This window comes from Paraburkholderia sediminicola (assembly GCF_046027825.1).
Taxonomy (GTDB): domain Bacteria; phylum Pseudomonadota; class Gammaproteobacteria; order Burkholderiales; family Burkholderiaceae; genus Paraburkholderia; species Paraburkholderia sediminicola_D.
The window spans coordinates 1-57,671 of the sequence record NZ_JAQQDU010000045.1; the positions used below are offsets into that span (position 1 = coordinate 1).

Sequence of the window (57,671 nt, forward strand, 5' to 3'; positions counted from 1 at the left end):
GGGCTTCAATTGGACGCACAGCAGAAAAGTTTTGCGACAGCCTCTTCAGGGCGGGGAGGATGTCAAAAGGACATTGCGCTTGCCGTACCACGTTCCCAATGTACTCGTTCGAAGACATCGAACCTGTTTTTTTGCCACCAAAATACAGATTTCGTTATGGGCGGGATAACGAATAATAATTTTTCCGCTGAAATTGACCTTCGAATATGACCCCCTATGCTGGAGCCTTGCCCGGGACAATCGCGGGCAGTGTGGCAGGCACCTGGAAACCATCTTCGGAGAATTCATGAAAGCAAAGCTGGCGCGAGTGCTGCATCACTCATTGCGCATCAAAACCGTCCGGACCGTTCGCACTGTTCTTGCAGCAGCGCTCGGCGCGTCCCTCGCGTTCAGCGCCGGGGCGGCGGCAGCCGCGACCGCGGAGCCGCTCGGCATCGCCTTTGTCTACCTCGGCAATCCGGGCGACGCGGGCTGGACCTATGCGCACGAGCAAGGCGTGAAGGAGGTCGAGGCGAAATTCGGCGACAAGATCAAAGTGACGCGCGTCGAGAACGTGCCGGAGTCGGCGGATTCGGAGCGCGTGTTTCGCGATCTGGCGTCCAAGGGCAACAAGATTGTGGTCGGCTCGAGCTTTGGCTTTCAGGACTTCGAGTTGAAGGTCGCCAAGGACTTCCCGGACGCCGTGTTCGAACATGCAACCGGCTACAAGAAGGCCGCCAACTTCGCCACCTATGATGTGCGGACCTACCAGAGCGCCTACCTGGCCGGGCTGGTCGCCGGTTATACGACGAAGTCCAACACGCTCGGCTTTGTCGGCTCCGTGCCGGTGCCGGAGGTGGTGCGCAACATCAACGCGTTCACCATGGGCGCACGCTCGGTCAACCCGAATGCACGCGTGAAGGTCGTGTGGATCAATAGCTGGTTCGACCCGGGCCGCGAAAAGCAGGCTGCCGAGACGCTGATCGGGCAGGGCGCCGACGTGCTGATCCAGAACACCGATTCGACGGCGACGATGCAGACGGCCGAGCAGAAGAAAGTGCATGCATTCGGCTGGGACTCCGACATGAAGAAGTTCGGGCCGAACGCGCAATTGGGCGCATGCGTGAGCAACTGGGGCGTGTACTACACGCATCTGGTGCAGCAGGTGATGTCAGGCACGTGGAACAACTCGCCGGTGTGGTGGGGGCTGAAAGAGAAGGCGATCGATCTGGCCAACATCAACACGGACGCGGTGTCACCGACGGCGCAAAAGGCGTTGAACCAGAAGCGTGACGACATCATCTCCGGCAAGTTCAATCCGTTTGCCGGTCCGATCGCGGATCAGTCCGGCGTGGTGAAGGTCGCTGCGGGCAAGTCATTGAGCGACGCGGAACTGCTGCGCTTGAACTGGTTCGTGCAGGGCGTGGACGGTTCGCTGCCGAAGTAATGAATTGCCTGGTTTGCCTAAATATTATTAAAGATTAAAGGAGATCGCCCGTGAGTCTTACTGTTCCGACCAATGCCGGTGCTGCTGGTGTGGCGGCGACGTATCCGCCGCAGGGTTTAACGCCGACTCACGAGCAGATCGTGCGGTATCTGCGGCATTCGAGCCGGGTGGCCGAGCGGGCGACGCTGCTCGGGCACCATCCGTTTGGCGCTGTGCTGGTCGGCCCGGATCAGGAGACCGTGTTGATGGAGCAGGGCAACGTCGACACGGTGAATCATGCCGAGTCGGTGCTGGCTCGCGTGGCGGCGTTGAATTTCACGCCGGAGTACTTATGGGGCTGCACGTTGTACACGTCGGTCGAGCCTTGCTGCATGTGCGCCGGCACGATGTATTGGGCCAATATCGGCCGCGTCGTGTTTGGGATGACCGAGAAGCGCTTGCTGGAGGCGACCGGCGATCATGCCGAGAATCCAACGATGAGTGTGGATTGCCGGTATGTGTTCGATCATTGCCAGAAGCCCGTCGAGGTGATTGGTCCGGTGGTCGAGGTGGAGAGCGAGGTGATGGAGGTTCAGCGGAAGTTCTGGAGCGGCAGGTAGCGCGCTTGCCCGTCCGCTGGCGAGAGCATTGCCAGCCCGCAGAACCAGTCGCCGCCGTGTGGCTGATATTTCCACCGACCGTTGTTCGCCTTGATCACAGTGGAACACTGGTCATTCGCGACGATGCCGGGATGCGCGGCGGTGCATTCAAGCATCGCGGTTTCGGTTTGTTGCAGTGCGGGCATCGTCGCCTTGCGCTGAGTGTCCGGTTCGGCCGGCTCGCCTGGTGCACCGGGCCCAGCCGGCGTTCCCGTTCGCATGCTTTCGATCAGCCGTTGCAGTTCCTCGATCCGCGTCGCATACCACGTCCCCAGACACGCCGCATCGCGGCAATTCGCTTCCCGCCACGCCCACTTGCTGTCACTGTCGATGAGGAAGGCGCGTCGATTGATGACTCGCCGTCGTGCTTTCCAGTAGAGTTGTCCCAGCGTGTCATCGAGTTTCGAGAGCGCAGGGTCGTTGCAGATCATTCGTTCGGTGAGGGAGCGTCCTCTGTGGCAGTCGAAGCTGGTCGTGTGAGCGGGCAGATGCGTGAGCATCAGTGCGGCGGCAAAGATGGAGCGGAAGATTCTCATTATGGTCCCGGCAGTGCATGGGTTTTTCATGCAAGGGATGATCGGCTGAGTTGCCGGAACACAGATGCCCGAGAACAGCGTGACTTCGGGTGGGTGATTACAAAATCTTGCCTCGCGCGAACCGCACACCGGCATGAAAGCAAAGTGGGACGTAAAAACGGGAGGAAAAATGAAACAACACCTCGTGCCATGGCTTTACGCGGCGGCCGGCTTGATGGCACTGCCCGGAGTGGCTTCTGCTCAGTCGCAGGCTTACACGAACAGCGGTGTCAACGTGCGCGCCGGGCCTGCTAAGGATTACCCGATCGTGACGCAGTTGCCGGGCGGCGTCCCGGTTACGGTGATGGGTTGCATCAGCAGTTACCAGTGGTGTGACGTTGCCGCGCCGAACCTGCGCGGTTGGGTCTATGCGGGGCGGCTCAGCTATCCGTATCAGGGCAGCAACGTGCCGGTGATGAACTACGGCGTGGTGATCGGGCTGCCGATCGTGACGTTCTCGATCGGCACTTACTGGGGCAATTATTATCGAGGCCGGCCGTGGTATGGCCAGCAATCCCGCTGGGCGCACCATCCGCCCCCGCCACCGCCGAGGCCTGGTGCCGGACGGCCACCGGGCGGCCGTCCACCAGGAGGTCCGCCACCGGGTAATGCGGGTGGGCGTCCTCCGGGTGGTAATGCAGGTGGCCGGCCACCTGGAGGTCCGCCGCCGGGTAATGCGGGTGGGCGTCCTCCGGGTGGTAATGCAGGTGGCCGGCCACTTGGAGGTCCGCCGCCGGGTAACGCGGGTGGGCGTCCTCCGGGTGGTAATGCAGGTGGCCGGCCACTAGGCGGCCAGCCACCAGGGAATGCTGGCGGGCGTCCACCGGGCGGCCAGCAGCCGGGTAATGCCGGTGGCCGTCCACCAGGAGGTCAGCAAGGCGGCGGGAACAATCGCCCTCAGGGCGGTGGGGGAGGCAGACCGCCGGGAGGCGGAAACGGCGGAAATGGCGGGAACGGCTAAGGCATGGCGGGCCGGTCCGTCCGGCCCACCCAGTCTCTTCCGTACGCCGCGTTCAGCAACGCCGAGCTGACCGCCCGCAAGGTTTCCTGCGAGCGCGGCCATTTCGAATCTTCATCATAGATATAAAACACCATATCTTGTGAAAATGATGGCGCCGGCGCAAGCTCATCCTCAGTCGAAACCATGAGGAGTTCGCCGTGCTTGCCAAACAGTATTCGCACCGTTTGCCTTCCACCTATGACATGGGAATCATCCGCGAGCGTGCGACGCGGCGCGGCCCGCTGTGGGACGCGACCGAGGGGCTGGGATTCAAGGCGTTCGTCGTTCGTGAGCGCGGCCGCTATGGCGCCACGGCGAACGACTACTCCGCGGTCTATCTGTGGCTCGACGCCGAGCAGACCGCCGACTTCTTCATGGGCTCGCGCTTTCAGAACGTGATCGACGACTTCGGCCGTCCCGAGGTCGAAACCTGGCTCCCGCTCGATGCTCGCAAGGGGCCGGCGCAACGGGCGCTCGCGTTGTATCGCGACGAGCAGCCGATCGGCGAGCAGGACAACCGCGCCGAGTTGCGCGCGGCGCATACGGCGCAGAACCGTCGCATAGCGGAGCAGGACGATACGGTGGCTGTCGTCTCCGCGCTCGATGTCGCCAACTGGAAACTCATTCGTCTCACGCTCTCGGCAGCTGAGCCGGTCGCCACGCCGGGCCGCACGGTCTACGAGGTGCTGCATCTCGCGCGGCCAGGCATCGCGAGCCTGAAGTGAACGCCTGCGGTATAGGCAACTGTAGGGCGGGCGAAACCGCTTCGACAGCCACATCGGCGATCCCGTCGCCACCCATGCCGCCCCGCGCCGCTCGATGCCCGCGTCGCGCTGGCTGCGCACCTGGCCGGACTGGCGCTGACGGCGGGTGCGATCGTTGGATTTGCCGAATTGATGGTGCTTTCGCTTCACTGGCTGACCGGGTAGCCGGCCGGGCCGCGCACGTCGCTGCTATGCATAGCGATTAAAATGTGCCGGCCTCGCGTAAACCCCGGTGCGCCGCGTACACTAACTTGCCGATGTGGGGTTAGGGGGCGCACAAATGACTTGCGAAGCGACATCAGGTAACACGATGGGAGCAACGCCTGAGGGCACCCGCTACGGGCCGGATCGGGCCGAGGGGGTGCTGGCGTCGGAGCGTACGGTGTTGCGGTTAATTACCCGCAACACCCCGCTGCCGGAATTGCTCGATGAAGTATGCCGCCGCGCGGAAGCGCTGCTCGGCGAAGGCGCGACCTGTTCGATCCTGCTGCTGGACGCGGACGGCCTGCGCGCGCGCGTGGGCGGCGCGCCTTCGCTGCCGGCGCACTTCAGTGCCGCGATCGACGGCGTCGCGATCGGCCCAGGGGCCGGGTCCTGCGGCACGGCGATGTACGAGCGGCGCATGGTCGCCGTCGAAGATATCGAAACCGATCCGCTGTGGGCCGATTTCAAGCACCTCGCGTTGCCGCTCGGCTTGCGCGCGTGCTGGTCGGTGCCATTTGAAAACGATACCGGCAAAGTGCTGGGCGCGTTCGCCGTCTATCACCGCACGTCGCGCCGACCGACCGCCGAAGAAGAGGCGATGCTCCACGACATCAGCCACAGTGTCGGTCTCGCCGTTCATCAGGACGCTATGGCGCAACGCCTCGCGCACAGCGAGGAGCATCACCGGTTGGTGGTCGACCATCTCAACGAAGGCATTGTCGTGCAGTCGCGCGACGGCGTAGTGCTGGCCTGCAATCCGAGTGCGCAACGCATTCTGCGGGCGAGCGCGGACCTGATCGGCCACGACATTCTGACGGTAATGGTGCGTGCCTATCATGAGGACGGTTCCGTCGTCACTGATGCCGATCGCCCGACCAGTCAGGTGCTGGCGACCGGCAAACCCCTGCTCGGCGCCACGATCGGTCTGGAGTTGACCGACGGGGATGTCATCTGGATTACTGAAAATGTCGTGCCGATCATCAAGCCGGGCGACAGTGAACCCAGCTCGGTGCTGATCTCGTTCACCGACATCGGGCCGGTGCGCGAGGCGCAGCGGCAGCTCAAGTTTCTGGCCACCCGAGACCCGCTCACCGGCCTCTACAATCGCGCTTACCTGGCCGAGCGGATGCGCGAACTGATCGCGCCGTGTGGCGTGGCGGGGATGGGCGAACTGGCGCGGGTCGCCGTGCTGTTCGTCGATCTGGACGGTTTCAAGAAGGTCAACGACACCGCCGGTCATGAGGCCGGGGATGCACTTCTGTGCAGCGTGGCGGAGCGGCTGTCGGCGTGTGTCGAGCCGGACGATACGCTCGCGCGCGTGGGCGGCGACGAGTTCGTGATCGTGGTCAACGCATACGAAAACACGGGCCATCTGATCGCGCTCGCCCAGCGCATTCTCGACACGATCGCGGTGCCGTTCGCGGTGGCGGACAACGAGTACTACATGGGCGCATCGATTGGCCTCAGTCTGTTCCCCGAAGACGGTCACGACGTGGCCACGCTGATGCGCAACGCCGACTCGGCGATGTATCACGCGAAACAATGCGGCCGCAACAATTTTCAGTTCTTCACGGCCGAACTGAATCGGCATCTGCAGCGCCGCTTCATGATCGAGCAGGCATTGCGGCGCGCGCTCGCCACCAACGAACTGAGCCTCGTGTATCAGCCGATCGTCGACAGCCAGTGCGGCCGCACAATCGGCGCCGAAGCGTTGCTGCGCTGGTACAACGGCGAGCTGGGCAATGTCTCGCCGGTGGAGTTCATCCCCGTGGCCGAAGACGCCGGCCTGATCGTCGAGATCGGCGCCTGGGTGCTGGCACGGGCCTGCGAGCAGGCCGCGCAATGGCGCCGCACGCTGGCGCCGGATTTGATCGTCGCGGTGAATCTGTCGCCGCGCCAGTTCAAAAGCGGCCTGGTGGAGCGGATCGAGCGCTGTCTTGAACAGTCCGGGCTCGAGCCCGGGGCGCTGGAGCTGGAGATTACCGAGCGGCTCCTGATGAGCGACAGCGACGCAGTCCTGCCGATGCTAAGCGCATTGAGTGCGATGGGCGTGCGGATTTCCGTCGACGATTTCGGCACCGGCTATTCGTCGCTGTCGTATCTGAAACGGTTTCCGCTGCATAACCTGAAGATCGATCGATCCTTCGTCGCGGGCTTGCCGGACCATCGCGATTCGATCGCGATTACGCAGGCCGTGGTGGCGATGGCCCATTCGCTTGGCATGAATGTCACGGCTGAAGGCGTAGAGACTGCTGAGCAGGCGGCGTTTTTGCGGGCGATCGCTTGCGATAAGCAGCAGGGGTATTTTTATAGCCGGCCTGTCGGAGCGGGTGCTTATGCGCGTAGTTTGTCTGACGCGCAGGTGGGGTTGGCTGGCGTGGCACAACCGTCCTGACGCCTGCGGCCATGGAGATGGCCATGGCCATCTCCATGGCTGCAGGCGCAGCAAACCCACAACGCCTGTCGGGCTATTACGACAATCCGAGCCCACTGCCACGGGCATCCAGATTCGATTGTTCAGTTTCGCAAACAACTGCCTTCGCGTTCCTGGTATTTATCCGCGGTCCCGGTCTCCCTACAATCCTCTCATCGAATGTAAATTCCGCGCTGCGCCGTTGCGGCCTCGCGCGATGGGAGCCGTTATGCCAGCCTTGATTACAAACCAGCTTTATCGGCCATCGGTGGTCCTGCCGATGGTTGCCCTCATGCAAGTGATGGTGTCGCAGGATTTCAACCTCGGGCAGGTCGGCTGGGTTGTTGCGACGCGCGGTGCGCAGGCCGCACTGCAACGCTCGCGCGAATTGATCTGCGCCGCGCATTGCCACGCCTGAACACAATCGGGCGTAATCCACACCGATCGGCCGGCGTTGGCGCCTCGGCGGGGTGACGACAGATCGCAAGCCGGCGCGCGGACATTGCGGAGGGCACCAGGAACAACCGGAAGGGGCGATAAAGGCAACGCGAGGCGCTGGGGGTAAGATGCTACGACCTGCACCCCCAGCCTCGGGAGATTTGCCATGCCACAGCACTTCGACGCAGTCGTGATCGGCACGGGACAAGGGGGGCCGCCGCTCGCTGTCCGTCTCGGTCAAAGTGGCCGCAAAACCGCGGTCATCGAACGTGCGGCCTTTGGCGGGACTTGCGTGAATGTCGGCTGCACGCCGACCAAGTCGTATGTGGCCAGCGCCCGCGCGGCCCACGTGGCGCGCAACGCCGCGGATCTGGGCGTGCAGGTGGGCGGCGCCGTTAGCGTCGATATGGCAGCGGTCAAGGCGCGCAAGGACAGGATCATCGGTCAATCGCGCGACGGCGTCGAAAAATGGCTGCGCAGCGCGGATAACGTCACCGTCTTCAACGGCCACGCGCGCTTCACCGGTGCGCATACGCTTGCCATCCACCGCCCGGACGGCACGGTGACCGACGAACTCAGCGCCGACGAAATCTTCATCAATACCGGCACGCGCGCAGTCGTGCCGCCGCTCGAAGGGCTCGAGCGAATTCGCTACTGCACCAACTCCAATCTGCTCGAACTGACGGAATTGCCGGACCATCTGGTGATTGTCGGCGGCAGCTATATCGCGCTCGAGTTTGCACAGATTTTTCGCCGCTTCGGCAGCCGGGTGACGGTGCTGGTGCGCGGCGAGCGCGTGCTCACGCGCGAGGATGCTGACTTCGCCGACTCCGTGCAGAAGGTGCTGGCGCGCGAAGGGATCGAGTTTGTCTTCGGCGTGCAGCCCTCCCGGGTCGAACCGCATCCGCATCACGAGAACGACGTGTGCATTGGTTTTGAGCAGAATATTCCCGCGCTCGAAGCGTCGCATCTGCTTTTTGCCACCGGCCGTGAACCGAATACCGATGACCTCGGCCTCGACGCTGCCGGCATCGCGACGGACAAGCACGGCACGATTCCCGTTGACGGCCAGTTGCGCACCAATGTGCCGGGCGTATGGGCGATCGGCGACATCAACGGACGCGGCGCCTTCACTCACACGTCCTACGATGATTTCCAGATCGTCGCCGCCAATCTGCTCGACGGCGGTGCGCGCAGTGTCGACACGCGGATCATGACGTATGCGGTGTTCGTCGATCCGCCACTCGCGCGCGTCGGGCTCTCGGAGGCTGACGTGCGCAAGGCCGGCCGCGACGCGTTGATCGCCACCATGCCGATGACGCGGGTGGGCCGCGCCCGCGAACGCGGCGAAACCGATGGCTTCATGAAGGTGCTGGTCGACCCAGCGAGCAAGCAGATTCTTGGCGCGGCGATACATGGCATCGAGGGCGACGAAGCGTTGCACACGTTCGTCGACATCATGACGGCAGGCGCGTCGTATCCGACCTTGCAGTACGCAATGCACATTCATCCGACCATCAGCGAACTGGTGCCGACCTTGCTCGATGGACTCAAGCCGTTGAAGTGAGCGGGGCGTCCGGAAGCAAACGGGGTGACGAGCGCGATGGGAGAACAGGCGAAGCGAACGCAGGTGACGAGCATAGCCGGAGCACAAGCGATGAAGCGCATACTCAGCAGAGGCAATATCTTCGATCTCAGCGCGCCGTCGAGTCCTGATGAGCAAGTCGACGCGCTCGTGGATGAAGCCGGCGTGAGCATCGAGCGAATCGTTTCGAGAGGGCACGCAAGCCCGCCGCACTTCTGGTACGACAGTCCGCGTGCTGAGTGGGTTGTGCTGCTGAGCGGTGCGGCAACGCTCGAATTCGAAGGCGAGCGTGAGCTGCACCCAATGAAGCCGGGCGATCACGTGCTGATCGAAGCGCATTGCCGGCATCGGGTAGCATGGACGAGCGACGCGGAGCCGAGCGTGTGGCTCGCGGTTTACTACCCTGGCGTTCGCCGCTAACTGATCGCCAGGCGGCGCCAGAGGGCTTGATGGGCAATGACCGATAGCTGAGATCACGCCACCAGAACGGGATTACACTCAAACTGGCACGTATCCTGGAGCAAGATCATGACTGATGCCGACCCCAAAAGCACTTTTCGCGGTCTTCCGTTGACTCCGGAACAGGACGCGGAAGTCAGGCACTACATAAAAAAGCAGAAACAGCAGGGCGTGCCGTGGGATACGCCAGATCTGGCGGCCATGCTTCGAGACATGCTGGAACCCCCGGGCGATGACGACGCAGAATTCGATCCTGTTTTCGACGAAACGAAAGCGGCGGCTGAACGTGCAGCGTCTTCGATCGATGAGGCAATGGACCCGATTGAAGCCAGTGAAGAGCGGAATGCGGCCATGGAAATCGAGGCCATGAAGGGCATGAGGCGTTGAGTCTGCTGCATCACAAAACTATCGACGGGCGGCGCGGATCGACCCGGCGGGACAGTCGCGTGTCCACCACGAATCAGGGGAAAACATGAGCATTAGCATCGTCAGGCTTGGGTCTCCGAGGGCGGCCGACGAAGGGGTGCGTATCGGTACCGTTCGGCGGCCGCCACGCGGCGTACCCCGCGCAGAATTCGCCACCCGCGACTACTACGATGTGTGGCTGCCTAATCTGTCGCCGGATGCGGAGTTGGTCAAAGAAGCAAAGGCGATGACGAGCGACGCCGATTGGGCCGCGTTCGCGAAAAAATTCCGCACGGAGATGAATGGTGGCGATGCCAGCAAGGTGCTGGACCTGCTTGCCGCATTGTCAAAAACGACAAACTTTTCCGTCGGCTGCTACTGCGAGGATGAAAGCCGGTGCCATCGCAGCATTCTTCGCCAATTGTTAAGCGAGCGGGGTGCACTGATCAGGTAGTGCGGGCAAGCGCGGCCGGCATTCGACAAGTCCCGTTGTCATCGCCGATAATCGGCAGCGTGCGTGCGTGCGTGCGTGCGTGCGTGCCTGGCTGGGCGGCGCGCAGACTGCGGCGGGTCCGGCTGGCAATTGCGGTGCGCCATGCCCGCAAGCACATGCCTTCACAATCGCGACAACATAATCAGGAAACCGACCGATGGGCAAGGGACGCGTCGAAGCCTTCAGCGATGGCGTGATCGCCATCATCATCACGATCATGGTGCTCGAGTTGAAGGTGCCGGGAGGTTATGACCTTGCCGCGTTGCGCCCCGTGCTCCCCGTGTTCTGCGCCTACGTGCTGAGCTTCATCTACGTCGGCATCTACTGGAACAATCACCATCACATGTTCCATGCCGTGCAGAAGGTCAACGGCGCGGTGCTGTGGGCCAATCTGCATCTGCTGTTCTGGTTGTCGCTGCTGCCGGCCGTGACCCATTGGGTCGGCGAAAACCATCTCGCCGCCTGGCCGACCGCGATGTACGGCGTCGTGCTGTTCATGTCGGCGATTGCGTATTTCATTCTGACCCGCGTGCTGATCCGCGAGCACGGCACGCAGTCGACGATCGCGAAGGCGGTCGGCAACGACTTCAAGGGCAAGGTCTCGGTCATCATTTATCTGGCGGGCATTGCGCTGGCATTCGTTCATCCGTGGCTCTCGGCTGCGCTTTACACGCTGGCCGCGGCGTGGTGGCTGGTGCCCGACCGGCGCATCGAACACGTGCTGGAAGCGTAAGCATGCAGCAGGCAGACTAAGGCCGATTGGCCGATACTCGCATCATGACTTCGCGTACCCCAAGTTCCCCAGCCACCCGAATCGGCCTGATCTCCGACACGCACAACCTTGTGCGTCCTGAAGCCTTGCAGTACCTCGCAGGCTGCGATGCGATCATTCACGCGGGCGATATCTGCAATCAGGCGGTGCTCGATGCACTCGCGCAGATCGCGCCGGTTACCGCCGTGCGGGGCAATAACGATATCAGCGAGCCGGTTGCCTCGCTGCCGATGCGCGCAAAACTGACCATCCAACAGGTGACGATCCTCATCGTGCATGACATCGCCGACGTGGGCGACGATCCGTGTCGTGAAGGCATTGACGTGGTCGTGACGGGGCACTCGCATAAGCCCATGATCAGCGAGCGCGACGGGGTGCTGTTCGTCAATCCAGGCAGCGCCGGACCGAGGCGTTTCAAGTTGCCGATTTCCGCCGGCATGCTAATCGTTGAAGGCGCGCACGCAAGCGCGACGTTCGATTCTCTCGTGACATAAAAAAACGGGCCGGCAAAAATTTGCCGGCCCGTTTTGGGGCACACTGGTGCTAGTCGTTGCGGTTTACTGCCGCCGTATGCAACTGCGAGTGATACCCGCAGAGCTTCGGCGGCTAGGCGTCGCGCCAGTCAGAATCAGGCACGCGCCGTAGCCGCGGCAGCGTAACCTTCATCCATCTCCGCCGCTTCACGCTCGCCGCGCAGCACCGCATGCGCTTCCGCACGCGTTGCGACACACGGACCCGAGCCGAGCAGCGGCTTGCGGGCCGTTTCACGCAGTGCCAACACCGACACGATACCGATGAGCGACGCGCCCATCAGGTAGTACGCGGGCATCATCAGATTGCCGGTGCTCTCGACCAGCCACGCCGTGACGAGCGGCGTCGTCCCGCCGAACAGCGACACCGAAATGTTGAAGCCGATCGCGAGCGCACCGTAGCGGATCTTCGTCGGGAACAGCGCCGGCAGCGCCGACGGCATCACGCCGGTAAAGCACGACAGCAGCACACCAAGGATCATCAGTCCGCCGAACACGGGCAGCACTGCACCCATGCGTATCAGCAACAGGGCGGGAATCGACAGCACGAACAGACCCACGCAGCCGAACAGCATCACCGGCTTGCGGCCGATCGTGTCGGACAGGCGGCCGGCTGCCAGCGTCATTGGCATCATCAGCACCATTACGAGCAGCACGAGGAAGAGACCGTGCGTTTCATTGAAGTGCAGCGTGGCCGACAGATAGCTCGGCAGATACGAGAGCGCCATGTAATCGGTGACGTTGAAGATCAGCACGAGGCCGACGCACAGCAGAAGCGGCTTCCACTGCTGCATGAGCAACTCGCGGAAGGATTGCTTCGGGAGCGCTTTGTCTTCGGCTTCGCGTTGCTCGGCCTGCTTCTTGAACGCGGGGGTTTCTTCGAGCTTCATCCGGATGTAGAGGCCAATCAAGCCCAGCGGACCTGCGATCAGGAACGGCACACGCCAGCCCCACGAGAGCAGTGCCTCGCTCGACAGCGTGGCCGTCAGGAGCACGACCGTACCCGCGCCGAGCACGTAGCCGATCAGCGTGCCGAATTCGAGGAAGCTGCCCATGAAGCCGCGGCGCTTGTCCGTCGAGAATTCGGCGATGAAGGTCGCGGCACCGCCGTACTCACCCCCCGTCGAGAAGCCTTGCACCAGGCGTGCGACCAGCAGCAACACCGGCGCGAAAATGCCGATTGTCGCGTAGCTCGGAATCAGGCCGATCGCGAGCGTGCCGGCCGCCATCATGATCATCGTCATGGCCAGCACGCGCTGTCGGCCGATGCGGTCGCCCAGCGGCCCGAACACCATGCCGCCGATCGGCCGCACCAGGAACGCCGCGGCAAACGTGCCGAACGTGGCGAGCAACTGCGCGGCGGGACTGGCCGACGGGAAGAACACTTTGCCGAGCGTGACAGCAATGTAGCTGTACACGCCGAAATCGAACCATTCCATCGCGTTGCCGAGCGCCATGGCGCCGACGGCTCGCTTGAGGAGGGATTTGTCGACAACGGTGATGTCGTCGAGTGATAGGCGTTGTTCTTCTTTGTGGTGTCGCCAGAAGCCGTTGCTGGAAGCGGTCAAGGTGAAAACTCCAATGACTGCGACGAAACTCATGAAAACGTGCATGAACGTTCCGCCACGGGTGCTGGGGAAGTGTGGTTTCGCGAGCAGCGCGATGGCGTTTCTCTCGCCCGAAGGCGATCGAAATGGGCGTGAAAATGAAAACAGAACGCCCGTGCCTCGCGAACGATTCGCGAAAGAACACTCGTCTAGATTGTGCTGACTGTTGCATCTGCGTGGCCGTGGAAGGGGGGCAGATGCATGAGGACGCTGGGGTGGCTGAAAGCTGGCCCAGGCGCCGCTGGAAGGCTTGAAACGAAAAAGGCCGGCGCTGGATCGCCGCTCACGGTGTGAGTTGAAGCGGGGAAACGACCGACAAGCCTTCTTGTATAAAACTGTTCGATTCAGCGTGGCAGCGTGCAGGAAAAGGCACGGTGAGCCAGCTTGAAAAGAGCGCGAATGAGGGTGAAATGCAGTTGGAACGATGAACATGATAGCACGATGACAGAGGATCGTGCAAACGCCGGGTTCGGCGGGAGGGTCGGGTAAGGCCTTCAATCCCTTGTGGGGTGGGGGATTGAGCGGATTGCGGCGGTATGGAAAGAAGGCTTAAAACTGGCCGGAAATGGTCCAGTTAGGGAATTTTGCCGACGGGGAGAAAGCGGCGAAGAGTACAACCGGAAGCCGGCACATCGAATGGTGAGAGAAGCGAAGAAAAAGCCACGAATATTTCGCATATCGAGTGGGGAAAAGCGCGGCGAACGGGCGGCAATCAGGTGGCAATCAGGCGAAAAAAATCCGCGCTCGCGGCGCGGATTTTTCATTGGGCCGATCGCCAAGGCTGGCGTGCAGCCGAAAGCGCTTACTCGGCTGCCGGCGGCACGTAGCCCTGCGCCGTATCCGCGCCTTCGCCGAAGAAGAACTTTTCAGTCTGCTTCATCAGATATTGGCGTGCGCGCGGATCGGCCATGTTCAGGCGGTTTTCGTTGATCAGCATGGTTTGCTGCTTCAACCAGGCCTGCCAGGCTTCCTTCGAAATGCTTTCGTAGATCCGCTTGCCGAGTTCGCCCGGCAGCGGCGGGAAATCGAGACCTTCGGCTTCCTTGCCGAGCTTCGCGCATTGAACCATACGAGTCATGCTGTGCTTCTCCTTTAATCGATGTGGGGGCGGGCAGGCGCTCTTTATAGGGAGCGGCTCAGAGCTGTTTCATCAGCACGAGCGACTTGCGCTGCCAGTTATAGAGTCGGCGACGGTCTTCCGGCAGGTCGTCCACCGTGACCTTGACGAAGCCGCGCTTGAGAAACCAGTGTTCGGTGCGCGTAGTGAGCACGAAAATCCGCGTCAGGCCGCGTGCCCGGGCGCGTTGTTCGATGCGCTTGAGCAGGCGCTCGCCGTCGCCGGTGCCTTGCGCTTCAGGCGCGACCGTGAGGCACGCCATTTCGCCGATGCGCTCCTGCGGGTACGGGTAAAGCGCCGCGCAGCCGAACAGCACGCCATCGTGCTCGATCACCGAGAAATGGTCGATGTCGCGTTCGATCTGGTGGCGGCCTCGCCGTACCAGCGTGCCGTCGGATTCGAGCGGCTCGATCAGCGAGAGAATACCGCCGACGTCGTCCGGTGTGGCTTCGCGCAGACTTTCGAGGTTTTCGTACGAGATCATCGTGCCCACACCGTCGTGCAGGAACAGTTCGAGCAGCAGGCTGCCGTCGAGCGCGTAGGGGATGATGTGCGCCCGTGCCACGCCGCCGCGGCAGGCGCGGATCGAATGCTTCAGGTAGAACGCGGCGTCGCCGGTGACTTCGCCGCTTTCATGCAGCTTGTAGGCGTCATCGAGCGACAGTTCGCGGACCAGTTCAGGACCTTCTTCGCCGGTTTCCATCAGGCCAGGCGTTTCGGTCAGGAACACGATTTTGTCGGCGCGCAGCGCGATGGCCGCCGCCGAGGCGACGTCTTCCATCGACAGATTGAATGCCTCGCCAGTGGGCGAGAAGCCAAGCGGCGACAGCAGCACCAGCTTGCGGCTCGCGAGCGAATGACGGATCGAATCCGCGTCGATCTTGCGTACCACGCCGGTGTGGGCGAAATCGACGCCGTCCAGAATGCCGACCGGGCGCGCTGTCACGAAGTTGCCGGACACCACGCTGATGTGCGCGTGCGCCATCGGCGTGTTCGGCAAACCCTGGCTGATCGCGGCTTCGATATCCAGACGGACTTCGCCGGCTGCTTCTTTCGCGGACTCCAACGCGCGCGCGTCGGTAATGCGCATGCCGTGCGAAAACTCGGATTCGACGCCGTGCAGGCTCATCTGCTCTTCGACCTGCGGTCGCGAGCCGTGCACCAGAACGATCTGGATGCCCATGGCCTGCAGCAGCGCGATATCGGACACGAGCGCATTCAGGAGCCCCTGATGCACCACCTCGCCACCGAAACCGACGACGAACGTCTTGTTACGGAACGCATGGATATAGGGGGCGACTGAACGCATCCAGTCGACGAATTGCGCGTGCTGGGCGAGATCTTCCGGTGCTCCGGCGGGGGCCGGAACGCTCGCGGGCGCGGGGACGAGGTCGGTTTGGGAATTCATGCCGGGGATTATAATGCGCCCCCATGTCGAATGTACCCAAAAGTCCCGCTACGGCGAACGAGAATGTGGCGCCGGCCGCCGATCAGGTGAACGCCGGCGACGCTGCGCGCCGCAATGCACAGGACGCTACCCGCAACACGCCTTCCACCGCGCGCGAATCACGACGTGCCGTAGAAGGCGCGGATGTGTCCGCGCAGAAAAAAAACCAGCCGCAGGGCGCACGCCGTGAAGGGGGCGCGCAGGCGCCGAAAGCCGCCCATGAGGGGCAGAAGCATGCGCCACAGGGAGGCGCTGCGCGCAGCGAGCCGACTTCCGGCGGCGTGGAGAAGCCCGCGCGTCGCGAACCACGCCCGCCACGCCCACAACGCGTCGTCGAACCGAACCCGATTCCGCCGATTACTTTCCCCGAAGCGCTGCCGGTGTCCGGCCGCCGGGAAGAAATTGCGCGGGCCATCGCGCAGAATCAGGTCGTGATCGTGTGCGGCGAGACCGGTTCGGGTAAGACGACCCAGTTGCCGAAAATCTGCCTCGAACTCGGGCGCGGTCTTGGCGCGGGTGGCACCGGCCTGATCGGCCACACGCAACCGCGCCGGATCGCGGCATCGGCGACGGGCCGCCGCATCGCCGAAGAACTCGGCACGCCGTTTGGCGAAGTGGTCGGCTACAAGGTGCGTTTTACCGACAATCTGTCGCCGGGCGCGTCGGTCAAACTCATGACCGACGGTATTCTGCTCGCCGAAACGCAGACCGATCCGCTGCTTAAAGCCTACGACACGCTGATCATCGACGAAGCGCACGAGCGCAGCCTGAACATCGATTTTCTGCTGGGCTATCTGAAGGAAATCCTCGTCAAGCGGCCCGATCTGAAGCTGATCGTGACCTCGGCGACGATCGACGCGGACCGTTTCGCACGCCATTTCGGCCGCGACGACAAGCCCGCGCCGGTGATCGAAGTGAGCGGGCGCCTCTATCCGGTCGAGGTGCGCTATCGGCCGGTCGCGGAGGACAGTCCCGCGGTGAAGGCGGCGGAAGGGTCTTCCTCGTCGTCTTCGCGTGAACGGCTGAAGACGCAGCGCGAAACGGACCGCGATCTGATGGAAGCAATCGTCGATGCGGTCGACGAACTGTGCCGCGAAGGTCCCGGCGACGTGCTGGTGTTCCTGCCCGGCGAGCGCGAGATTCGCGATGCCGCCGAGGCGCTGCGCAAGCACCATCCGCCGCATACGGAAATTCTGCCGCTGTTCGCGCGGCTGTCCGCGGCTGAACAGGAACGCGTGTTCCGCACCTCGAACGCGCGCCGCATCGTGCTCGCGACCAACGTCGCCGAAACCTCGCTGACCGTGCCGGGGATTCGCTACGTGGTCGATACGGGCCTCGCGCGCGTGAAGCGCTACTCGTATCGCAACAAGGTCGAGCAACTGCAGGTCGAGTCGATTTCGCAGGCCGCCGCCAATCAGCGGGCAGGGCGTTGCGGCCGGGTTGCCGATGGCGTGTGTATCCGTCTGTATGAGGAAAGCGACTATCAGGGCCGCGTGCGCTTCACCGATCCGGAGATTTTGCGCTCGTCGCTGGCGTCGGTGATTCTGCGGATGAAATCGCTGCATCTGACGGCGATCGAAACCTTCCCGTTTATCGAGCCGCCGCCGGGCCGCGCCATCGCCGACGGTTATCAACTGTTGAACGAACTGGGCGCCGTCGATGACGACAACCAGCTCACGCCGCTCGGCCGCGAACTCGCGCGCTTGCCGCTGGATCCGCGCGTCGGCCGGATGATTCTCGCCGCGCGCGATCAGCAGGCGTTGAAGGAGGTGTTGATCATCGCGAGCGCTTTGTCGGTGCAAGATCCGCGTGACCGGCCGATTGAAGCGCAGGAGCAAGCCGACCAGGCACATCGCCGGTTCGCCGACGAGCGTTCGGAGTTCCTGCAATGGCTGAAGATCTGGAACTGGTTTGAAGAAGCGATCGCGCACAAGAAATCGAACCGGCAATTGCAGGACGAGTGCCGCAAGAACTTCCTGTCGCAACTGCGCCTGCGCGAATGGCGCGACGTGCATTCGCAACTGCTCACCGTGGTGCGCGAGCACGGCTGGCGTCTGAACGAGGCCGAAGCGACGTTCGAACAGATCCATCTGGCGTTGTTGACTGGCTTGCTCGGCAACATCGGCCTGAAAGCCGACGATGAACCGTATTTCCTCGGCGCGCGCAGCATCAAGTTCTACCTCTGGCCGGGTTCGGCGCTGGTGAAGAAGGCCGGGAAGTGGGTGATGGCCGCGGAACTGGTCGAGACGAGCCGTCTGTACGCACGCTGCATCGCGAAGATCGAGCCGGAATGGATCGAAAAGATCGGCGAGCATCTGCTGAAGAAGTCGTTGTCCGAGCCGCATTGGGAAAAGCGCGCGGCGCAGGTGTCCGCGTTCGAGCGCGCGATGCTTTACGGGCTGCCGATTTATCACCGACGGCGCGTGAGCTTCGGCAAACAGGACCCGGCGCGTGCGCGCGAGCTGTTCATTCGCGGCGCGTTGGTGGAAGGCGAGTTCGATACGAAGCTCGCGTTCTTCGCGCACAACCGCAAGCTGCTCGCCGACATCGAGCAACTCGAACACAAGTCGCGCCGGCAGGACGTGCTGGTCGATGACGAACTGATTTTCGGTTTCTACGATCAGGCCTTGCCGCAAGCTATTTACACCGGCGCGTCGTTCGAGCGCTGGTATCGCGACGAGGTGAAGAAGAGCGGCCAGCCGGAAGACAAGCTACGTCTGCTGTATCTGTCGCGCGATGATCTGATGCGGCACGAAGCCGCTGGTGTCACGACCGATCTGTTCCCGAAGCGGATGACGATGGCGGGCGTCGAGATGGTGCTCACCTATCACTTCGAGCCCGGTTCGCCGCGTGACGGCGTGACGCTCGCGGTGCCGCTCTATGCGCTGAATCAGGTCGACGCGCGACGCTGCGAATGGCTTGTGCCTGGCATGCTGAAGGAGAAGACGCAACTTCTGCTGAAATCGTTACCGCAGAAGCTGCGGCGGCATTGCGTGCCGCTGCCGGAGTTCGCGGCGGGTTTCGTCGAACGGCATAGCGGTCCGCGCTTCGGCGCTGGCGGTTTGCTCGAGTTACTGATCGCCGACGTTCGCGAGCAGACCCAGGTCGCGATGAAGCAATCGGACTTCAAGCTCGAGACGCTGACGCCGCACCTGTTCATGAATTTCAAGGTCGTCGACGAGCATGGCCGGCAGCTCGCGATGGGCCGCAACCTGTCACAACTGCGCGCTGAACTCGGCGGCCAGGCACAGCAGCATTTTCAGAAGATTGCGTCGGGTGCGGCTGGGGTGGCGTTGGCGGATGCGGGCGGCGGTGGGGGCGTGGCCGTTGGCGCGCAAGCGGGCGGAACAGCCGGCGCGGCAAGCGGTGCGGCGTCGCGCGGCAAGGGCTCCCTTGCGTCCGGTCCGCAAACCGCGTCGCAAGATGGCGTGCAAGGTACCGCGCTGTACGAAAAGCTGACGACGTGGAATTTCGGCAAGCTCCCCGAGTTGCTGGAAATTCGCCGTGGCGGCCAGACGTTGTTCGGCTATCCGGCGTTGGTGGATCGCGGCACGCATTGCGACGTCGAGGTATTCGATTCACCCGATGAAGCCGCGCGCATCCATCGCGCGGGGTTGCGGCGATTGTTCGCGTTGCAACTGAAAGAGCCGATCAAGTATCTGGAGAAGAACCTCCCGGGTTTGCGCGAAATGGCGATGCAGTTCATGCCACGCGGCACTCAGGAGGAGTTGCGCGATCAGCTGATCGATACCGCGCTCGACCGCGCCTGCCTGCAAGACCCGCTGCCGGCCGACGACGTCAGTTTCCACACGCGTCGCGACGAAGGCCGTAGCCGTCTGACTTTGTTGGCTCAGGAGATTTCGCGGCTGGTGGGACAGATTCTGGGCGAATATGCGACCGCGACCAAGAAGCTGGCGCAGGCCAAATCTTTCACGGCCGCACATGCGGACATGCAGAACCAGCTCGACGGGCTGATTGGCAAGCGTTTTGTGGTCGATACGCCGTATTCGCAGTTGTCGCACTTCCCACGCTACCTGAAGGGCATTGCGCTGCGTATTGACAAGCTGAAGGCGGACTCCGCGCGCGATGCGCGGCAGTTCGCCGAATTCCAGCCGCTGTTGCAGAACTACCAGCGCGCGCTGGCGCAGCGGGGTGGCGTGCTGGATACGCGGTTGTCGGAATTCCGCTGGCTGCTGGAGGAACTGCGGATTTCGCTGTTCGCGCAGGAATTGCGTACACCGATGCCTGTGTCGGTGAAGCGTCTATACAAGGTGTGGGAGTCGATGCAGCGCTGAGCGGCGCGTGGGGTGGGGCGGGGGCATCGCAGAGGTGCACGCTCCATCTGCGCGACTCGGACTGTGGGCTGCAACGCCTTTGCAGCGCGTATAAAAAAACGCGCGACACCGCTCCTTTTGAGAGTGATATCACGCGCAAAGGGCGCGAGCCCTTTCGGACCCGCACCTGCTCGCTGCCAGTACAGCAACGCTGTTGACTTCGGCGTGACGGGCCCAGATCGAGCCGGTCACGCTTCTTGCCTAAGTTTTACCAGTGCATGCCCGCGCCAACCGACGCGCCAAACTGGCCGCGCGAATCACTCGTGCCTTGCACCTTGTAGACCCACTTGCCGGTCTCCGACAACTGCGACACGCCGATGGCCATGGCCGACTGGCCGCCATACGTGCCACCCGCAATCGCCACCATGCCGTGACCCGGCAAGACCGCTTGCGGCAGGCCGGCAGCCGCCAGCGCTGACGCCGTGCCGCCATACGAATCGCGGCGCGCGGAGCGGATCTGGTCGTCCGTGTAGCTGTTTGCCTGACCAACCGCGCCGCTTACGCTCTGCTGCAACTGATTGACGTTGACCGCGTCCGTACCTTGCACGCCTGCTGCGACGTTGGTGATCTGACGCTCCTGACCTGCTGCGCCGACCGATACCGTATTCGCCCGATCGGCGACTGAACCCTGGCCCAGTGCGACCGAATTGTCGGCGCTAGCATTCGCCGAAGCGCCGAGCGCGGTGGCGTTGTTGCCGCCGGCGACCGAGTTCGCGCCCATGGCGATTGCGTTCGTGCCGGTGGCGTTGGCGTTGGCGCCCACGGCGACCGAATGCGTGCCCGAGGCCTGTGCACCTTCCGTGTCGGTGTTGCCGTCGGCGCTGAAGAACGGCACGTTCGGATTCACGGTGATGTTCTGGACCGCGTTGCCGATTGCCGCGTTCAACTGACCGAGGTTGACAGCGTCGCTGGCGTCCACGCCGTCGGCGACGTTGTGGATGACCGTGCCGCCGCTGGCTGCATCGCCAAGCGTGACGCTGTTCTTGTTGACGCTGCCGTCGGCGTTGGTGTCGTACATGACGGCGCCGTCGAGCTTGGCGGCGGTGGCTGCGCCCTGGCTGGCGACCGCGTTCAACTGGTCGACGTTGACGGCGTCGGTGCCTTGCACGCCAGCGGCGACGTTGGTGATCTGGCGTTCCGCTCCGGCTGAGCCGACCGATACGGTGTTTTCGCGATCGGCGATGGAGCCTTGGCCGAGTGCCACGGAACCGGAGGCGCTGGCGATGGCGAGGTTGCCGATCGCCGTGGCGCTTTGGGCGACGGCTTGTGCGCCTGCGCCGATGGCGGTAGCGCCGGTGTAACCCGGATCGGTCAAGGAGAGCGGATCGTAGCCGGCAACGGAATTGGCACCGATGGCGACTGAATCGTCGCCGTTTGCCGTCGCTTTGATACCGACTGCGACGCTATTCGCGCGGCTGGCCAATGACGACGTGCCAGCTGCGACAGCGCCTGACTGGGCCGCGTTTGCGTTGCGATCTGTACCCGGAGTGAGCGCTTTGGCGTCAAAATATTCATCAGCACCCGCCGCATAAGCCGCCGACGCCGTGCCCATCAGCGCTGCCCCTGCCAGCATCGCCTGCGCAATCACCAACTTCGTTGCCGAGCCCCGCTTCGTCTTCGCCCGAGCCGTTTCCGACGTAGCGACCCACGTGCCCGTCGCTTCACACCAAACCGATTTGTAAATCTTGTTCATTATTTCAGAAACTCCGCGGTATTACATGCGTGGCAAGCGCGCGAAAGCACGGTGATTCGGATAAGGCGTCATCGCCCTAATGTGTCGCGCACAAAATAATGACATATAGGCCGCGGTGTGTCCGTGTCGTCCGTTTTCTGTCCTGCTGATTTTTCGCGCGTCCGAATCGCCGGTGTCACGCGCTTAAATCCACAGGATTAAGTGCATGGGCGATGATCGGCGGGATTGTCAGTCCTGGTGGGGAGGAGGCGGAATAAGCAAATTCTTAATTCGTTGAAAATAAATATTTTACGTAATTAATTTTCAGTAAGTGTTTTTTAAGTGTATTTAAATAAAGAATGATCTTGTTTTGTCTTATGTTCCGGGTGACAATATAATGATGTAATAAATCGTGCTGTTGTGGGGAATAATGAACTGATTCAAGTTTTCCTACATGAAGCCGGCATTGCACCGTTAATAAGCTGGAACCTCCTGACAGAAGTCGCGCAGATCGCCGCCGCGCTTCCTCAGTTTCCTTTTGTCGCACCCGCATCCACGTCAACCGCGGGTCATAGCAAACGTTCTACAATGCCGGTTGTTCTCCGAAGTGAGTTTTCATGCGTAAATTTCTTCTTCCCGGCTGGACCGCCACGTTCGCCGCAAGTGCAGCGCTGGTCACCGCCGCAGGTTTTTTTTCTCCGGCGGCCCACGCCAATAATGTGATCGTGCTCAATTCCGGCGAAGCTACGCTTAGCCTGATTGACGAGACCACCCACCAGGTCGTCGGCACGGTGCCGACAGGTAAGGAACCGCACCACCTGATGGCCACGCCGGACAACTCGTCGCTGATCGTCGCCAACTCGGTGTCGAACAACCTGATGTTCGTCGATCCGAAGACGGGTCAGGTTCAGCGCTGGGTCGAGAACATCGAGGACCCGTACCAGATCGGTTTTTCGCCCGACCGCAAGTGGCTCGTCACCACCGGGCTTCGCCTGGACCGCCTCGACATCTATCATTACGACAGCCAGAAGAACCAGATGACGCTGGCCTCGCGACTGCCGCTCGCAGTGATGCCGAGCCACATGGCGTTCACCAATGACAGCAAGACAGTTTTCGTCACGCTGCAGGTTTCGGGCGAACTGGCCGCGATCGATCTGGCCACGCAAACCGTTAAGTGGAAGATGAAGGTCGGCAAGGTGCCGGCCGGCCTGTGGATGACGCCGGGCGAGAAGTACCTGCTGATCGGCATGACCGGGGCGGATTACGTCGCGGTGGTCGACTGGCGCAACCAGAAAATCGTCAAGACGATCCAGACAGGCAAGGGCGCGCACAACTTCCGCTCGCTGGCTGATGGCAAGCACGTGGCGGTATCGAACCGCGTCGCGAGCACAATCAGCATCATCGACGAAGACACGCTCACCAATGTCGGCGATATCACCGGTTTGATGCCGGGGCCGGACGACATGGAACTGTCCGCCGACAAGCGCTATCTGTGGGTGACTTTCCGCTTCGCGAAGCACGTCGGCATCATCGACCTGAACACGCGTAAGCTGATCCAGACGATTGCCGTCGGCCGTTCGCCGCACGGTATCTATTTCTTCAATCGCGCGCCGGTCACGGCGTCGAACGGCGCTTGAAGCTGTCATGAGCAAACCGTCAGGCATGAAGTAACCGGGCAGCACCATGTTCCATCTGATTTTTTCTTCCCTCGACAGCTTCGTCTCAGCCGTGCAGACGCTGCTGTACGTCGACGTGGTGCAGCCTTTGCTGTTCCGCTTCGATCTGATGGGCTACGACGAAGATACCTACGACGCGCTGTATTGGGTGATTGTGGGCGTCTTCGAGGTGCTGGCGATGTACGCGATCCTGCGCCCGCTCGAGGCGCTCCGTCCGGTGGAGCAGTGGGAAAACCGCAAGGCGGTTCGGGTCGACGTGATTTACACGTGGATCGCCAAGCTCGGCATCCTCAACCTGTTCTTCTTTTTCGCGCTCCAGCCGTTCTTCGACAACGTGCAGGCCTGGCTGCGGCTGCACAACATCTCGAATATCGATTTCGACAATCTGTGGCCGGGCGTCACCACGCAGCCGCTCGTCACGTTCGTGATGTATCTGCTGGTACTCGATTTTGCCGGGTACTGGTACCACCGCTGGGAACATCGGATTGGCGTGTGGTGGGAATTGCACGCCGTGCATCACAGCCAGCAACAGATGTCGCTGTGGTCCGACGATCGTAACCATCTGCTCGACGATTTGCTGCAAGCGTCGTTCTTCGCGGTGATCGCGCTGGTGATCGGCGTACCGCCGTCGCAATTCGTCGTGCTGGTGGCGATCACGAACCTGGCGCAGAGCGTGCAGCACGCGAACATCCGGCTGTACTTCGGCTGGCTCGGCGAGCGGCTGCTGGTCAGTCCGACTTTCCATCGCCGTCACCATGCGATCGGCTATGGCCACGAAGGCCTGAAGTACGGTTGCAATTTCGGCGTGCTGTTCCCGTGGTGGGACATGCTGTTCGGCAGCGTGTCGTGGAGCCGCGAAATGGAGCCGACCGGCATCCGCGACCAACTCGAAGGCCGGCGCTACGGTGACGGTTTCTGGGCGCAGCACTGGCTCGCCTTCGTGCGCATCGCCGGGCGGCTAACGCCTAAGCGTCGCACCGAAGGCAGCGACGCCGCCTCAGTTTGAGCATTCTTCTTCCCACGCCGTCGGTTTTCCCGGCGGCGCGTCACGTGGTTTATCCTGTTCACGTTTGCGTGTGCGACCCGGGCCTCGCGGCCTGGGTGTCGCGCTTTTCTCCTTTTTCCATCGTTTCGTTCACCGGCACTGGCTCGCATGAATGATCTGTTGCGCTCGTTTGGGCGCGCGCTCGCAAGCGCGCTCCACCCGCGCATGCTCTGGCTGACCTTCCTGCCGTTTCTGGCGGCAACGGTCGGGTGGGGCGTGATCCTGTGGTTTTCCTGGCAGACGCTGATTGGCACGACCCGCACGTGGCTCGAAAGCTGGTCGTTCACGGTCACGCTTTATCGTCTGTTCGACTGGCTCGGTTTTTCGGCGCTGCACGCGGCGATCGCGCCGTTCATTGTGATCGCGATGGCGATTCCGTTGATCGTCGTCACGGTGTTGCTGTTAATCGCCACCTTGTCGATGCCGGCAGTGATCCGCTTTCTCTCTGCACGGCAGTTTGCCAGCCTTGAAATGCGCCGGGGCGGAACGTGGTACGGTAGCCTCGGTCAGGCGTTGTGGACCACGCTGGTCTGTCTCGTGCTGCTGATCGTCACGTTGCCGCTCTGGCTGGTGCCGCCGTTTTTTGCGCTGATTCCGCCGCTCCTGTGGGGCTGGCTGACGTATCGCGTAATGAGTTACGACGCACTCGCGCTGCATGCCACGCGTGACGAGCGGCGCGCGCTGGTGAAGCGCTTCCGGTTGCCGCTGTTGTTGATCGGCATCGCCAGCGGACTGTTGGGGTCGCTGCCGACGCTGCTGTGGGCGTCGTCGGTGTGGCTGATCGTGCTGTTCCCGGTGATCACCGCGGTGACGATCTGGATCTACGCGTTCATCCTTGTGTTTTCGGCGCTGTGGTTCGGCTATTACTGTTTGCGCGCGCTGCAGCGCATGCGTGCGGAAGAGCACGGCCCGCGGAACGCGGCGCCGGTTCCCTACTGATATTACTGACTAGGCAAAAGAGGCGGCAATGGCATTTGGCGTCATCATCATCGGCGACGAAATCCTGTCGGGCAGGCGTATCGACAAACATCTGCCGAAGGTCATCGAGTTGCTGGGCGCGCGCGGGCTGTCGCTCGGCTGGGCGGAATACATCGGCGACGAGCCGGAGCGCATCACGGCAGCGCTGCGACGCACGTTCGCGTCGGGCGACATCGTGTTTTCCACGGGTGGCATTGGCGCCACGCCGGACGATCACACCCGCCAGTGCGCGGCAGCGGCGCTCGGCGTGCCGCTCGAGTTGCATCCGGAGGCTGCGAAGCTGATTCAGGAGCGCATTCGCGATATGTATCCGGCGAACGCGGCTACGCCGCTCGATCTGAATTCGCCTGAGAACCGGCATCGCCTGAATATGGGCACGTATCCGCAGGGTGCATCGATCATTCCAAACGGCTACAACAAGATCCCGGGCTTCTCGATCAGACATCACCACTTTGTGCCGGGCTTCCCGGTGATGGCGTGGCCGATGATCGAGTGGGTGCTTGATACCCAGTATGCACATCTGCATCATGCAACGCCGCACGCGGAGAAGTCATTGCTGGTCTTCGAGCTGCCGGAATCGCGCGTGACGCCATTGATGGAAAAGATCGAACACGATTTTCCGGGCGTACGGGTGTTCAGCCTGCCGAGCGTCGGCGATGCGGAGCGCGGCGGCGTGTATGCGCGGCATCACATCGATCTGGGTGTGAAGGGCGAACCGGAAGCGGTGGCGGCGGCCTTCGTGAAGCTGCGCGAAGGGGTGCACCTGCTGGGCGGCGATATCGTCGAGCCGGAGGCGGCTGCGGCTAAACCGCGCGCTTAAGCGATGATTGAGCCGTGATTGAGCGGCCATTGAGCTCTGGTCGAGCCGGGGTTTCGTCGCCGCATACGCCAGTCTTTGTTCGGGCGCGCTTGCGCCCGTGTCTGACCTAAAAGTTAAGAGTCAACGCATCATCGGCCTGTCACATGCAGCGCCGACGATGCATTTAATCGACCCGTCTAACCTGCGGAGGGACATCGCGTGTCCACTCGCGTCGGCTTGCACGCGCTGCTGGCGAACGCGATTCGTTGTACCGCGCCGCGGGCGTTACGCGCACGCAGGTGCCGCTGAAGCGGCCAGCAGCAACTGAGCAACTGAGCAACTGAGCAACTGAGCAACTGAGCAACTGAGCAACTGAGCGGGCAACCGCTCAGGCAGGTAAGCCGCCAGCAATCAGGCGCCGATCCAAGGCAACCCGCGAAAGCACCAGCCCGACACCGTCTTCCGATGCCCTTGGCCGTCCTTATCGCCTTCGAAGCCTTCCAGCAGGTCGTACGCCTTGGGGTAGCCCGCCTGGGTGGCGGCGATCGCGGCGAGTTTCGAGCGCGCGGCGCTGCGGCACAAAAACAGCACCGGCGTATCGGGCGAGGCAGCCTGGCTCAGTTGCTGAAGGAATTCCTGGTTCGGCACGGCGCCCGGATAGCGCGTCCATTCCACATGCACGTATTGCCCGTCGCCGATAACCGGGCGGCCGACCCAATCGAGTTCGGCGCGGGTGCGCACGTCGACGAGACGCGTGCGCGGATCGAGTTGCAGCAGTTCGAACGCCTCGGCGGGCGATATTGCGCCTGCATAGGGCAACTGGTTCTCGGTGCGGCGCTTGTCCGCCTGGGCGTACAACTGTTCGAGCGTGCTCATGAGCGCAAACCTCTTTCGGACCAAATGATCATTCTAGCGCGCTGCGTGCAGTGCGCATGCGGGTCAGAGGCGGTGCCCGGTCCACACGAAGTAAAGGGAGGGACGCTCAATAGTGGTGCATATTTCCATAAATGCACCAAAATAGAGATGTCTCCCGTTACCTATTTTGCGGATGCACTAACTCGGTGCGTTATGCGGCGCAAAGATTTCGGGGCTGCATGCTGTTCGGTGCGCTCATTCCCTGCAAACGCGCGCGCAGTGTGGTTTTGCGCCGGGTTGGCGCATACATGGCACAGAAGCTGCTTTATTGGTGCCGATCGATTTGTTCCAGCAGGTCTTTATGTTCACCCTCAACGATCCAGGGGTGGACGTGCCGGAGCGGGTCAGCTAGATTGGGCGGCGGCTGAATCCGCCGAATTCGTTAATCAGGAGATAGGTTATGAGTAAATCCGTGGCCGACGTCGTTCAACTCGTCAAAGACGAAGACGTCAAGTTTGTCGACTTCCGTTTCACCGACACGCGCGGCAAAGAGCAACACGTTTCGGTGCCGGTGTCGGCATTCGATGAAGACAAGTTCGAAAGCGGCCATGCGTTTGACGGTTCGTCGATTGCCGGCTGGAAGGGTATTGAAGCTTCGGACATGTTGCTGATTCCGGACGCGAACACCGCCTTCATCGACCCGTTCTACGAAGAGTCGACCCTCGTCTTGACTTGCGACGTCGTCGAACCGGCTGACGGCAAGGGCTACGAGCGCGACCCGCGTTCGCTCGCCAAGCGCGCTGAAGCGTACCTGAAGAGCACGGGCCTCGGCGACACGGCCTTCTTCGGTCCGGAACCGGAATTCTTCATTTTCGACTCGATCAAGTGGGGCACGGACCAGTCGGGTACGTTCGTCAAGATCGGTTCGGAAGAAGCACCGTGGTCGTCGTCGATGGACTTCGAAGGCGGCAACACCGGTCACCGTCCGGGCACGAAGGGCGGCTACTTCCCGGTCGCTCCGGTCGACACGTTCCAGGACATCCGTTCGGAAATGTGTCTGTTGCTCGAACAGATCGGCATCCCGGTCGAAGTGCATCACCACGAAGTCGCGGGCCAGGGCCAGAACGAAATCGGCACGAAGTTCTCGACGCTGGTGCAACGCGCCGACTGGCTGCAGCAGATGAAGTACATCATTCACAACGTCGCGCACACGTACGGCAAGACGGCAACGTTCATGCCGAAGCCGGTGGTTGGCGATAACGGTTCGGGCATGCACGTTCACCAGTCGATCTGGAAAGACGGCACGAACCTGTTCGCAGGCAACGGTTACGCAGGTCTGTCGGAATTCGCGCTGTTCTACATCGGCGGCATCATCAAGCATGCTCGCGCGCTGAACGCGATCACGAACCCGTCGACGAACTCGTACAAGCGCCTCGTGCCGCACTTCGAAGCACCGGTGAAGCTGGCTTACTCGGCTCGCAACCGTTCGGCGTCGATCCGCATTCCGCACGTGTCGAACCCGAAGGGCCGCCGTATCGAAACGCGTTTCCCGGATCCGATGGCGAATCCGTACCTGTGCTTCTCCGCGCTGATGATGGCGGGTCTGGACGGCGTGCAGAACAAGATTCACCCGGGCGAAGCTGCCGACAAGAACCTGTACGACCTGCCGCCGGAAGAGGATGCAAAGATCCCGACCGTGTGTGCCGGCCTCGACCAGGCGCTGGACGCACTCGATGCAGACCGCGAGTTCCTGACGCGCGGTGGCGTGTTCACGGATTCGATGCTCGACGCGTACATCGAACTGAAGACGGGCGAGCTGCAACGCTATCGTCAGTCGGTGCACCCGATCGAATTCGAAATGTACTACTCGCTGTAAGCGGCAATGGCGCTTCGCCCTTCAAACGGCGAAGCGCTTTGCCCGACGCTCGCGATCGGTCACGAAGGGACGGCGGCGCCGTCCCTTTTTTGTTAGACGCGAATGTGTCCACTCGCAACGTGTTGTGCGGTGTGGGGGGCAAAGAAGCAGGACAGTAAGTTGAGTAAGTTGGACCATAAGCGGTACACCTGATTTATCACCATCTCCTATCGGCCAGACTGCAAGATGGTTCTGAAGAATCTGATGAAGGCAAGGAAAGGGCACGAGCAGACGCTCTCGGACAACGCTCAGCTCGTGAGTTCCGGCTTGCTGCCGGGCTTCGAGGCATTGCCGACGGTCGTGCTGGTGCTCGACAAGCGCACGCTGCGTGTGGTGTTTGCGAACCCGTCGGCTGAATCGATGCTTGAGCTGTCGCGCAAGCAACTGACGCAGATGGCCTGGCAGGACATCTTCTCGAATGCCGATGAACTGGTTGCGACCATCTCCGCGATCGCTGCCCACCGTTTTCACGCGACACATCTGGACGCCGTACTCGAGCGACCGGGCCACGAGCCGCTGCATGTGCATGCGATCGTCGGTTTTCTGGAGAGCGTGCCGGACTATGTGCTGCTCGAACTGTTCGAGAACGAGCGGCATTTGCGCTCTGACCGTGAGGAGCGCATCAACGACCTCACGGCCGTCAACAAACAACTGATCCGTAATCTCGCGCACGAGATCAAGAACCCGCTCGGCGGGATTCGCGGCGCGGCGCAACTGCTCGAGTTCGAACTCGGCGAGCGTCAGCGTGACGAGTTGCGCGAGTACACGCAGGTCATCATCAAGGAATCGGACCGGCTGCAAACGCTGGTCGATCGCTTGCTGGAGCCGCACCGTCATCCGCATATCGTCGGCGACGTGAATATTCACGAGGTGTGCGAGCGCGTGCGTCAGGTGATTCTCGCGGAGTTTCCGCGCGGACTCACGATCGAGCGCGATTACGACGTGAGCGTGCCGGACCTCCGCGGCGACAAGGAGCAACTGATCCAGGCGCTGCTGAACATCGTGCGTAATGCTGCGGAAGCACTGCGTGAACGTATCTCGCAAGGCGACGCGCGCATCGAATTGCGTACTCGCATTGCGCGCAAGATCACTGTGTCGAAACGCTTATGTAAGCTGGCACTGGACTTGCATATCACTGACAACGGCCCAGGCATTCCCGAGGAAATCCGTGACCGCATTTTCTATCCGCTCGTGTCGGGGCGCGAGGACGGCAGCGGTCTCGGTTTGACGCTCGCGCAGACCTTCGTGCAACAACACGACGGACTGATCGAGGTGGACAGCCGGCCGGGCCACACCGAGTTTCAGATTCTGCTGCCGCTCGACTGCTAACACCACAAGCTTATCAAGACTTCTGACCGACCTATATGAAGCCGATCTGGATAGTAGACGACGATCAATCGATTCGCTGGGTGCTCGAAAAAGCGCTCGCTCGCGAAAACTTCGCGACACGCAGCTTCGCGAACGTGCGCGAGGCTTCCGCGGCGCTCGATCATGACAGCCCGCAGGTGCTGGTGTCCGACATCCGGATGCCTGGCGGCTCCGGCCTCGAATTGCTGCAAACCGTCCGTGACAAAGTGCCGGGCTTGCCCGTCATCATCATGACGGCGTTCTCGGACCTGGACAGCGCGGTCGCCGCATTCCAGGGCGGCGCGTTCGAATACCTCGCCAAACCGTTCGACGTCGACAAGGCGGTCGAGTTGATCCGCCGCGCGGTGGACGAGAGCATGCGCGGCGAACAGACGTGGGACGACCGCGTCGCCGAAGCGCCGGAAATGCTCGGTCAGGCGCCGGCGATGCAGGACATGTTTCGCGCGATCGGCAGGCTGTCGCATTCTTCGGCCACCGTGCTCATTACCGGCGAATCAGGCACCGGTAAGGAACTGGTTGCGCGCGCCTTGCACCGACATAGCCCACGCGCGAACGGTCCCTTCATCGCGCTGAACACGGCGGCGATTCCGAAGGATCTGCTGGAATCCGAACTGTTCGGTCACGAGCGCGGTGCGTTCACCGGCGCGCAGGCCATGCGTCAGGGGCGCTTCGAGCAGGCTGAGAACGGCACGCTGTTTCTCGATGAAATCGGCGACATGCCGTTCGATTTGCAGACACGTCTGTTGCGTGTGCTCTCAGACGGGCAGTTCTATCGCGTCGGCGGGCACAATCCGTTGCGCGCCAACGTGCGCGTGATCGCGGCGACGCACCAGAACCTCGAATCGCGCGTGCGTCAGGGCCTGTTCCGCGAGGACTTGTATCACCGGCTCAATGTGATCCGCTTGCGCCTGCCGGCCTTGCGCGAGCGCAGCGAAGACATTCCGCTGCTCACGCGCCACTTCCTGCAAAAGAGTGCGCGCGATCTGGGTGTGGAGTCGAAACGCGTGTCCGAAGATGCACTCGCGTATCTGGCCTCGCTGCCGTTTCCAGGCAATGTGCGCCAACTGGAGAATCTTGCCAACTGGCTGACGGTGATGGCGCCGGCGCAGACCATCGAGATCAAGGACTTGCCGCCCGATCTGGGTCCCGCGCAAGCCGGCGTGACTGATCTCGCGGGCGGTGGCAGTGGCGTGATCGGCACGGGTGACGGAGGCCTCGCCAGTGGTGCGCCGATCAACGGCGCTAGCGCGGCCCCGCATCCGGGTACCGTTGCCGGCCTGCCGGTCGCGTCGACCGTCAGCGCCTGGGAGGGTGGCTTGCGCACTGAAGTCGCGCGGATGCTGCGCGAGAATGCAGCCGACGTCATGGATGAACTCGCGCGCCGTTTCGAAGCGGCGGTGATTCGCGAGGCGCTGGATTTCACGCGAGGACGCAAGGTGGAGGCGGCGGAGCGCCTCGGCATTGGCCGCAATACGATTACGCGCAAGATTCAGGAACTCAACCTCGAGCCCTGAACGTTACAGGGTCTGCCGGGGCGGCTTGCCAGCCGCCCCGGCAGTTGTCGTTTGGGACACCCATCAGGCTGCCCCGCCAGAGTTGTCGCGTGGAGCACTTATTAGGCCGGTCGTCAGGCCGCGTCCTGGACAGCCCCATAAACCGCCCCGTCGGCTGCGCCTTCACCGGCACGTTCAGCCACTCCGGCACGGCGCATCAACGGCCCTCGGGCTCCCGCAAGGCATAATCAACGCTGTTTTCATTCGACAGCTGACGATGCCCGCTTCTCCCGCTCCTTTCTCCTGGCCGCTTTCCCCCGATCCCTTTCTGTCGCTCGAAGCGCTAGACGACCCTGACGCGCTTGCGTGGGTCGAAGGGCAGAACGCCCGCACGCGCGCCGCATGGTGCAGCAACGCGGCATTCGAGTCGCTCAAACAGCGGCTTGCCGACGCTTATCTGCCGCGCGAGCGTCCGGTCATCCCCGATCGCTGGAAGGACTGGGCCTACGATCTGTGGCAGGACGAACGCAATCCCAAAGGCATCTGGCGGCGTACGACGTGGGCGGCCTGGCGCAGTGGTGCGCCCGTCTGGCAAAACCTGCTCGATTTCGACGCGCTCGGTGCGGCCGAAGGCACGCCATGGGTCTGTGTCGAACTCGACATTCTTTATCCGGACGGCGACCGCGCGCTGATCACGCTGTCGCCGGGCGGCTCGGACGCGCTGGTGGTACGCGAGTTCGATATCGACGCGCAACGGTTCGTTGACGATGGTTTTGTGATCGCGAAGGCCGGCAAGCACACGGCTTCGTGGATCGACCGGGATACGCTCTATGTCGGCTGGGACAACGGCCGCAAGACGCTGACGCGCTCCGGCTATCCGCGCGAAGTGCGGCGCTGGACGCGGGGCAGTGCGCTGGCCGACGCGCCGGTGGTCTTCAAAGGCGCGTTCGGCGACATCGGCGTGGAGGCCCACTACGATCCGATCGAGCAGCGCCACACCGTGGTGAGCAGCGTCGATTTCTTCGATTCGCATACGTACTACCTCGATGGCGCCAAGGGCACTGCGGAAGGTGCGAATGCAGCCGAGGTGGCCAGTGCTGCTAATGGTGCCAACGGTGCCATTGGTGCCGCTGCCTGGCGGCAGTTCGACGTGCCGTCGCACGTCGCGGTCGGCGGCTGGCAGGGCTGGCTGCTGCTCGAGCCGCGCCTCGATTGGGACTGCAATGGTGTGCGCTATCCGGGCGGCGCGTTGCTGGCGGTTCGCGAAGACGCGTTCTTGCGTGGCGAGCGTGACGTGGTGCCGCTTTTCACGCCGACGTCGCAAACCTCCGCCTGCGAGTGGACACACACGCGCAATCATCTGATCGTGTCGTACCTGGACGATGTGCAGAGCAAGACCTCGCTGTGGATCCCGTCGCAAGCGGCCGATCAGACCTGGCATTGGCATCAACGCGTCTTTCCGTCGCGCGACGGTGTGCAGGCCGACGTCTCACCCGTCGAGCCGACGTTGAACGACGAAGTGTTTGTCGACACCGACGATTATTTGCAGCCGCCTGCATACTGGCTCACCGATCTTGCCCACGACGACCTGACCCATTGGGAGTTGCTCGATCGCTGGCCGACTCAGTTCGATGCGACGCCGTTCGCAGTGACGCATGGGCACGCGGTGTCCGCGGACGGCACGCGGGTACCATACGCGGTGATCGGACCTCGGGTGGCACAAAACGCTGTGCAAGGTCAGAAGGCGCAACCGACGCGAGAGCAAACCAATGAGCAAGCGCGCCCATGCCTGCTCAACGGTTATGGCGGCTTTGCAATTCCGTTGCTGCCGAGTTATCTCACCGGACAGGGCATCGGCTGGCTGGAGCGAGGTGGCGTGTACGTAGTCGCGCATATTCGCGGCGGCGGCGAGTTCGGCACGCAGTGGCATACGGCGGCGCAGGGCGAGCATCGGCAGCGCGCGTTCGACGATTTCATCGCGGTGGCGGAAGCACTCATCAGCACGGGCGTGACCAGCGCAGCGCAACTCGGCATTCAGGGCGGCAGTAATGGCGGCCTGCTGGTCGCGGCGTGCATGGTGCAGCGGCCCGAGCTGTTTGGCGCCGTGGTCTGCGAGGTGCCGCTGCTCGACATGAGCCGCTATCACCTGCTGCACGCGGGCGCGTCATGGATCGATGAATACGGCGATCCGGACGAACCCGACGAAGCACGCGTGCTGGCGGCTTACTCGCCGTATCACCGCGTCAGTGGAGACGTGGCCTATCCGCCCGTGCTGTTCACAACGTCGACAGCCGACGACCGTGTGCACCCCGGACACGCGCGCAAGATGGCCGCGCGGATGCAGGCGCTGGGTGCGGAAAGGGTCTGGTATCGGGAGAACACGGAAGGGGGCCACGGCGGCTCCGATGAGCTGGAGCAGGCCGGGCATGACGCGATGGTGTTCGAGTTCTTGTCGCGCTGCCTGAGTGGGCCGGCGTAGGCCTTTGAAACGAAGCTGACTGCCGTCCCGCTGAAAGACTCGTTTAGCGTATTCGCTTAAGCGCCCGGCGAAGCCCTGTTCGAGGCCTCGCTTGCGGCGCCGTTCAGCCGATCTGCGCGACGACCGGTGCGTGGTCCGACGGCTGCTCCCACTTGCGCGGCACCTTGTCGACATCGCAGGACGCGCACGCGTCGGCCAGCGCTTTCGACAGCAGAATGTGGTCGATACGCAGCCCCGCATTGCGGCGGAACGCCATCATCCGGTAGTCCCACCACGAGTAGATCTTTTCCGGCTGCTCGAACTGGCGGAACGCGTCGACGAGACCGAGTTCGATCAGCCGCACGAACTCGCCGCGCTCTTCGGGCGACACCAGATTCTGGCCTTCCCACGCTTTCGGATCGTGCACGTCGCGATCGTCCGGCGCGATGTTGTAGTCGCCGAGCAGCGCGAGCTTCGGATACAGCGCCATTTCGCTCGCGATCCAGTCGTGCAGCGCGGCGAGCCAGCGCAGCTTGTAGGCGAATTTGTCGGTGCCGGGCGCCTGACCGTTCGGGAAGTAAGCGGAGATGATGCGCACGCCCTCGACGGTCGCGGCGATCACGCGTTGCTGCGGGTCCTCAAAACCGGGGATATTGCGCACGATGCTGCTTTCGTCGACGTTCAGGCCGTCGCGCACCAGGATGCCGACGCCGTTATAGGTCTTCTGGCCCGCGAACCAGCTCCGGTAGCCTTTCTCTTCGAGTTCGGCGCGGGGGAATTTGTCGTCGGTCAGCTTCAGTTCCTGCAGGCACAGCACATCCGTTTGACTGGTTTCGAGCCAGTCGATGACGTGCTGCAGGCGGACTTTGAGGGAGTTGACGTTCCAGGTGGCGATTTTCATGAATTTCTCACATTCTTGCTGGGCAAGGCTTTGTGGGGCACTGGCCCCGCGTTCCTGCTTTATTTTGCGTTAGCTGCCCTTCTGGCGACCCGAATTCGGATTGGCAGGATCGGGTCAATTCCAATAGTCCCGCATCTTATCGCGCGAGACGCGCGACGGCGAAAAATGCCTCGACGGCCGGGAAAAATAAAAGCCCGATCCCGCCATGCCGCAGCGTATAGTGGGATCACATTGACGCGCATCGGGGATTCATCATGGCCCAACTTTATCCTGCCCTTTATAAGGACTTCGAAGTGCATCCGCTGGTGTTTTCGCGGCAGTTCGACAAGTTCGACGGTCACAAGCGTCATGCCGAAGGCTACGACGTTGCGGTACGCGTCTGCCGGCCGGGCGCGATCAGCGGCTCGAAGGCAAGCCGCGTATTTCGTCTCGTGCTGCCGTCCACGTTCTCCGATTTCGGCGTCGCGAAACGCAGCGCGAGTCAGTACGGCGCGGACATCATCGACGGCAAAGTCGAAGGCTCGACGGTCGAGGATCTCTGAGTCCCCTGGCTACTTGCTGAATGAGCAGCGGATACGCGCCGCACACCTCATTTGAAATTATTTCATCCGATTGTTTGACGTTTCGCGAACGGCCCGATATACTCTTTTTCTCTGACGCGGGGTGGAGCAGTCTGGCAGCTCGTCGGGCTCATAACCCGAAGGTCGTAGGTTCAAATCCTACCCCCGCAACCAAGTTTTGTTGAAAGCCCGCTAGCGCAAGCTAAGCGGGCTTTTTAACTTCTGGCGCGTCCTGTTTCATGCACGGGCCACACGCGAGCACGGACCACACGCGCTTGCCTTCAGTCCTGCATTCAGTCCAACCCGATCGCCCATTCCACTGCAGCTTGCGCATGCAACGCCGCCGTATCGAACACGCGTAACGCCGAATCTTCCGGTTTGATCAGCAAGGTGATTTCCGTGCAGCCGAGAATCACTGCCTGCGCACCACGCGCAGCCAGGTTTTCGATCACGCGTTGATACACCGCACGCGAGGCGTCATTGACTTTGCCGTGGCACAGCTCGTCGTAGATGATGCGGTGCACATTCGCGCGTTCGGCTTCATCAGGAACCAGCGTCTCGAGCTCGTAGCGCTCGCGTAAGCGCCCCGTGTAGAACGTCTGCTCCATCGTGTAGCGTGTACCCAGCAAACCCACCCGCGTGATGCCTGCGGCGCGCAGCGCGCTACCGGTCGGATCGGCGATGTGCAGGAAGGGCACGTCGATCGCCTGCTCGATCGATTCACACACGCGGTGCATCGTATTGGTCGCCAGTATCACCAGATCGGCGCCGCCGCGTTCGAGTTGACGTGCGGCGTCGGCCATCTGTTTGCCGAGCGCGGTCCAGTCGCCCGCGCGCTGGTTGGCCTCGATCGACGCGAAGTCGACCGTCACCATCAGGCTGCGGGCGTTGTGATGGCCGCCGAGGCGCGCCTTGGCGTGGCGGTTCATGAGCGTGTAGTACTCGGCGGACGATTCCCAACTCATGCCGCCGATCACGCCGATGGTTTTCATAATCTTGCTCCGTGGGTGGATGATGTGGGCCGTTGTGCGTCGACGGAGAAGGCCGAAGCCTAACGCCAGACGTCGAACGTGTGGAAAACCGAGTATAGGCGGGCGTCATTGCCCGTAGCCGGTACGGATTCCCCTCTGCCCACCGGTACGGCGTATTGTTAAAACGCAGCCACGCACTTTCTGACACCGATAGAATCGTAACCAGTCAAAGAGCGGTCAACAGGGAGCGAACCATGGATCTGATCATCCGCCGCGCGATGCTGCCGCCGAGCGCGACATCACAGCAGAAGCAACACAAGCAGCCGATCGACATCGGCATCGAAGCGGGCCGCATCGTCGCCGTCGAACCGAATCTGGCCGCGAGCGCGCGCGAAGAAATCGATGCTGCCGGTTCGCTCGTCACGCCGCCATTCGTCGATCCGCATTTCCACATGGACGCGACGCTGTCGTACGGTCTACCCCGCGTGAACGCGTCGGGCACTTTGCTGGAAGGCATCGCGCTGTGGGGCGAACTGAAGCCGCACCTCACCCAGGAGGCGCTGATCGAGCGCGCGCTGCAGTATTGCGACTGGGCCGTCGCGCGCGGTCTGCTGGCGATTCGCAGCCACGTGGATGTGTGCGATCCGCGCTTGCTCGCGGTCGAGGCGCTGGTTGAAGTGAAGCGCCGCGTCGCACCGTATCTCGATCTGCAACTGGTCGCGTTTCCCCAGGACGGCGTCTTGCGCAGCGCCGGCGCATTCGACAATCTCAAGCGTGCGATTGCGATGGGCGTCGACGTGGTCGGCGGGATTCCGCATTTCGAACGCACGATGGCCGACGGTGCGCAGTCCGTGCGCATGCTGTGCGAGTTCGCGGCGGAGCAGGGCTTGCGCGTCGACATGCATTGCGACGAATCGGACGATCCGATGTCGCGCCATATCGAAACGCTCGCGGCCGAAACGCACCGGCTTGGCTTGCATGGGCGCGTCACCGGTTCTCATCTGACCTCGATGCATTCGATGGACAACTACTACGTCAGCAAGCTCTTGCCGCTGATGCGCGAGTCGGGCGTCGCGGCAATCGCCAATCCGCTGATCAACATCACGCTGCAAGGCCGCAGCGACACCTATCCGAAACGGCGCGGCATGACACGCGTACCGGAGATGATGGCGGCGGGCATCAACGTCGCGTTCGGTCACGATTGCGTGATGGACCCGTGGTATAGCCTCGGCTCGGGCGACATGCTCGAAGTTGCGCACATGGGCTTGCATGTTGCGCAGATGACAGGCGTCGACGGCATGCATGCGTGCTTCGACGCGGTCACGGTGAATGCCGCGCGTATTCTCGGTCTGGAAGGCTACGGCATCGCGCCGGGAAGTGCCGCCAATCTCGTGCTGCTCGACGCACGCGATCCGGTCGAAGCGATCCGCTTGCGCGCCGCGCGGCTAGCGGTGGTGAGCCGCGGCAAGGTGGTGAGCCGTGCGCCTGCTGCGCGCGCTGCGTTGTCGCTGGAAGGGCGTCCCGTGCAGGTGGATTTCAAACTGCATCGCAGTTAGCCGCAGCGCACAGCAAACGTGCGCGCGAATGAAAAAAGCCGGTGCTTGCTCATGAGAAAACACCCCAAATCTCTGGACGGGCGTCCAACGATTTGGGGTGCAGTTCAGTCACCGGCTTTTTTGTCGGCGTCGGCGCCATCTACAACGCCGACTGATGCTTCAACGCACGATCAATGCGCCGTGGCAGGCGTCATGCCGTTGTGCCGCAACAAGGCATCGATATTCGGCTCGCGGCCGCGGAACGCCTTGAACGATTCCATCGCGGGACGGCTGCCGCCCACTTCCAGAATCTCCTTGCGATAACGCATGCCGGTCGCCTGATCGAGCACACTGCCACTCGCGGCCTTTGCCGCCTCTTCGAACGCGGCATACGCATCGGCGGAGAGCACTTCCGCCCACTTGTAGCTGTAGTAACCCGCGGCATAACCGCCCGCGAAAATATGGCTGAACGTATTCGGCCAACGCGAGAACGAAGCTTGCGGCACCACATGGAAACGCTCGTTGATCTCGCTCGCGAGTTCGGTCGCGTTCTTCGTGCCGGACGCATCAAAACCGGTATGCAGTTGCATGTCGAACATCGAGAAAACGATCTGGCGCAACGTGCCAAGACCGCTCTGGAAATTCTTCGCGGCGAGCATCTTGTCGAACAGATCGCGCGGCAACGGCTTCGCGGTTTCGACGTGCGAGGTCATGTCGCTCAACACGTCCCACTCCCAGCAGAAGTTCTCCATGAATTGCGACGGCAGTTCGACCGCATCCCACTCGACGCCGTTGATGCCTGACACGCCGAGTTCATCGACACGCGTGAGCATGTGATGCAGCCCGTGGCCGAACTCATGGAACAGAGTGATCACTTCATCATGCGTGAAGCAGGCGGGCTTGCCGCCGACCGGCGCCGAGAAGTTGCAGGTCAGATACGCCACCGGCGTTTGCACGCCGCCGTGCGTGTGCTTGTGACGGCCGCGCGCGTCGTCCATCCATGCGCCGCCGCGCTTGCCTTCGCGTGCATACAGGTCGAGATAGAACTGCGCGACGAGGCCGCCGTCCTGATTCTCGACACGGAAAAAGCGCACATCCGGATGCCATACCGCAGCTTCATCGCGGCGGATGCGCACGCTGAACAGCGTTTCGGTGACCTTGAAGAGACCCTTGAATACGGCGTCTTCCGGGAAATACTGTTTGACTTCGTTTTCGGAGAACGAATAGCGCTGCTGACGCAGACGCTCAGCGGCGAACGTCATGTCCCACGGCTGCAGGTCGGTCATGCCAAGTTCGTTCGCGGCAAACTCGCGCAGTTCCTTCCAGTCCTGTTCAGCGTGCGGACGCGCGCGCGTGGCGAGGTCTTCGAGGAAGGCCATCACTTGCGCCGGCGACTCAGCCATCTTGGGCGCGAGCGAGACTTCGGCGAAGTTGTTGTAACCCAGCATGTGCGCTTCTTCCGCGCGCAGCTTTAACTGATCGGCGAGCACCTGAGTGTTGTCCCACTCGGGCTTGCCGCCGCCGTATTGCGGGCCGAGCTCGGAGGCCCGGGTCACATACGCGCGGTATATCGTTTCGCGCATCGCGCGATTTTCCGAGTACTGCATCACCGGGAAATACGACGGGAAGTGCAGCGTGAATTTGTAGCCGGTCTTGCCTTCGCGCTCGGCCGCTTCCTTCGCGGCTTCGATCGCGTCTTCGGGCAGGCCGGCCACTTGTGCTTCATCGCCGGCTTCGACGACATACGCGTACGCGTTCGTTGCATCGAGGACGTGATCCGAAAACGCTTTCGACAACCCCGCCTGGCGTTCCTGCAATTCGGCGAAATGCGGTTTCTGGTCTTCCGGCAACTCCGCGCCCGACAGGCGGAAATCGCGCAGCGCATTGCTGAGAATTTTCTTGCGCTCGCTGGTCAGCGAAGCGAAATCGTCGCTGGCGTTCAGCGCCTTGTACTTCTCGTACAGCGCGAGATTCTGGCCGACGCTCGACCAGAATTCGGTGACGCGCGGCAGATTCTCGCCGTACACGGCGCGCAGCTCCGGCGTGTCCGCCACGGCGTTCAGATGGCCGACCACGCTCCAGGCGCGCGACAGCGGCTCGGTGGCGCGCTCGACCGGCTCGACCACGTCGGCCCACGAAGCGGGCGTAATCGGCTGGGCGGCGCGTTCGACGGCGGCAGCTGCATCGGCGAGCAGAACATCGAGGGCGGGCGTGACGTGTTCGGGGCGGATTTCGCCAAAGCGCGGCAGGTCGGAGAAATCGAGGAGCGGATTGTCGTGCTTCGAGGGGGTAGTGGACATAAGGCTTCCTGTCTGACGCGGGTGAACGGGTAATCGGAGCATCGACGGGCGCGCGCGATGACGCCCCCGATGACACTCCACATGGACATTATTGGGGCAGGGCGCGCTGATTCCAATCCGTCGGCAGACAAATTATCAGATGTGGCGTGACCGTGTGCGGGAGCAGCGAATGCTGCAGGCGGTTTGGGCGGAGAGAATGCGCCGCTGGGTTACGCCCGACTCGCCGCGCCCGCTATGGCGCGGCGCTCTGTGCGGCAGCGAACTGTGCAAATTGCTGCCATGCCGCATTCTGGCCTGTCACTACCCGTCCGCGACGTTTTCCGTAAGAGGTATCGATGAACCCGCTTTCGCACGCTCTATCGCGCAACGGCAACAATTTCGACCTCGTGCGGCTTCTTGCCGCCATTGCCGTCGTGTATGGCCACTCGTATCTGCTGCAGGCGCCCGACGGCGCGACGGACTGGGTCCAGAACGCGCTCGGCTTCGACGGCTTCGGCGCACTCGGCGTCTACGCATTTTTTCTGCTGAGCGGCATGCTGGTGACCGCCAGTTTCGACCGGCAGCGCTCGGTGCCCCGGTTCGCCGTGTTGCGCATCGCGCGCCTGTGGCCGGCGGTGGCGGGCGCTTCGCTGGTGACCGTGTTCATCCTCGGGCCGCTGTTGACGACACTGCCGCTGCGCGACTATTTCGCTTCCGGCATGACGTGGGCCAACCTCGACAACTTCTCCACCATCGTGCTGAAAACCGGTTGGGCGCTGCCCGGCGTATTCGAGCACAACCGTTTTCCTGTGGACGTCTGCGCGCCCCTGTGGACGCTGCCGCTCGAAGTGCGCTGCTATCTGATCGTGATGGTGACCGGCATGCTGGGGCTGCTGTCCAGCGCGCGCGGCGTGGCGCTGGCGGCGGCGCTCGGCTGCGCCGCGTTCGTTCTGCGCGTGCATCTGCCGCATCTGCAGGTCGGGTTGCGTGACTTCAGCGAAACGCCCGGCGGCTATTCGTTCTGGCCGGAGCCGTTTTTCATGCTGGGGATGCTGCTATACGGCTGGCGCGAACGGATCAGCATCAACGGCCTGACGGCGCTCGCATTGACGATGGTGTTTCTGGTGTTCCGCGACACGGCCGGCGCTCAACCGCTGTTCTATCTGGCGTTTGTCTACGGCGTGCTGTGGGTGGGCACGTCACCGCTCCTGCGGCGCTTCGTGCCGCGTCACGATTACTCGTATGGGATTTATCTGTACGGCTTCATGGTGCAGCAGTGCGTCGCGAATATCGCGCCGCAGTTGAGCCATGTGACGGCGGTGCTGATCGCCGCGCCGTTCATCCTGCTGTGCGCGGCGCTGTCTTGGCACTGCCTGGAGCAGCCGGTGCTGAAGTGGTGCCGCGGGCGCCTGGCGCGTCGGCAGACGTCGCTTGGCGCGGGTCTGGCGACAGGGGATCAGGCGGCGCGCTGAAGGCGGGGCTTGGCGTGGAAGGATGGCGACACGCATCCGGCGCCTTGCATGCCGGCGAATCCGCTTCGACGGCATGCGTTCGCAGCGTTAGTTCGATGCGTTACCCTTGCGCTGCCGCTTCGCGCTCAGCGGCTTCGATCGTGTTGACGAGCAGCATCGTGATGGTCATCGGGCCGACGCCGCCCGGCACCGGCGTGATGTAGCCGGCCACGTCCTTGACACCCGCAAAATCGACATCGCCGCACAGCTTGCCGGCTTCGTCGCGATTCATGCCGACGTCGATCACGGCTGCGCCCGGCTTCACCATGTCCGCCGTGAGAATGTTGCGCAGGCCGGTGGCGGCGACCACCACGTCGGCTTGACGTGTATGGGCGGCCAGATCGCGCGTTTTGCTATGGCAGATCGTGACGGTCGCGCCGGCTTCGAGCAGCAGCAGCGCCATCGGCTTGCCGACGATGTTCGAGCGGCCGATCACCACCGCGTTCGCGCCTTGCAGCGGAATCTCATAAGCGGCCAGCATCTTCATGACGCCGTACGGCGTGCACGGGCGGAACAGCGGTTGGCCGGTCATCAGCGCGCCGGCATTGGCCACGTGAAAACCGTCGACATCCTTTTCCGGGGCGATCGCCTCGATCACCTTGTGGCTATCGATATGCGGCGGCAGCGGCAGTTGCACCAGAATGCCGTGGATACGCGGATCGCGGTTCAGTTCGTCGATGCGCGCCAGCAGCTCGGCTTCCGGCAGATCGGCCGGGTAGCGGTCGAACGACGAGCCGAGGCCGTTGTCATTGCACGCCTTGACCTTGTTGCGCACATAGACTTCGCTGGCCGGATTGTCGCCGACCAGCACGACGGCGAGGCCCGGCTGATGCCCGCGGGCGGTGAGGGCGGCGGCGCGGGTAGCGACTTCGGCGCGCAGGGTCTTGGAAAGGGCTAGGCCGTCGATCAGTTTGGCTGTCATGGTCGGTCGAGATGGGCGGTTTGGAAAGCGGAGCAGGGCGCAGGCGCGTGCGCGGCACGTGCGATGGCGCTTTTCACCGGAAGCGGGTCGGCACATGAAAGGCGCGCGGCGCGAATCAGGGATAAGCAGCGCTGCAAAGTCCGACATTATACCGGCCTGGCACGGCGTGCCATGCACGGATTCCTGGTGTGCGGGAGCGTGGCGGAGTCGCGCTGCCTCCGGCCGTCCATGGCAGCGCGGGTGGCGAGTGCCTGGCCTGCTCGGCAGGCGTGGGCGTCAGCGCGGACGTCAACTTGGATACCCGCGCTGGACACCGACGTAGAACCGGAAGTAGATCGGCCGCGGACGGGCTTGCGCTCCGCCGCGGCCGTCGAGCGCTCTCTTCCTTTACTCCTGCACCGGCTGCCAGCCACCGTCCGGGTCGAACGATTTAATGGCGGCCGCGGCACGCGCGGTCTGTGGTCCCAGGTTCTTCTGATAGACCTGACCGTCCTGATTAACGATAAAGCTCATCACGCCGGTCTTGCCGTACTCGGCCGGCGAGGCGATCAGACCGAAGCCTTTGGTCAGCACGCCGTTCTCGACGTAGTTCTGCGCACCGCCCTTCGCGTGCGGACCTTGCGCCGTCAGGATCCGGTAGTGATAGCCGTGGTAGGCCTCTTTCGGCAGGGTGCCGTTAGGCATGGTGGCGGCGAGTGGTCCGAGCGGGCTTTCTGCTTCGCCAGGCGCCGTCACCCAATACAGACCGTCGTGCTGGCCCTCCGTACTGACGAAGCGCTGTGCGTAGTGCTGGGTCAGGTTGTGATAGTCGTTTTGAGCGTCGAGGTAGGCGAGCGAGGTCAGGATCGCCGCGCGTTCGTTGCGGCCGATGCGGCGCGTCAGCATCTCGTCCTGCGCGGCGGGCGGATCGAAACGCCAACCCTTGCCAGCCTGCACGAGCGGTATCGGCAAGGTCCAGCCACTGTCGCCGACTGCCAGATGCGCGGTTGCGCGACCCTTGGTCGTCACCGGGTCTTCGACGATCTGATGCCCTTTCGACCATGCGCCGAGGAACTGGTAGATGTCGTCCTCGCCGATTCCTTCGGCAGGAATGAAGCGACGAAAATCGTTGCCGAGCACGTGTTTGAGCGCACCTTCGTCGTTGCGGGCCAGGGCGTCGGCGAACGCATTGGCGGCTTCGTCGGCAGTGGGATAGACCGCTTGCGCGTGTGCGGCGGTTGTGCCGAGCAGCAATACCGGCGCCACCAGCAGGGTGCCGGTCGTGCCGAGGGCGACGGCCAGCGTTAGAACGCGGGCGCGCAAGGCGCCGTGTGGAAATAAGCGAATCATCAGAGACTCCTCCTGATCGTTCAACGGTTGCGGCCGAGGTGGCGCTCACCGCCGCCGCCACCGCCCAGTCTGCCGCCGCCACCGCCGCGCTGGACGCCGCCGCCGTTGGCACCGAGGCCACCGCCCGTGCGTTGCTGGCCACCACCGTTGGCGCCGAAACCGCCGTTGCCGGAACGATTCGCGGCCGCGTTACGGCTTGCCTCGCCGCGCTGCGTCTCCTGCCGCGCGGCGTTGCCGTCGCCGGCGCCACGTAACGCGTTATCGCGATTGGCGTTCTGCGCGCGGTTTTGCAGATCGGCGTTCTGCGTGCCGCCCTGGTGAATCCCCTGCACGCGCTGGCTCGCGCTGCCGCTCAGATTCTGGCCGGTGCGGTTCTGCAAGGTCTGCTGCGCCTGGGCACGGGCGGCGTCGTCACGGCCGCGATAGGCATCGCGCTGCGCACCGCCGAGATTGTTGTTGACGTTGCGGTTGAGATTCGCGTTGTTGACGTTGCGATTGACGTTGGTGTTGCGGTTCCAGTTCGTGGTGCTGCCATTCACATTGAGCCGGTTGTTGACATTGATGTTGTTGTACCGGTTCACGTTGATATTGACGTCATGCGTGTTCCAGTTGAAGCCGCCCCACAGCGAATTGGCCACGGCGACACCTGCGCCGAACGCAAGACCGGCAGCTAAACCGCTGGCGATTGCATAACCGGGCGGCGGCGGGACATACACGGGTGGGTAGGCGGGATAGGGCCACGTACCGTAGACGACAGTCGGGTTATACGTCGGCACGTACACCACTTGCGGATTGGCCGGCACGATCTGAATCGTGCTTTGCTCGACCACAACCTTCTGCTGCGAACTCGTCTTCAGATTGCCGGCGGCCTGGGCCTGTTTGCGCAAGCGTTGCACGGAATCCATCACGTCGTTTGGCTGGGCGAGAAAAGCGTTGCCGAGCTGCGCGACCCAGTCGGGTTTCGACGCCATTGTCGCGAGGACCTGCGGGAAGGCGACCAGCGATTGAACGCTCGGGTCCCATGGCTCGGACGCGACTGCTTTGACGGCGTCGTCGCCTTGCAGTTTCGAGTTCGCTTTCGACCATTCCGCCGCGGCCTGCACGTCTTGCGGGAAGGTGGCGGCCATCAGCACCTGCGCGAGCAGAGCGTCAGGATAGAGCGCGATGGGCGCGGTCAGCGAATCGAGTTGCTGGTTCGACACTTTCGTGGGGCTTTGCGCATAGACCGCGCTCGGCGTGACCAGACCGACGAAGAGTGGTGCGCCCGCAAGTGCGGCGCAAACAAGCAACACACGCGAACGGTGTGTTCCGGATCGTTTCACGATGAAATCCTCCCGGCTGCGTTAGACGCACGAAGTCAATACGCGGCGCATGCTGCGTTGCTTCGGCGCGATGGAATGGAGAAGGAAGCGAGTAAAAAGGCCGGCTCAGCTTCGCTTGAACCGTTCGATATGACAGGTACCTCAGCAACGCGGTCGAGCCACCTTAACTGTTTCGCACCGCTCGGCGACGCCCCATATGACAACGACAGCACACATGTCCTGCGTTTATCGGGCATCAAGGGTTCCTGCTGAGGAGTTCTGTGTAAATTAAGGGGCGCAGCGCAGCTTGTCAATCTTGCCGGAGGAAAGAAGTTATTGCCACGCGACGTAAGCACATGCTGACTAATGCGTATTGATTAACGGAAGACGGACGCAGGCGCAGACGCGTCGAATCATGCCGCTCGCCGCTGTTGCGAAGCGGGGGAAGGGAGGAAGGAGATGAAGCGGACCGGACTGTTCGACAGTCCGGCCGTTGAGACTCAGTCGCAACCCGTGGGGTGTGAAGCGGTCGCGAGGTTCACTGTTATTGCGCCGGTTGCGGCTTGTTCGACAGCGCCAGGCGCAGCAGATCGGCGACCGTGTTGACGTTGAGCTTTTCCATGATGTTCGCGCGGTGCGCTTCGACCGTCTTGATGCTGATGCCGAGGTCGTCGGCGATCTGCTTGTTCAGACGGCCGGCGATGATGCGCTCGAGCACCTGGTGCTCACGCGCGGTCAGTTTGCCCAGACGTTCGGCGGCGGCGCGTTGCTGCTGCACGCTGGTGCTTTCGCTGCGCGCCTTGTCGAGCATGCGCTCGACCAGCTTGCGCAGTTCGGCTTCGTCGAACGGTTTCTCGATGAAGTCCATCGCGCCTTTTTTCATCGTCGACACGGCCATCGGCACGTCGCCGTGGCCGGTCACGAAGATGATCGGCAGCGACGCGTTGTCGGCGATCAGGCGTTCCTGCAACTCGAGCCCGCTCATGCCGGACATCCGCACATCGAGAATCAGACATGCGATCTGGCCCGGATGCGTATGCGGCTGCCATGCGTCGATGAACTGCTCGGCGCTGGAGAAGCATTGCACGCGGTAGCCGTTCGCCTCCAGCAGCCAGCGCAGCGAATCTCGCACGGCCTCGTCGTCGTCGACGACAAAGACAGTTTCCTGTGTGGTGACTGGGCTGTTCATAGCTCTCCCGTAACGGTTTGTGGTGTCGGCGCCTCTGACCCGCCGTTGCTCGGGCCGTCGGGCTCTCCAATAGGCAGACTGCAATGGAACGTGGCGCCTGTGATGTGGCCGTCGGATTCGACGTTGTTGACCACCCACAGACGGCCGCGGTGCGATTCGATAATCGAACGGCAAATGTTCAGCCCCATGCCCATACCATCGGACTTGGTGCTGTAAAACGGTTCAAAGAGACGCTCGGCTGTCGCTTCGTCGACGCCAGGTCCCTGGTCGACGACGCTGATGCAGACAAACCCGCCCTCCAGCCGCACGACCACGCGAATCACCGGGTCGACCGCATTCGGGCGCGCATCGTGCATGGCCTCGACGCCGTTCTTCAGCAGGTTCACCAGCACCTGCTCGATCAGAACCGGATCGACATAGATCACCGGCAGGCGCGAGCGCAGATCGGTGACGATACGAATCTTGCGCTTGCGCGCTTCGAGTTCGGCGAGACCCACCGCGTCCGCGACGATATCGGCCACGCGCGTAGCCTGGCGTTTCGGCTCGCTGCGTTTCACGAACTCGCGAATGCGCTTGATGATCATGCCCGCCCGCACCGCCTGTTGGGCGGTTTTCTCGAGCACGGGCAAGAGATTGTCAGGCGTCGTCCGACCGGATTTAACCAGCGCAACCGTTCCTGAGCAATAGTTATTGATCGCGGCGAGCGGCTGGTTCAGTTCGTGCGCGAGCGAGGAGGCCATTTCGCCCATCGTCATCAGGCGGCTGGTGAACTGCAGCTTCTCGTCCTGCTGACGCGAGAGTTCCTGCGCCTGCTTGCGGGTCGTGATGTCCGTCGCGATCTGCATCTGCGCAAGGTGGCCGTCCACCCACTGAATGTACTGGCGGCGCACTTCGAACCATTTCTGGATGCTCTGCACGTAGACTTCCTGCGCATCGGCCGTGCTTTCGGTCAGCGCGGCAGCGGGCAGACCCGCGTAGGCATCCACCATATCGATCGAATCGGACGACGCCTGTGCGCTATCGAACCCGCCGCCCGCCAATTCCAGATGGCCGTCCGGGCGAATGCCGAACAGGTGGCGGTAGTAGCGGTTGGCGAACAGCAGTTCGGCTTCGTCGGCGGCCAGCACCGAGACGGCGGCGTCGAGACTTTCGAGCACGGTCGTGAAGCGCTCGTGCGCCGCAGCGAGTTCTTCGCGCGCGCGCTTGGGCTCGGTAATGTCGGTCATCGACGACATCCAGCCGGTCTGGCGTCCCGAGCTGTCGATCAGGGGCGAGACATAGAGCCGCGCATGGAACAGCGAACCGTCTTTGCGGCGCACCCGCAATTCGAAGCCCGAAGAGGGGGCCTTGCCGCGCAGCGTCATGTCGAGCTGGCGTTGCATCTCAGGGTAGGCGTCGCGCGGCCAGTAAGCGAACGGCGCGTTCTTGCCGACCAGATCGCTTTCGTCCCAGCCGGTCATGCGGCAGAACGCCGGGTTCACGTGTGTGATGCGCCCGTGCATGTCGAGCACGCGCATGCCGATCAGCACCGAATTTTCCATCGCGCGGCGGAAGAACGCTTCGGCATAGAGCGCCTGCTGCGCTTCGAAGCGTTGCCGCGTATGTTTCCACAAACTCCACAGGCTCCACAACACGAAGCACGACAGGCCCGCCACCAGCCAGACCAGCGTGTTGTTGGTGAAGTTGGTCATCTGCGGGAACGCGTAAACGCGTACCGAGATGCCCTGGCCCGGTGGGTCGAGCGGCAGATCGTAGAACATGTCGCGCGGCAGGCGCGGGCGGGTCGACGTGGTGGTCAACTCGCGGTTGTTCACATCGATGATCGAGATTTTGTATTTGGCCGACAACTCGGGCGGAATGTCGTGCTTCAGGATCCCTTCTACCGAGAACACGGCGGCAATCGTGCCGAGGAAGTCGCGGTCGCGAAAGACCGGCGTCTGCAGGGTGATGTAGCCGTTGCCGACGTCGTCGTAGATCAGCGGCGAGTACACCTGGCGGCGTGTATTACGCGCTTCATTGAAGGCGGCTTTGACCGCTTCGTCCATCTGCGCGTCGTTCGGCTTGGCGAGGCGCTGGCCGAACACGGGGAGTGCGGTATTGGGCCAGCGCGGCTGCTGCTGGCTTGTGTACCAGTTCATGTACAGGATCTCGGGATGCCCCTGCATGATGTCCGTGGTGGACACCTGGAATGAATGCGGATCTGCGTGGCCGGCGACGAGGTCGCGGGCGAGGGCCTGAATCTGTTCCTGCGCGCCCGTCATGGACAGGCGGATCTGCTGCTGCGCCCACGCGACATTACGGTAGAGCGTGTCTTCCTGCTGCTGCTGCTCGCGCCGGTTCAGACTCCACAGAATCAGGCTCATGACGACCAGGAAAACCAGGATCGACAGCAGCGGGGTGAGCAAATAGGAGTTCGACCACCACGGTCCGTGGTGCCAGCGGGAGGACGGCGTCGAATCCGCCGGCGAACCAGCGGTGCGCGCCGAGCGAGCGAAAAGCCGTTCGGTCAACATGCGTGGCATTGTAGCGCAGCGAGTGACTAGCAAATGGCGCAAAAAAGCGCTGAAAGTAACGTTATTCGGCGCAAACTAGCCGACGTATCCGTCGATCGGCAGTCAAATCAGGTTGCGCCGCAACAATTTTCCGCATTATGAGATTCGATCTCGTAATTCGAAAATTTTGTTGCGCGGACGTCGGGACCCCTTTTACAATCGGCCGAAGCTGCCGCGGTCGTGCTTCGTCCGCGTCGTCTGTTCAAAGAGCGTTCCTCTAAATCCAGGAGACGAGCATGTCCGCTGTACCCGACGAAGTCATGAAATATGTCGCTGCCGAAAAAGACGACGATCCCCAGGAAACCGGCGAATGGCTGGAAGCGCTGGATGGCGTGATTTCTGCTGTGGGCCCCGATCGCGCTCACTATCTGATCGAGAAGCAGATCGAATTCGCCCGTGTACACGGCGAACATCTGCCGTTCTCTGCTAACACCCCGTACATCAACACGATTCCTGTGTCACGTCAGGCGCCGATTCCCGGCGACCAGGACCTCGAACACCGTATCCGCTCGTACACTCGCTGGAACGCCATCGCCATGGTGCTGCGCGCGGGCAAGGACACGAACGTCGGCGGCCACATTGCCTCGTTCGCGTCGGCCGCCACGCTGTATGACGTCGGCTACAACCACTTCTGGCACGCACCGTCGGCCGAACACGGCGGTGACCTCGTGTTCGTGCAGGGCCACTCGTCGCCGGGTGTGTACTCGCGCGCGTTCCTGCTCGGCCGTCTGACCGAGAACCAGCTTGACAACTTCCGTCAGGAAGTAGGCGGCGAGGGCATCTCGTCGTATCCGCACCCGTGGCTGATGCCGGACTTCTGGCAATTCCCGACCGTCTCGATGGGCCTTGGCCCGATCATGGCGATCTACCAGGCACGCTTCATGAAGTACATGCAGGCGCGCGGCATTGCGAAGACCGAAGGCCGCAAGGTCTGGGCTTTCCTCGGCGACGGCGAAACGGATGAACCGGAGTCGCTCGGCGCAATCGGCATGGCCGGTCGCGAACGCCTCGACAACCTCGTGTTCGTGATCAACTGTAATCTGCAGCGCCTCGACGGTCCGGTGCGCGGTAACGGCAAGATCATCCAGGAACTCGAAAGCGAATTCCGTGGCGCCGGCTGGAACGTCATCAAGGTTGTCTGGGGCAGCCGCTGGGATGCGTTGTTCCAACGCGACAAGTCGGGCGCGCTGATGCGCCGGATGATGGAAGTCGTCGACGGCGAATATCAGACGTACAAGTCGGAGTCGGGCGCATTTGTTCGCGAACATTTCTTCAATACGCCGGAACTGAAGGCGCTGGTCGCCGACTGGTCCGACGAGGACGTGTGGAACCTGAATCGCGGCGGCCACGATCCGCACAAGATCTACGCAGCGTTCACCGAAGCCACGAATGCCAAGGGCCAGCCGACCGTCATCCTCGCGAAGACGATCAAGGGCTACGGTATGGGCGAAGCTGGTCAGGCGATGAACATCACCCACCAGCAGAAGAAGCTGCACGTGGATCAGCTGAAGAAATTCCGCGACCAGTTCCGCCTGCCGATCGCCGACGAAGACCTCGTCAACGTGCCGTACCTCAAGTTCGAAGAAGGTTCGAAGGAACTCGAGTACATGCGTGCTCGCCGTCAGGACCTGGGTGGTTATCTGCCGGCGCGTCGCCAGAAGGCCGAGTCGCTGCCGGTGCCGGCGCTCGACGCGTTCGAGCCGCTGCTCAAGGGCACGGGCGAAGGCCGTGAGATCTCCACGACGATGGCGTTCGTGCGGATCCTGAATATCCTGCTGAAAGACAAGGCGCTCGGTAAGCGCATCGTGCCGATCGTGCCGGACGAATCGCGTACCTTCGGTATGGAAGGCCTGTTCCGTCAGATCGGTATCTGGAATCAGGAAGGCCAGAAGTATGTGCCGGAAGATTCCGACCAGTTGATGTTCTACCGTGAATCGGAAAGCGGTCAGATCCTGCAGGAAGGCATCAACGAAGCCGGTGGTATGTGTGACTGGATCGCAGCCGCGACGTCGTACTCGACGCACGGCGAGATCATGATCCCGTTCTACATCTTCTACTCGATGTTTGGCTTCCAGCGTATTGGCGACCTGGCATGGGCGGCGGGCGACATGCGTTCGCGCGGCTTCCTGCTGGGCGGCACGGCTGGCCGCACGACGCTGAACGGCGAAGGTTTGCAGCACGAAGACGGCCACTCGCTGTTGTGGGCGGCTTCGGTGCCGAACTGCATCAGCTATGACCCGACGTTCGGTTACGAACTCGCTGTCATCATGCAGGACGGCCTGCGCCGCATGGTCGCGGATCAGGAAGACGTGTACTACTACATCACGGTGATGAACGAGAACTACGAGCACCCGGCGATTCCGCAGGGCGACGCTGTAGCGGCCGACATCATCAAGGGTATGTACTCGTTCAAAAAGGCGGATGCTGATAAGAAGGCACCGCGCGTTCAACTGATGGGCGCGGGCACGATCTTCAATGAAGTGATCGCCGCTGCCGACCTGCTGAAGAACGACTGGGGCGTCGCTGCCGACCTGTGGAGCGTGCCGAGCTTCACCGAACTGGCTCGCGAAGGTCACGAAGTGCAGCGCTGGAATCTGCTGCACCCGACCGAAGAGAAGAAGCTCTCGCACGTCGAGAAGCTGTTGAAGGACGCACAAGGTCCGGTCATCGCATCGACCGACTACGTGCGCGCGCTGACCGAGCAGATCCGCGCGTTCGTGCCGCAGAAGTTCGTCGTGCTGGGCACGGATGGCTACGGCCGTTCGGACACGCGTGAAAAGCTGCGTCACTTCTTTGAAGTCGACCGCTACTGGGTCACGGTTGCCGCGTTGAATGCACTGGCAGATGAAGGCACGATCGAACGCAAGGTCGTCGCCGAGGCGCTCAAGAAGTACAACCTTGATCCCGCCAAACCCAACCCGATGACCGTCTAAGGCATCATTCCCCGTGTGCCACGGCGTGCGCGCCTGCCCTGATCGACAGGGCAGGTGGCGTGCGCGGCCCAGGAGACACTAACAATGAGTCAAGCGATCGAAGTCAAAGTGCCGGACATCGGCGATTACACGGACATCCCGGTGATCGAGGTGCTGGTGAAGGCGGGTGATACCGTCGAGAAAGAGCAATCGCTCGTTACGCTGGAATCCGACAAGGCGACCATGGACGTGCCGAGCTCGGCCGCCGGCGTCGTCAAGGAAGTGAAGGTCAAGGTTGGCGACAACGTGTCGGAAGGTTCGCTGATCGTCGTGCTGGAAGGCGCGGGCGCTGCTGCCGCGCCGGCACCCGCACCCGCACCGGCGCCTGCTGCTGCTCCGGCTCCCGCTGCTGCACCGGCGCCTGCGCCGGCTGCTGCTCCGGCACCGGCTGCCGCCGGCGGTGGTCTGCAGGAAGTCAAAGTGCCGGATATCGGCGACTACAAAGACATCCCCGTGATCGAAGTCGCGGTGAAGGTCGGCGATCGCGTCGAGAAAGAGCAGTCGCTGGTGACGCTCGAATCCGACAAGGCGACCATGGACGTGCCGAGCTCCGCCGCCGGCGTCGTCAAGGAAGTGAAGGTCAAGGTCGGCGATAACGTGTCGGAAGGCTCGGTCATCGTCGTGCTGGAAGCGGATGGTGCTGCTGCGCCGGCTGCCGCACCTGCTGCAAAGCAGGAAGCGCTCGAGAAGCCGTCGGACGCGCCGGCGGCTCCGTCACCCGCTCCGGCTTCGCCGTCTGCGCTTGCACAGGCTCCGGTGATTCCGGCTGGCGAGGGCGGTGCGCGCCGTGCGAGCCACGCGTCGCCGTCCGTGCGCAAGTTCGCGCGCGAACTCGGCGTCGACGTGGTGCAAGTCCAGGGCACAGGTCCGAAGGGCCGTATTACGCAAGCGGACGTGACCGGCTTCATCAAGGGTGTGATGACGGGGCAGCGTGCTGCGCCGGCAGGCGCTGCTGCACCGGCAGGCGCGGGTGGCGGCGAATTGAATCTGCTGCCGTGGCCGAAGGTCGACTTCACCAAGTTCGGTCCGGTCGATCCGAAGCCGCTGTCGCGCATCAAGAAGATCTCGGGCGCGAATCTGCATCGCAACTGGGTCATGATTCCGCACGTCACGAACAACGACGAAGCGGACATCACCGATCTCGAAGCGCTGCGCGTGCAGTTGAACAGGGAAAACGAAAAGGCCGGCGTGAAGATCACGATGCTGGCGTTCGTTATCAAGGCGGTTGTGTCCGCTTTGAAGCAATTCCCGACGTTCAACGCGAGCCTCGACGGCGACAACCTCGTGTTCAAGCAGTACTACCACATTGGGTTTGCTGCGGATACGCCGAATGGTCTGGTCGTTCCGGTGATTCGCGATGCCGATAAGAAGGGTTTGATCGATATCGCGAAGGAAATGGCCGAGCTGTCGAAGGCCGCGCGTGACGGCAAGCTGAAGCCGGATCAGATGCAAGGTGGTTGCTTCTCGATTTCTTCGCTGGGTGGGATTGGCGGGACTAATTTCACGCCGATTATTAACGCGCCTGAAGTCGCTATTCTTGGTCTGTCGCGTGGCGCGATGAAGCCGGTTTGGGATGGCAAGCAGTTTGTGCCGCGGCTGATTTTGCCGCTGTCGTTGTCGTATGACCATCGGGTGATTGATGGCGCCGCGGCGGCGCGGTTCAATGCTTATCTGGGTGCGATTCTTGCCGATTTTCGGCGTGTGATTCTTTGATCTGGTGACGTCGCTGTAGCGCCGGGAGCGTGGGGTTTTTTTGTTGGTGATCCCACGTCTCTCGTTGAACTTGTTTTCTTGTCGGTCTATTAGCGTCGCCCCTGTGCGGGGCAGCACCTACTTTTCTTTGTCTTCCAAAGAAAAGTAGGCAAAAGAAAGGCGCGTCCTTGGGCGGACGGCAAAGGATGTTTCTGTCCGGCACGCTGCCAGCTTTTGCGCTGTTTTTAGGCTGCTTGGTTCTGTTCACGCTGGCTCATCATCACGATCAATAAGAGAAGGGGACACTATGAGTCTCGTCGAAGTAAAAGTGCCGGATATCGGTGACTTCAAGGACGTCGATGTCATCGAAGTCAATATCAAACCGGGCGATGTCATCGAGAACGAACAGGCGCTGATGACGCTCGAGTCCGATAAGGCCTCCATCGAAGTGCCGAGCGATACCGCCGGCACAGTCAAGGAAGTGCGCGTCAAAGCCGGCGATAAAGTCTCGCAAGGCACAGTCATCGCGCTGGTCGAAGCGTCGGCAGACGCGGCGCCGGCTAAGGCGCCTGAGAAAGCGCCCGCTCCAGCGGCGGCAGCATCTGCGCCTGCACCGGCGCCAAAAGCGGCCGCGCCCGCTCCGCAAGCCGGTAGCTTCTCCGGCAACGCGGATATCGAGTGCGACATGCTCGTGCTCGGTTCGGGCCCCGGCGGTTACTCGGCTGCGTTCCGCTCGGCCGACCTCGGCATGAAGACGGTGCTCGTCGAACGTTATGCAACGCTCGGCGGCGTCTGTCTGAATGTCGGCTGTATCCCGTCAAAGGCGCTGTTGCACACTGCCCTCGTCATCGACGAAGCAGAAGCGCTCGGCGCGCATGGCATCACGTTCGGCAAGCCGCAAATCGATCTGGACAAGCTGCGCGACTTCAAGTCGGGCGTCGTCAAGAAGCTCACCGGCGGTCTCGCCGGCATGGCCAAGATGCGTAAGGTCGAAGTCGTGACGGGTAACGGCACGTTCGTCGATCCGCATCACATGGAAGTGCAGACCGAAGGCGGCAAAAAGGTCGTCAAGTTCAAGCAGGCAATCATCGCCGCAGGCTCGGAAGCGGTGAAGCTGCCGTTCATTCCGGAAGATCCGCGTGTGGTCGATTCGACCGGCGCGCTCGAACTGCGTCAGATTCCGCAACGCATGCTCGTGATCGGCGGCGGCATCATCGGTCTCGAAATGGCGACGGTCTATGCCACGCTCGGCGCGCAAATCGATGTGGTCGAAATGCTCGACGGTCTGATGGCCGGCGCGGATCGCGATCTGGTCAAGGTCTGGGAGAAGTACAACAGCAAGCGTTTTGCGAACGTCATGCTGAAGACCAAAACCACCGCGGCGGAAGCGAAAGACGACGGTATCTACGTGTCGTTCGAAGGCGAAAAGGCCCCGGCCGAAGCGCAACGCTATGACCTCGTGCTGGTCGCCGTCGGCCGTACGCCGAATGGCAAGAAGATCGGCGCGGACAAGGCAGGCGTCGCGGTAACGGATCGCGGCTTCATCGACGTCGACAAGCAGATGCGCACCAACGTGCCGCACATTTTCGCGATCGGCGATATCGTTGGTCAGCCGATGCTCGCGCACAAAGCCGTGCACGAAGGCCACGTTGCCGCTGAAGTAGCGCACGGCGAGAAGGCGTACTTCGACGCGCTGCAGATTCCGTCGGTGGCCTACACCGATCCGGAAGTGGCGTGGGCGGGCAAGACGGAAGACCAGTTGAAGGCCGAGGGTATCAAGTACGGCAAGGCGGTATTCCCGTGGGCTGCTTCGGGTCGCGCAATTGCCAACGGCCGCGACGAAGGCTTCACCAAGCTGCTGTTCGACGAAGAAACGCATCGCGTGATCGGCGGCGGGATCGTCGGTCTGAACGCAGGCGATCTGATCAGCGAAGTCTGTCTCGCGATCGAAATGGGTGCGGATGCAACGGATATCGGTAAGACGATCCACCCGCATCCGACGCTTGGTGAATCGATCGGGATGGCCGCCGAGTTGTACGAAGGCGTCTGCACCGACTTGCCGCCGCAGAAAAAGAAGTAATGCCGCTGGGTCCGCCTGCATGCAGGTGGGCCCGAAGAAGCGGAGGCAAAAAAACGGCGCGCCCCGCAAAGGGCGCGCCGTTTTTTTGCAAGCAGCGTAGGGCGTTCGTTGTGAAGCGACGCATGAACCATGCGCCGCGCACTTTCAGGCAGCGGGAAAAAAAATCCCGGCCTTTCGCCGGGCAAACGATACGCCATTCAACGTATCGGAGCGTTCGGCCACGTAAAACCGTATGAGCGGCAACGGCACGACGCTGCTGCTTGCACGCTATAGCTGCAATCGCGCCGGCCCAGCCTGTGATGCGGGCCGGCGGGACATGCGGCTCGAGACTTAGACTGCCTTCTTGGCCGAGCGCGATGCTTGTGCAGCGGCTTGCGATGCTGCCTTCGATGCGGCCGTTGCGGCTGCATTGAAGTTGCTTTCGGCGATTTCAACAGCTTGCTTGGTTGCCTTGTGAACCGTTTCGTACGTGGTGTTGGCGGCGGTGATAGCCGACTTCAACACGGCGACAGCGGTTTCCGAACCGGCCGGGGCATTCTTCGCAACGTTTTCGACGAGCGACTGGACCTTGCGGTTTTGCTCTTCGAATTGGGCTTCAGCGACGCGGGTGAATTCACCTTGCGTTGCCGACACGATTTCATACACGTGACGGCCGTACGACAGCGCCTTCTCAGCCACCGGCTGTGCAAGGCTTGCTTGCAGTGCCAGCAATTCCTGCGCGTCCTTCACCGACAGTGCGCGTTGGGCATTTTCCTGGCTTTCCGCGAGCGTCGATTTCACGACTTGCAGGTTCAGTTCAACCAGCTTTTCGACGCCTTCAAATGCTTTGGTCGTCAGGCCGAACAGCGTTTCAAAGTTGGCTTTCTGGGCTGCAGCGAATTGCTCAGGGGTCAGCAGAGTCATGGTTTACGCTCCTGGATCGCGGCCTGTCTGTGCGGACCGCATTGGGTTGGTGGCGAGACGCTTTAAGATCGTCTCCCCGGACCGCGATGTTTTGTGCATCGCAGCAATGGTTCCCATTTTAGGATGGTCACAACGAATGTCAAGCGTTTTTTGTGCGTTGCACAATGTTGATAAATTGCTGATAAAACAATACCTTATGCAGTAAGCATGACATTCAGATGACGCAAGCTGATTTGTCCGTCGCACCGTGCTGGTGCGGGATGGATCTGCATTTGTTACCGATTTCAGGAGAAATTTCGACCCCTTGGCGAGGATCCGTCTTTGCTGGAAAGTAAGATCGGGTTTGACAAAAAGTCCATCAATTGGCCATCCCGATGTAAACCAGAAAGTGTCACGGAACGTTAATGCTCTATGCCGGTCGAATGCGCGTTGGCGGTCTCCAGTAGGTGTTTAACTGCCTGCAGCGAGGCCCTTGCGACGTTCCGGCGCGCCGGCAAGGCTTTGCATG

Annotated in this window: 43 protein-coding genes and 1 tRNA gene; 29 read left to right on the plus strand and 15 right to left on the minus strand. The window is 62.2% G+C overall.

Annotated features, from left to right (window positions below; all coding sequences use genetic code 11):
* From PQQ96_RS23320 to PQQ96_RS23330, 3 genes are all read left to right on the plus strand, one after another.
* Positions 1 to 210, plus strand: a 210-nt coding sequence (locus tag PQQ96_RS23320; RefSeq protein WP_408297073.1) for a hypothetical protein, incomplete at its 5' end; no start/stop codon positions are given.
* 76 nt (positions 211 to 286) lie between these two features.
* Entirely contained in the window at positions 287 to 1,426 is a 1,140-nt protein-coding gene (locus PQQ96_RS23325) for a BMP family ABC transporter substrate-binding protein (RefSeq protein ID WP_408297074.1), read from the plus strand.
* A 50-nt stretch (positions 1,427 to 1,476) separates the two neighbouring features.
* Positions 1,477 to 2,025 (plus strand): nucleoside deaminase, encoded by a 549-nt coding sequence (locus PQQ96_RS23330; protein WP_408297076.1) that lies wholly within the window; start codon positions 1,477 to 1,479, stop codon positions 2,023 to 2,025.
* Here PQQ96_RS23330 and PQQ96_RS23335 read toward each other — a convergent pair.
* Positions 1,998 to 2,600: a lysozyme inhibitor LprI family protein gene (locus PQQ96_RS23335; RefSeq protein WP_408297077.1), complete on the minus strand. Its 603-nt coding sequence runs from the start codon at positions 2,598 to 2,600 to the stop codon at positions 1,998 to 2,000. The genes PQQ96_RS23330 and PQQ96_RS23335 overlap by 28 nt on opposite strands.
* A gap of 169 nt (positions 2,601 to 2,769) precedes the next feature.
* Between PQQ96_RS23335 and PQQ96_RS23340 the strand changes: the two genes are divergently transcribed.
* The 10 genes from PQQ96_RS23340 to PQQ96_RS23385 all read left to right on the plus strand — a co-directional run bounded on the left by PQQ96_RS23340 (position 2,770) and on the right by PQQ96_RS23385 (position 11,666).
* Positions 2,770 to 3,600 carry an SH3 domain-containing protein gene (locus tag PQQ96_RS23340; protein ID WP_408297079.1) on the plus strand — a complete coding sequence of 277 codons (831 nt, stop codon included), beginning with the start codon at positions 2,770 to 2,772 and terminating at the stop codon, positions 3,598 to 3,600.
* 197 nt (positions 3,601 to 3,797) lie between these two features.
* Positions 3,798 to 4,364, plus strand: a complete 567-nt coding sequence (locus PQQ96_RS23345) for a DUF4865 family protein (RefSeq protein ID WP_408297081.1) — start codon at positions 3,798 to 3,800, stop codon at positions 4,362 to 4,364.
* Between the two features lie 319 nt (positions 4,365 to 4,683).
* Positions 4,684 to 7,002: a putative bifunctional diguanylate cyclase/phosphodiesterase gene (locus tag PQQ96_RS23350; protein ID WP_408297082.1), complete on the plus strand. Its 2,319-nt coding sequence runs from the start codon at positions 4,684 to 4,686 to the stop codon at positions 7,000 to 7,002.
* A gap of 247 nt (positions 7,003 to 7,249) precedes the next feature.
* Positions 7,250 to 7,438: a hypothetical protein gene (locus PQQ96_RS23355; protein WP_172313706.1), complete on the plus strand. Its 189-nt coding sequence runs from the start codon at positions 7,250 to 7,252 to the stop codon at positions 7,436 to 7,438.
* A gap of 186 nt (positions 7,439 to 7,624) precedes the next feature.
* On the plus strand, positions 7,625 to 9,025 hold the full coding sequence (locus tag PQQ96_RS23360) for an FAD-containing oxidoreductase (protein WP_408297084.1): 1,401 nt from the start codon (positions 7,625 to 7,627) through the stop codon (positions 9,023 to 9,025).
* Between the two features lie 90 nt (positions 9,026 to 9,115).
* Positions 9,116 to 9,463: a cupin domain-containing protein gene (locus PQQ96_RS23365; protein ID WP_408297086.1), complete on the plus strand. Its 348-nt coding sequence runs from the start codon at positions 9,116 to 9,118 to the stop codon at positions 9,461 to 9,463.
* Between the two features lie 108 nt (positions 9,464 to 9,571).
* Positions 9,572 to 9,889, plus strand: coding sequence for a hypothetical protein (locus PQQ96_RS23370; RefSeq protein ID WP_408297087.1), 318 nt, complete (start codon positions 9,572 to 9,574; stop codon positions 9,887 to 9,889).
* A gap of 85 nt (positions 9,890 to 9,974) precedes the next feature.
* Complete coding sequence (locus PQQ96_RS23375; protein ID WP_408297088.1) at positions 9,975 to 10,361, plus strand: DUF488 domain-containing protein; 387 nt, start codon at positions 9,975 to 9,977, stop codon at positions 10,359 to 10,361.
* Between the two features lie 196 nt (positions 10,362 to 10,557).
* On the plus strand, positions 10,558 to 11,133 hold the full coding sequence (locus tag PQQ96_RS23380) for a TMEM175 family protein (protein ID WP_408297089.1): 576 nt from the start codon (positions 10,558 to 10,560) through the stop codon (positions 11,131 to 11,133).
* Positions 11,134 to 11,177: 44 nt separating this feature from the next.
* Positions 11,178 to 11,666: a metallophosphoesterase family protein gene (locus PQQ96_RS23385; protein ID WP_408297091.1), complete on the plus strand. Its 489-nt coding sequence runs from the start codon at positions 11,178 to 11,180 to the stop codon at positions 11,664 to 11,666.
* A 134-nt stretch (positions 11,667 to 11,800) separates the two neighbouring features.
* On the opposite strand, the gene proP is transcribed toward PQQ96_RS23385, so the two are convergent.
* From proP to argA, 3 genes are all read right to left on the minus strand, one after another.
* A complete protein-coding gene (gene proP / locus PQQ96_RS23390; RefSeq protein WP_408297092.1) occupies positions 11,801 to 13,303 on the minus strand; it encodes a glycine betaine/L-proline transporter ProP in 1,503 nt (500 codons plus the stop codon).
* An 808-nt stretch (positions 13,304 to 14,111) separates the two neighbouring features.
* Positions 14,112 to 14,387 carry an oxidative damage protection protein gene (locus tag PQQ96_RS23395; protein ID WP_082855080.1) on the minus strand — a complete coding sequence of 92 codons (276 nt, stop codon included), beginning with the start codon at positions 14,385 to 14,387 and terminating at the stop codon, positions 14,112 to 14,114.
* Between the two features lie 58 nt (positions 14,388 to 14,445).
* Positions 14,446 to 15,834 carry an amino-acid N-acetyltransferase gene (gene argA, locus PQQ96_RS23400; RefSeq protein WP_408297094.1) on the minus strand — a complete coding sequence of 463 codons (1,389 nt, stop codon included), beginning with the start codon at positions 15,832 to 15,834 and terminating at the stop codon, positions 14,446 to 14,448.
* 23 nt (positions 15,835 to 15,857) lie between these two features.
* Here argA and hrpA point away from each other — a divergent pair, with 23 nt between their 5' ends.
* Positions 15,858 to 20,168 (plus strand): ATP-dependent RNA helicase HrpA, encoded by a 4,311-nt coding sequence (gene hrpA / locus PQQ96_RS23405; protein ID WP_408297096.1) that lies wholly within the window; start codon positions 15,858 to 15,860, stop codon positions 20,166 to 20,168.
* 247 nt (positions 20,169 to 20,415) lie between these two features.
* Here the strand turns inward: hrpA and PQQ96_RS23410 are convergent, their stop codons facing one another.
* The gene (locus tag PQQ96_RS23410; RefSeq protein ID WP_408297098.1) at positions 20,416 to 21,900 is read right to left on the minus strand and encodes a YadA-like family protein; all 1,485 of its coding nucleotides are present in this window, start codon (positions 21,898 to 21,900) and stop codon (positions 20,416 to 20,418) included.
* Between the two features lie 596 nt (positions 21,901 to 22,496).
* On the opposite strand from PQQ96_RS23410, the gene PQQ96_RS23415 reads away from it, so the two are divergent.
* The 4 genes from PQQ96_RS23415 to PQQ96_RS23430 all read left to right on the plus strand — a co-directional run bounded on the left by PQQ96_RS23415 (position 22,497) and on the right by PQQ96_RS23430 (position 26,398).
* Entirely contained in the window at positions 22,497 to 23,516 is a 1,020-nt protein-coding gene (locus tag PQQ96_RS23415) for a YVTN family beta-propeller repeat protein (RefSeq protein WP_408297100.1), read from the plus strand.
* Positions 23,517 to 23,562: 46 nt separating this feature from the next.
* Positions 23,563 to 24,561 (plus strand): sterol desaturase family protein, encoded by a 999-nt coding sequence (locus PQQ96_RS23420; protein ID WP_408297102.1) that lies wholly within the window; start codon positions 23,563 to 23,565, stop codon positions 24,559 to 24,561.
* A gap of 147 nt (positions 24,562 to 24,708) precedes the next feature.
* Complete coding sequence (locus tag PQQ96_RS23425) at positions 24,709 to 25,539, plus strand: EI24 domain-containing protein (RefSeq protein WP_408297104.1); 831 nt, start codon at positions 24,709 to 24,711, stop codon at positions 25,537 to 25,539.
* Between the two features lie 28 nt (positions 25,540 to 25,567).
* Entirely contained in the window at positions 25,568 to 26,398 is an 831-nt protein-coding gene (locus PQQ96_RS23430; RefSeq protein WP_408297106.1) for a competence/damage-inducible protein A, read from the plus strand.
* A 390-nt stretch (positions 26,399 to 26,788) separates the two neighbouring features.
* On the opposite strand, the gene PQQ96_RS23435 is transcribed toward PQQ96_RS23430, so the two are convergent.
* Positions 26,789 to 27,253, minus strand: a complete 465-nt coding sequence (locus PQQ96_RS23435; RefSeq protein WP_408297108.1) for a rhodanese-like domain-containing protein — start codon at positions 27,251 to 27,253, stop codon at positions 26,789 to 26,791.
* 439 nt (positions 27,254 to 27,692) lie between these two features.
* Between PQQ96_RS23435 and glnA the strand changes: the two genes are divergently transcribed.
* The 4 genes from glnA to PQQ96_RS23455 all read left to right on the plus strand — a co-directional run bounded on the left by glnA (position 27,693) and on the right by PQQ96_RS23455 (position 34,487).
* Positions 27,693 to 29,108 carry a type I glutamate--ammonia ligase gene (gene glnA / locus PQQ96_RS23440; RefSeq protein WP_105506871.1) on the plus strand — a complete coding sequence of 472 codons (1,416 nt, stop codon included), beginning with the start codon at positions 27,693 to 27,695 and terminating at the stop codon, positions 29,106 to 29,108.
* A 225-nt stretch (positions 29,109 to 29,333) separates the two neighbouring features.
* The gene (gene glnL / locus PQQ96_RS23445; protein ID WP_408297111.1) at positions 29,334 to 30,476 is read left to right on the plus strand and encodes a nitrogen regulation protein NR(II); all 1,143 of its coding nucleotides are present in this window, start codon (positions 29,334 to 29,336) and stop codon (positions 30,474 to 30,476) included.
* Between the two features lie 35 nt (positions 30,477 to 30,511).
* Positions 30,512 to 32,029, plus strand: a complete 1,518-nt coding sequence (ntrC, locus tag PQQ96_RS23450) for a nitrogen regulation protein NR(I) (RefSeq protein WP_408297113.1) — start codon at positions 30,512 to 30,514, stop codon at positions 32,027 to 32,029.
* A 256-nt stretch (positions 32,030 to 32,285) separates the two neighbouring features.
* Entirely contained in the window at positions 32,286 to 34,487 is a 2,202-nt protein-coding gene (locus PQQ96_RS23455) for a prolyl oligopeptidase family serine peptidase (RefSeq protein WP_408297115.1), read from the plus strand.
* A 103-nt stretch (positions 34,488 to 34,590) separates the two neighbouring features.
* Here PQQ96_RS23455 and xth read toward each other — a convergent pair whose 3' ends face one another.
* The gene (gene xth / locus PQQ96_RS23460; protein WP_408297117.1) at positions 34,591 to 35,367 is read right to left on the minus strand and encodes an exodeoxyribonuclease III; all 777 of its coding nucleotides are present in this window, start codon (positions 35,365 to 35,367) and stop codon (positions 34,591 to 34,593) included.
* Between the two features lie 254 nt (positions 35,368 to 35,621).
* Here xth and PQQ96_RS23465 point away from each other — a divergent pair, with 254 nt between their 5' ends.
* Together PQQ96_RS23465 and PQQ96_RS23470 are read left to right on the plus strand one after the other, a co-directional pair.
* Positions 35,622 to 35,909 carry a hypothetical protein gene (locus PQQ96_RS23465; RefSeq protein ID WP_074282905.1) on the plus strand — a complete coding sequence of 96 codons (288 nt, stop codon included), beginning with the start codon at positions 35,622 to 35,624 and terminating at the stop codon, positions 35,907 to 35,909.
* Positions 35,910 to 36,024: 115 nt separating this feature from the next.
* Positions 36,025 to 36,101 (plus strand) — tRNA-Met (locus tag PQQ96_RS23470).
* A 119-nt stretch (positions 36,102 to 36,220) separates the two neighbouring features.
* On the opposite strand, the gene PQQ96_RS23475 is transcribed toward PQQ96_RS23470, so the two are convergent.
* Positions 36,221 to 36,919: an aspartate/glutamate racemase family protein gene (locus PQQ96_RS23475; protein WP_408297120.1), complete on the minus strand. Its 699-nt coding sequence runs from the start codon at positions 36,917 to 36,919 to the stop codon at positions 36,221 to 36,223.
* A gap of 233 nt (positions 36,920 to 37,152) precedes the next feature.
* Here PQQ96_RS23475 and PQQ96_RS23480 point away from each other — a divergent pair, with 233 nt between their 5' ends.
* A complete protein-coding gene (locus PQQ96_RS23480) occupies positions 37,153 to 38,454 on the plus strand; it encodes an amidohydrolase family protein (protein WP_408297122.1) in 1,302 nt (433 codons plus the stop codon).
* Positions 38,455 to 38,624: 170 nt separating this feature from the next.
* Here the strand turns inward: PQQ96_RS23480 and PQQ96_RS23485 are convergent, their stop codons facing one another.
* Complete coding sequence (locus tag PQQ96_RS23485; protein WP_408297124.1) at positions 38,625 to 40,733, minus strand: M3 family metallopeptidase; 2,109 nt, start codon at positions 40,731 to 40,733, stop codon at positions 38,625 to 38,627.
* Between the two features lie 335 nt (positions 40,734 to 41,068).
* Here PQQ96_RS23485 and PQQ96_RS23490 point away from each other — a divergent pair, with 335 nt between their 5' ends.
* Positions 41,069 to 42,184: an acyltransferase family protein gene (locus PQQ96_RS23490; RefSeq protein ID WP_408297126.1), complete on the plus strand. Its 1,116-nt coding sequence runs from the start codon at positions 41,069 to 41,071 to the stop codon at positions 42,182 to 42,184.
* 100 nt (positions 42,185 to 42,284) lie between these two features.
* Here PQQ96_RS23490 and folD read toward each other — a convergent pair whose 3' ends face one another.
* The 5 genes from folD to fixL form a co-directional block, all read right to left on the minus strand.
* The gene (gene folD / locus PQQ96_RS23495) at positions 42,285 to 43,145 is read right to left on the minus strand and encodes a bifunctional methylenetetrahydrofolate dehydrogenase/methenyltetrahydrofolate cyclohydrolase FolD (RefSeq protein ID WP_408297128.1); all 861 of its coding nucleotides are present in this window, start codon (positions 43,143 to 43,145) and stop codon (positions 42,285 to 42,287) included.
* Between the two features lie 387 nt (positions 43,146 to 43,532).
* Complete coding sequence (locus PQQ96_RS23500) at positions 43,533 to 44,474, minus strand: DUF2950 domain-containing protein (protein ID WP_408297130.1); 942 nt, start codon at positions 44,472 to 44,474, stop codon at positions 43,533 to 43,535.
* Positions 44,475 to 44,494: 20 nt separating this feature from the next.
* Positions 44,495 to 45,796: a DUF3300 domain-containing protein gene (locus tag PQQ96_RS23505; protein ID WP_408297132.1), complete on the minus strand. Its 1,302-nt coding sequence runs from the start codon at positions 45,794 to 45,796 to the stop codon at positions 44,495 to 44,497.
* Positions 45,797 to 46,319: 523 nt separating this feature from the next.
* Positions 46,320 to 46,964, minus strand: a complete 645-nt coding sequence (gene fixJ, locus PQQ96_RS23510; RefSeq protein WP_011488992.1) for an oxygen response regulator transcription factor FixJ — start codon at positions 46,962 to 46,964, stop codon at positions 46,320 to 46,322.
* Positions 46,961 to 49,477 carry an oxygen sensor histidine kinase FixL gene (fixL, locus tag PQQ96_RS23515; RefSeq protein ID WP_408297134.1) on the minus strand — a complete coding sequence of 839 codons (2,517 nt, stop codon included), beginning with the start codon at positions 49,475 to 49,477 and terminating at the stop codon, positions 46,961 to 46,963. The genes fixJ and fixL overlap by 4 nt, the downstream gene beginning before the upstream one ends.
* 275 nt (positions 49,478 to 49,752) lie before the next feature.
* Here fixL and aceE point away from each other — a divergent pair, with 275 nt between their 5' ends.
* From aceE to lpdA, 3 genes are all read left to right on the plus strand, one after another.
* Positions 49,753 to 52,449, plus strand: a complete 2,697-nt coding sequence (aceE, locus tag PQQ96_RS23520; protein ID WP_408297136.1) for a pyruvate dehydrogenase (acetyl-transferring), homodimeric type — start codon at positions 49,753 to 49,755, stop codon at positions 52,447 to 52,449.
* Between the two features lie 84 nt (positions 52,450 to 52,533).
* Positions 52,534 to 54,201: a dihydrolipoyllysine-residue acetyltransferase gene (gene aceF / locus PQQ96_RS23525; RefSeq protein ID WP_408297138.1), complete on the plus strand. Its 1,668-nt coding sequence runs from the start codon at positions 52,534 to 52,536 to the stop codon at positions 54,199 to 54,201.
* A gap of 286 nt (positions 54,202 to 54,487) precedes the next feature.
* Complete coding sequence (gene lpdA, locus PQQ96_RS23530; protein ID WP_408297140.1) at positions 54,488 to 56,260, plus strand: dihydrolipoyl dehydrogenase; 1,773 nt, start codon at positions 54,488 to 54,490, stop codon at positions 56,258 to 56,260.
* Positions 56,261 to 56,590: 330 nt separating this feature from the next.
* On the opposite strand, the gene PQQ96_RS23535 is transcribed toward lpdA, so the two are convergent.
* The gene (locus PQQ96_RS23535) at positions 56,591 to 57,163 is read right to left on the minus strand and encodes a phasin family protein (protein WP_054038013.1); all 573 of its coding nucleotides are present in this window, start codon (positions 57,161 to 57,163) and stop codon (positions 56,591 to 56,593) included.
* Positions 57,164 to 57,671: the final 508 nt, after the last annotated feature.

What these genes read in the sequence shown, in the direction of transcription:
- PQQ96_RS23325 (WP_408297074.1), top strand. Translation starts at nt 287, where the DNA reads ATGAAAGCAAAGCTGGCGCGAGTGCTGCATCACTCATTGCGCATCAAA.
- PQQ96_RS23335 (WP_408297077.1), bottom strand. Translation starts at nt 2,600, where the DNA reads ATGAGAATCTTCCGCTCCATCTTTGCCGCCGCACTGATGCTCACGCAT.
- PQQ96_RS23340 (WP_408297079.1), top strand. Translation starts at nt 2,770, where the DNA reads ATGAAACAACACCTCGTGCCATGGCTTTACGCGGCGGCCGGCTTGATG.
- PQQ96_RS23350 (WP_408297082.1), top strand. Translation starts at nt 4,684, where the DNA reads ATGACTTGCGAAGCGACATCAGGTAACACGATGGGAGCAACGCCTGAG.
- PQQ96_RS23355 (WP_172313706.1), top strand. Translation starts at nt 7,250, where the DNA reads ATGCCAGCCTTGATTACAAACCAGCTTTATCGGCCATCGGTGGTCCTG.
- PQQ96_RS23360 (WP_408297084.1), top strand. Translation starts at nt 7,625, where the DNA reads ATGCCACAGCACTTCGACGCAGTCGTGATCGGCACGGGACAAGGGGGG.
- PQQ96_RS23365 (WP_408297086.1), top strand. Translation starts at nt 9,116, where the DNA reads ATGAAGCGCATACTCAGCAGAGGCAATATCTTCGATCTCAGCGCGCCG.
- PQQ96_RS23370 (WP_408297087.1), top strand. Translation starts at nt 9,572, where the DNA reads ATGACTGATGCCGACCCCAAAAGCACTTTTCGCGGTCTTCCGTTGACT.
- PQQ96_RS23375 (WP_408297088.1), top strand. Translation starts at nt 9,975, where the DNA reads ATGAGCATTAGCATCGTCAGGCTTGGGTCTCCGAGGGCGGCCGACGAA.
- PQQ96_RS23380 (WP_408297089.1), top strand. Translation starts at nt 10,558, where the DNA reads ATGGGCAAGGGACGCGTCGAAGCCTTCAGCGATGGCGTGATCGCCATC.
- PQQ96_RS23385 (WP_408297091.1), top strand. Translation starts at nt 11,178, where the DNA reads ATGACTTCGCGTACCCCAAGTTCCCCAGCCACCCGAATCGGCCTGATC.
- proP (WP_408297092.1), bottom strand. Translation starts at nt 13,303, where the DNA reads ATGAGTTTCGTCGCAGTCATTGGAGTTTTCACCTTGACCGCTTCCAGC.
- PQQ96_RS23395 (WP_082855080.1), bottom strand. Translation starts at nt 14,387, where the DNA reads ATGACTCGTATGGTTCAATGCGCGAAGCTCGGCAAGGAAGCCGAAGGT.
- argA (WP_408297094.1), bottom strand. Translation starts at nt 15,834, where the DNA reads ATGAATTCCCAAACCGACCTCGTCCCCGCGCCCGCGAGCGTTCCGGCC.
- hrpA (WP_408297096.1), top strand. Translation starts at nt 15,858, where the DNA reads ATGTCGAATGTACCCAAAAGTCCCGCTACGGCGAACGAGAATGTGGCG.
- PQQ96_RS23410 (WP_408297098.1), bottom strand. Translation starts at nt 21,900, where the DNA reads ATGAACAAGATTTACAAATCGGTTTGGTGTGAAGCGACGGGCACGTGG.
- PQQ96_RS23415 (WP_408297100.1), top strand. Translation starts at nt 22,497, where the DNA reads ATGCGTAAATTTCTTCTTCCCGGCTGGACCGCCACGTTCGCCGCAAGT.
- PQQ96_RS23420 (WP_408297102.1), top strand. Translation starts at nt 23,563, where the DNA reads ATGTTCCATCTGATTTTTTCTTCCCTCGACAGCTTCGTCTCAGCCGTG.
- PQQ96_RS23425 (WP_408297104.1), top strand. Translation starts at nt 24,709, where the DNA reads ATGAATGATCTGTTGCGCTCGTTTGGGCGCGCGCTCGCAAGCGCGCTC.
- PQQ96_RS23430 (WP_408297106.1), top strand. Translation starts at nt 25,568, where the DNA reads ATGGCATTTGGCGTCATCATCATCGGCGACGAAATCCTGTCGGGCAGG.
- PQQ96_RS23435 (WP_408297108.1), bottom strand. Translation starts at nt 27,253, where the DNA reads ATGAGCACGCTCGAACAGTTGTACGCCCAGGCGGACAAGCGCCGCACC.
- glnA (WP_105506871.1), top strand. Translation starts at nt 27,693, where the DNA reads ATGAGTAAATCCGTGGCCGACGTCGTTCAACTCGTCAAAGACGAAGAC.
- glnL (WP_408297111.1), top strand. Translation starts at nt 29,334, where the DNA reads ATGGTTCTGAAGAATCTGATGAAGGCAAGGAAAGGGCACGAGCAGACG.
- ntrC (WP_408297113.1), top strand. Translation starts at nt 30,512, where the DNA reads ATGAAGCCGATCTGGATAGTAGACGACGATCAATCGATTCGCTGGGTG.
- PQQ96_RS23455 (WP_408297115.1), top strand. Translation starts at nt 32,286, where the DNA reads ATGCCCGCTTCTCCCGCTCCTTTCTCCTGGCCGCTTTCCCCCGATCCC.
- xth (WP_408297117.1), bottom strand. Translation starts at nt 35,367, where the DNA reads ATGAAAATCGCCACCTGGAACGTCAACTCCCTCAAAGTCCGCCTGCAG.
- PQQ96_RS23465 (WP_074282905.1), top strand. Translation starts at nt 35,622, where the DNA reads ATGGCCCAACTTTATCCTGCCCTTTATAAGGACTTCGAAGTGCATCCG.
- PQQ96_RS23475 (WP_408297120.1), bottom strand. Translation starts at nt 36,919, where the DNA reads ATGAAAACCATCGGCGTGATCGGCGGCATGAGTTGGGAATCGTCCGCC.
- PQQ96_RS23480 (WP_408297122.1), top strand. Translation starts at nt 37,153, where the DNA reads ATGGATCTGATCATCCGCCGCGCGATGCTGCCGCCGAGCGCGACATCA.
- PQQ96_RS23485 (WP_408297124.1), bottom strand. Translation starts at nt 40,733, where the DNA reads ATGTCCACTACCCCCTCGAAGCACGACAATCCGCTCCTCGATTTCTCC.
- PQQ96_RS23490 (WP_408297126.1), top strand. Translation starts at nt 41,069, where the DNA reads ATGAACCCGCTTTCGCACGCTCTATCGCGCAACGGCAACAATTTCGAC.
- folD (WP_408297128.1), bottom strand. Translation starts at nt 43,145, where the DNA reads ATGACAGCCAAACTGATCGACGGCCTAGCCCTTTCCAAGACCCTGCGC.
- PQQ96_RS23500 (WP_408297130.1), bottom strand. Translation starts at nt 44,474, where the DNA reads ATGATTCGCTTATTTCCACACGGCGCCTTGCGCGCCCGCGTTCTAACG.
- fixJ (WP_011488992.1), bottom strand. Translation starts at nt 46,964, where the DNA reads ATGAACAGCCCAGTCACCACACAGGAAACTGTCTTTGTCGTCGACGAC.
- fixL (WP_408297134.1), bottom strand. Translation starts at nt 49,477, where the DNA reads ATGTTGACCGAACGGCTTTTCGCTCGCTCGGCGCGCACCGCTGGTTCG.
- aceE (WP_408297136.1), top strand. Translation starts at nt 49,753, where the DNA reads ATGTCCGCTGTACCCGACGAAGTCATGAAATATGTCGCTGCCGAAAAA.
- aceF (WP_408297138.1), top strand. Translation starts at nt 52,534, where the DNA reads ATGAGTCAAGCGATCGAAGTCAAAGTGCCGGACATCGGCGATTACACG.
- lpdA (WP_408297140.1), top strand. Translation starts at nt 54,488, where the DNA reads ATGAGTCTCGTCGAAGTAAAAGTGCCGGATATCGGTGACTTCAAGGAC.
- PQQ96_RS23535 (WP_054038013.1), bottom strand. Translation starts at nt 57,163, where the DNA reads ATGACTCTGCTGACCCCTGAGCAATTCGCTGCAGCCCAGAAAGCCAAC.